Source organism: Franconibacter daqui (genome assembly GCF_014644275.1).
Taxonomy (GTDB): Bacteria; Pseudomonadota; Gammaproteobacteria; order Enterobacterales; family Enterobacteriaceae; genus Franconibacter; species Franconibacter pulveris.
Genome location: NZ_BMKJ01000001.1, coordinates 1647520 through 1704930, shown reverse-complemented (window position 1 = coordinate 1704930; position 57411 = coordinate 1647520). Strand labels below are relative to the sequence as shown.

Below are 57411 nucleotides of genomic sequence, written 5' to 3'. Positions count from 1 at the left end.
CGGCTTTGTTTATTATGCAATCGGCCGCGGAGCATCCATTAACATTGCATAATAAATGAGGGTTGTATGAAATTTCTGGTAACCGGCGCAGCAGGCTTTATTGGTTTTCACGTCAGCGAGCGTCTGCTGGCAGCCGGTCACCAGGTTATCGGTATCGATAACCTGAATGACTATTATGATGTCAACCTCAAATACGCTCGCCTTAACCTTATAGAAAATCACCCCAATTTCCGTTTTCAAAAGCTTGACCTTGCCGACCGTCAGGGAATGGCGGATTTATTTGCTTCAGAAAAACCTCAACGCGTTATTCATCTTGCCGCCCAGGCTGGCGTTCGTTATTCCCTGGAAAACCCGCATGCTTATGCGGACGCAAATCTGGTAGGGCATTTGAATGTGCTTGAGGGGTGCCGTCATCATCAGGTTGAGCATTTATTATACGCGTCTTCCAGTTCCGTTTATGGCCTGAACCGTAAAATGCCGTTTTCAACCGATGACAGTGTCGATCATCCCGTTTCTTTATACGCGGCGACGAAAAAAGCCAATGAATTGATGTCGCATACCTACTCCCATCTTTATGGTTTGCCGACCACCGGGTTACGCTTTTTTACAGTTTATGGTCCCTGGGGCCGCCCGGATATGGCGTTATTTAAATTTACGAAAGCGATCGTGGAAGATAAGCGAATCGATGTTTATAACCATGGCAAAATGCGTCGTGATTTTACTTATATCGATGATATTGCCGAGGCGATTGTCCGTTTGCAGGACGTTATTCCACAGGCGGACCCGAAGTGGACTGTGGAAACCGGATCGCCGGCCACCAGCTCCGCTCCGTATCGTGTATATAATATTGGCAACAGCTCTCCTGTCGAGCTGATGGATTATATTTCTGCGCTTGAAAAAGCGCTGGGTAAAGAAGCGCAGAAAAACATGATGCCGATACAGCCGGGCGATGTGCTTGAAACCAGCGCGGACACAACGGCCCTGTATGACGCGATTGGCTTTAAGCCGCATACCTTAGTAGAAGAGGGCGTTAAGCGCTTTGTAGAGTGGTATAAGGCGTTTTATCAGGTCGCTGGTTGATTATGTTTCATCCCCTTTAAAACAAAAAACCCGCCGAAGCGGGTTTTTTTATTAAAGCGTATTAGTCTTTAATCAGGAAATCGTCCAGCTGTTTGCCTTCATCAATAGCTTTTTTGATAACTGCCGGCGTACGACCCTGGCCAGTCCAGGTTTTGCTTTCGCCGTTTTCATCAATGTAGCTATATTTTGCCGGGCGAGCAGCGCGTTTGGCTTTAGTGCCAGTTTTAGCAGCAGACATGCTGTTCAGCAATTCGTTCGGGTCGATACCATCCGCGATCAACATTTCACGATACTGCTGTAATTTACGAGTACGCTCTTCGATTTCAGCTGCTGCAGCGCTTTCTTCTTCGCGGCGCTCATTCACAACAACTTCTAATTTTTCCAGCATTTCTTCAAGCGTTTCAAGGGTGCATTCTCTTGCCTGCGCACGAAGAGTACGGATGTTGTTCAGAATTTTAAGTGCTTCGCTCATTGTAGTAATCTCAAACTTATATTGGGGGTGGTTTGTTGACCTAATAATAGAGCCTTAATTTCACTTCTGCAATAGGTGAGAATGTAAGGAATTCAAAATATCGGCTTATTTTGGACGTTATTAAAAAAAGCAAAGTTAAATCTACCTTTAAGAACCGTACAAAAAAAGCGGGCTTATTGCGGGCGCGACAACGATTTTATAGAGGAAAAGAGAAGAAACATAAGCAACGTTTTATAACGCGGTTAGGGGCGGCTGTATAAATATCATTCTTTCGCATGAACTCCGATACTGCCCGCGTGAGGGCCATTATTCTTTTATTTTTCAGTAATTTTATCAGTCTGGATAAGGGGTTAGTTAACCAGGGTTAATAATAGCAGCCGCTATTTACTGGTTCGCTTATATGGTCGTAAATGCATTATTACCGTGCGGGTAAATATAAAGCACTCTGACGCTAAATGCGCTTCGGGGATTAACGCAGCGCCAGCAGGCATGCGGTACTGGCAGGTTATGGTACAATCACGCCTATTCCGTTTCATACCATGGGGCTTGCCGCCAATGGCGCAACTTTATTTTTACTATTCTGCAATGAACGCGGGTAAATCTACCGCTTTGCTTCAGTCTTCCTATAACTACCAGGAAAGAGGGATGCGAACGGTCGTCTATACGGCGGAAATCGACGATCGCTTCGGCGCCGGGAAAGTGAGTTCACGCATCGGTCTCTCATCGCCTGCAAAACTTTTTAATCAGAGCACATCGTTATTTACGGACATTCGCGAAGAACATGAGCGTAAGCCAGTACATTGCGTGCTGGTGGACGAAAGCCAGTTCCTGACGCGTCAGCAGGTTTATGAACTTGCCGGCGTAGTGGACGAGTTAGATATTCCGGTGCTTTGTTACGGGTTGCGTACGGATTTTCGCGGCGAGCTATTTATCGGCAGCCAATATTTACTGGCCTGGTCCGATAAGCTGGTCGAACTGAAAACTATCTGCTTCTGCGGACGCAAAGCGAGCATGGTGCTGCGGCTGGATCAAAACGGACAGCCTTATAATGAAGGGGAGCAGGTCGTTATCGGCGGTAACGAACGCTATGTCTCCGTTTGCCGGAAACATTATAAAGAAGCGCTTGCAAAAGGCTCTTTACAGGCCGTACAGCAGCGAAAAGAGGGCTCGTCATAGGGGAGGTAGGAGACGTAGAGAAACCGCTGCTATGGCCTTTAAAATGCGCCCATGCCAGTTCTACAGTTACTCTGAATTTCATAATAAAAAAACCCGCCATCAGGCGGGTTTTTTATCAGCGATTAGTACCTGTCAGGCAGGTTTTTTCGCTTTCTTGTCAGCTTTTACTACCTGAGCGACTTCTTTAGCAGCTGCTGCACCGCCTTCGGTGTATTCGCGGCCATAGAAGCTATCCAGCAGAATCTGTTTCAGCTCGGAAATCAGCGGATAGCGCGGGTTAGCACCGGTACACTGATCGTCAAAGGCGTCTTCAGACAGCTTATCAACATGCGCCAGGAAGTCCGCTTCCTGCACGCCCGCTTCACGGATAGACTTAGGAATGCCCAGTTCAGCTTTAATGCTGTCCAGCCATACCAGCAGCTTTTCAATTTTCGCTGCGGTGCGGTCGCCCGGCGCAGAAAGACCGAGGTGGTCAGCAATCTCGGCATAACGGCGGCGCGCCTGCGGACGGTCGTACTGGCTGAATGCAGTCTGCTTCGTCGGGTTATCGTTCGCGTTATAGCGGATAACGTTGGAAATCAGCAGGGCGTTGGCCAGACCGTGCGGGATATGGAACTGCGAACCCAGTTTGTGCGCCATAGAGTGGCACACGCCGAGGAAGGCGTTCGCAAAGGCGATACCCGCAATAGTCGCGGCGCTGTGAACACGCTCACGTGCAACCGGGTTTTTAGCGCCTTCATGGTAAGAAGCCGGCAGGTTTTCTTTCAGCAGTTTCAGCGCCTGCAGAGCCTGACCATCGGAAAACTCGCTTGCCAGAACAGAGACATAAGCTTCCAGGGCATGAGTTACCGCATCCAGACCACCGAACGCGCAGAGTGACTTCGGCATATCCATGACCAGGTTTGCGTCGACGATCGCCATGTCTGGGGTCAGCGCGTAGTCTGCCAGCGGATATTTCTGACCAGTTGCGTCATCAGTAACCACGGCGAACGGAGTCACTTCAGAACCGGTACCGGAAGTGGTGGTGACGGCGATCATTTTCGCTTTCACGCCCATTTTCGGGAATTTGTAGATACGTTTACGGATATCCATAAAGCGCAGCGCCAGTTCTTCGAAATGGGTTTCCGGATGCTCATACATGACCCACATGATCTTCGCGGCGTCCATCGGAGAACCGCCACCCAGTGCGATGATAACGTCCGGCTTGAAGGAATTAGCCAGTTCAGCGCCTTTACGAACAACGCTCAGGGTCGGATCCGCTTCAACTTCAAAGAATACTTCGGTTTCGACGCCTGCTGCTTTCAGCACGGAGGTTATCTGATCAGCGTAACCATTGTTGAACAGGAAGCGGTCAGTCACGATCATGGCGCGTTTGTGACCATCAGTAATCACTTCATCCAGCGCGATAGGCAGAGAGCCGCGGCGGAAGTAGATAGATTTCGGAAGTTTATGCCACAACATGTTCTCAGCTCGCTTGGCAACGGTTTTCTTGTTGATCAGGTGCTTCGGACCCACGTTTTCAGAGATGGAGTTACCGCCCCAGGAACCGCAACCCAGCGTCAAAGAAGGCGCCAGTTTGAAGTTATAAAGGTCACCGATACCGCCCTGCGACGCCGGGGTATTGATGAGGATGCGCGCGGTTTTCATCATTTGACCAAAGTGCGCGACACGTTGCGGCTGGTTATCCTGGTCGGTGTACAGGCAGGAGGTATGACCGATACCGCCCATTGCAACCAGTTTTTCCGCTTTCACTACCGCGTCTTCGAAGTCTCTTGCGCGGTACATGGCGAGAGTCGGGGAAAGTTTCTCGTGTGCGAACGGTTCGCTTTCATCCACGAGAGTTACTTCGCCGATCAGAATCTTGGTGCCAGCCGGTACGCTGATGCCTGCCATTTCAGCGATTTTGGTCGCAGGCTGGCCTACGATAGCCGCGTTCAGGCCGCCATTTTTCAGGATGATATCCTGAACGGCTTTCAGTTCTTTGCCCTGAAGCAGATAGCCGCCATGGGTGGCGAAACGTTCGCGCACAGCGTCATACACAGAATCAACAACGACAACGGATTGTTCAGATGCGCAGATAACGCCGTTATCGAAGGTTTTGGACATCAGGATGGACGCCACGGCACGTTTGATATCGGCGGTTTCGTCGATAACGACTGGCGTGTTGCCTGCGCCTACGCCAATTGCCGGTTTACCTGAGCTGTATGCGGCTTTCACCATACCCGGACCGCCAGTGGCGAGGATAAGGTTGATATCCGGGTGATGCATCAGCTGATTAGACAGCTCAACTGAAGGTTCGTCGATCCAACCGATAATGTCTTTTGGCGCACCAGCAGCAATTGCGGCCTGAAGCACGATATCAGCTGCTTTATTGGTGGCGTTTTTCGCACGCGGGTGCGGAGAGAAAATGATAGCGTTGCGTGTTTTAAGGCTAATGAGCGCTTTAAAAATTGCGGTGGATGTCGGGTTAGTCGTCGGAACGATACCGCAGATGATGCCAGTGGGTTCGGCGATAGTGATAGTGCCGAAGGTATCGTCTTCTTCCAGGATGCCGCAGGTTTTCTCGTCTTTGTAGGCGTTGTAGATATATTCAGAAGCGAAGTGGTTTTTAATCACTTTATCTTCGACGATACCCATACCAGATTCGGCAACGGCCATTTTAGCGAGGGGGATGCGAGCATCTGCGGCGGCCAGAGCGGCTGCGCGGAAGATTTTATCGACCTGTTCTTGAGTAAAGTTGGCGTATTCACGCTGGGCTTTTTTTACGCGCTCGACGAGGGCGTTAAGTTCAGCGACATTAGTAACGGCCATAATGCTCTCCTGATAATGTTAAACTCTTTTAGTAAACCAGCTGTTTGAATCACTTATAAAGCTAGACCAAACAGCACGCGTAACAGACAGGATGTGACAACGCAATAGCTAATGACACCACGCTGATTTACTAAAAGAGCCTTACCCTCACAGCCCTGAAGCTCGCTGTTATTCCCTGGCGGCGTAATCAGGTTACTCACTTCTGAGTAGGCAAAACGTGATCAGGATCAATTTATATCCATGCTGACTCCTTTCAGCAGGCCATATTTCAGTATTACAGCATTGTGTAATAGCTTAGCTACAGCGTATATAAATTACGTTACCATAATTACAACAAATAAATAACAAGAGCGGTTCGTTTTCCTGAAAAAGGAATAAGAAGAATATTGCCCTGCGGATCAGCGTAGCGTACGTGGGCCTTTTCCTTTACATTACGCGAGTCTTTTGCATGGCTCATTTCTGGAGTTCTTGTGGCCCACTCTTTCTTAGATATGCCAACCTACTTTAAGTTCTTTATCGGGCTCTTTGCGCTGGTTAACCCGGTTGGGATTATCCCCGTCTTTATTAGCATGACCAGTTACCAAACCGCGGTGGCCCGTAATAAGACGAACCTTACTGCCAACCTCTCTGTCGCCATCATTCTGTGGACGTCGCTTTTTCTGGGCGATGCCATCCTGCAATTGTTCGGTATTTCTATAGATTCCTTCCGTATCGCGGGCGGCATACTGGTTGTCACTATCGCTATGTCGATGATTAGCGGCAAGCTGGGTGAGGATAAGCAAAACAAACAAGAGAAATCAGAAACCGCAATTCGTGAAAGCGTGGGCGTAGTGCCGCTGGCGCTTCCTTTGATGGCGGGACCGGGCGCGATAAGTTCAACCATCGTCTGGGGAACGCGTTACCACAGCCTGGGTTATATGGTGGGATTTTCACTGGCTATTGCTGTTTTTGCCCTCTGCTGTTGGGGCGTTTTCCGTCTTGCTCCGTGGCTTGTGCGCTTACTGGGTCAGACCGGCATTAACGTGATAACGCGTATTATGGGGCTATTGCTAATGGCCCTTGGCATCGAGTTTATTGTGACGGGTCTGAAAGCTATCTTTCCAGGTTTGCTTAATTAAATCGCTTTCATTTGAAAAAGCGGAGCTCCGGCTCCGCTTTTTTTTGCGACTTCATTAGCATTTCGTCTTGTATGCGACCAAATGCAACATTGTCATAGCAAAAAAGAATGCATCAGCTTAGTTATTTAAAATCAATACGTTGCTAACAGCTGTTGTTAGCCGGCGTGCAGAAAGAGAGCAAAAGGTTTGTTATTTTTCTCACACCATACTCTTGTTCTTGCTGACGGATAACTGAAATGTTATTAGTAATTTCATTCGCAAAGCAGATGAATGTGCTAAAAAATAGACAAATGTTAATTTTATGTGATTTTGTGTGACGGGGTTCAAAATGCGTAACCGCAAGCCCATTTTATAAGCGTAACGCATTGATTGTTAATGTTTTTATCGAGATTTAACTTCTCCTGGAGTAGCGCTAAATATCGTTTTTGGCCTCTCTAAAAGAGAAATGCTTAACAAATTTGTAAATTCTATTGGCGCAGGATTGTCGCTTTTGATACCTTCCGGCCAAAACATTCGGCTGCAAATTATTAGTTAATGAGAATGCTTTTTGTCTGAAAGCGTTTTCGGGCGGCAGGTTCGCCATCCTCTCGCTTCTCTTCAGACAGGGGAAGAGAAGCCAGGAATCGACGTAAAGACCGCCGTACGAGTGGTCGTTATAAATAAAGTCGGTGATAGCAAGCAGTAAAAAAAAGAAAAACCTGACAGCGGCAAATCGCTCCTGCGCTGTACAGGCGCCCAAAAGGGCAGCAAGAGGCTGGCTTCAGGGCCAGTAATTATAATGATTGGAGTATTATCACAATGACCATCATCACAAAAAAAAGTCTGGTAGCGGCGGGAATTCTTTCTGCGCTAATCGCGGTTAACGCAATGGCTGCGAATGTGCCTGCAGGTGTGCAACTGGCGGAAAAACAAACGCTGGTGCGCAACAATGGTTCTGAAGTGCAATCCCTCGATCCGCACAAAATTGAAGGCGTGCCGGAATCCAATATCAACCGCGACCTGTTTGAAGGCCTGCTGGTGACTGATGTGGACGGGCACCCGAGCGCGGGCGTGGCGGAAAAGTGGGAAAATAAAGATTTCAAAGTCTGGACGTTCCATCTGCGTAAAGATGCGAAGTGGTCCAACGGCGAACCGGTAACGGCGCAAGATTTCGTGTACAGCTGGCAGCGTCTGGCCGATCCGAACACGGCTTCACCTTATGAAAGCTACCTGCAATATGGTCATATCGCGAATATCGACGACATCATCGCTGGTAAAAAGAAGCCGACTGAACTTGGCGTTAAAGCGATCGATGATAATACTCTCGAAGTCACTCTGACCGAACCGGTTCCTTACTTCTATAAGCTGCTGGTGCACTCCTCGATGTCGCCGGTACCTAAAGCCGTTGTAGAGAAATTTGGCGAAAAATGGACGCAGCCTGCCAATATCGTTTCGAACGGCGCTTATAAGCTCAAAGATTGGGTAGTGAACGAGCGCATCGTGCTCGAGCGCAACACCAATTACTGGGATAACGCGAAAACGGTTATCAACCAGGTTACTTACCTGCCTATCTCTTCTGAAGTGACAGACGTAAACCGCTACCGCAGCGGCGAAATCGACATGACTTATAACAACATGCCGATCGAACTCTTCCAGAAGCTGAAAAAAGAGATCCCTAAAGAGGTGCACGTTGACCCGTACCTGTGCACCTACTACTACGAAATCAACAACCAGAAGCCGCCATTTAACGATCCGCGCGTTCGCGCCGCGCTGAAACTGGGCCTGGATCGCGATATCATTGTTAACAAAGTGAAAAACCAGGGCGACCTGCCAGCTTATAGCTACACCCCGCCTTATACCGACGGCGCGAAGCTGACCGAACCCGCCTGGTTCAAAATGACCCAGGAACAGCGTAACGCGGAAGCGAAAAAGCTGTTGGCGGAAGCAGGCTACACGGCGGATAAGCCGCTGACGTTCGACCTGCTGTACAACACGTCCGATCTGCACAAGAAACTGGCTATCGCCGTCTCTTCCATCTGGAAGAAAAACCTCGGCGTGAACGTGAAGCTGGAAAACCAGGAGTGGAAAACCTTCCTGGATACCCGTCATCAGGGCAACTTCGACGTAGCGCGTGCGGGCTGGTGTGCGGATTACAACGAACCGACTTCCTTCCTGAACACCATGCTCTCTGACAGCTCAAACAATACCGCGCACTATAAGAGCGAAGCGTTCGATAAGATTATCGGCGATACGCTGAAGGTGACGGATGAAGGGCAGCGCACCGCGCTTTATCAGAAAGCGGAAGAACAGCTTGATAAAGACTCCGCGATCGTGCCGGTTTATTACTACGTGAACGCCCGTCTGGTGAAACCGTGGGTGGGTGGTTATACCGGTAAAGACCCGATGGATAATATCTACGTTAAGAACCTTTATATTATCAAGCACTAATGGCAATGCGTGGGGCGAAACAATTTCTCTTCTCGCAGCGGTAACCTTTTCCGCCGCATAACCTGCGGCGGAAATAAACGCCGTCGCGTGAATAAGAAAGTTGCACTCGCGCCACTGTGCCCTGGAGCCGTAAAGCCGTCTGGCGCAGGCTCCTTTTTCATCTTTACTCAAAGGCACATGCCAGAAGGTACGGGCAATGTTGAAATTTATACTACGTCGCTGTCTGGAAGCGATTCCGACACTCTTTATTCTTATCACTATTTCCTTCTTTATGATGCGTCTGGCGCCGGGCAGCCCCTTTACCGGCGAGCGTGCGCTGCCGCCAGAAGTCATGGCGAATATCGAGGCGAAATACCATTTAAACGATCCGATTCTGACTCAGTATTTCAGTTACCTGAAACAGCTGGCTCACGGAGATTTCGGGCCGTCATTCAAATATAAAGATTATTCCGTTAACGATCTTGTGGCCTCTTCGTTTCCGGTTTCCGCGAAACTCGGCGCCGCGGCCTTTTTGCTGGCGGTCATTCTGGGCGTAACGGCGGGCGTGATTGCAGCGCTTAAACAAAATACCAAATGGGATTACACGGTAATGGGCATTGCGATGACCGGGGTAGTGATACCGAGTTTCGTCGTAGCCCCGCTACTGGTCATGATATTCGCCATCACGCTGCAGTGGCTTCCCGGCGGCGGCTGGAATGGCGGGGCGTTAAAATTTATGATCCTGCCGATGGTGGCGCTCTCCCTTGCCTATATCGCCAGTATCGCGCGTATTACGCGCGGTTCGATGATTGAAGTGCTGCACTCTAACTTCATCCGCACCGCGCGGGCGAAAGGGCTGCCGATGCGTCGGATTATCCTGCGTCATGCGCTGAAACCGGCGCTGCTGCCGGTGCTCTCGTATATGGGCCCGGCGTTTGTCGGCATTATCACCGGCTCGATGGTTATCGAAACTATCTATGGTCTGCCGGGTATCGGCCAGCTTTTCGTTAACGGAGCGCTGAACCGCGACTATTCGCTGGTGCTGAGCCTGACTATCCTGGTCGGCGCGCTGACCATCCTTTTTAACGCCATTGTCGATGTGCTTTATGCCGTCATCGACCCGAAAATCCGTTACTGACGCTGGAGTCGCCATGATGTTGAGTAAGAAAAACAGCGAGGCGCTGGAAAACTTCAGTGAAAAACTGGAAGTAGAAGGGCGCAGCCTCTGGCAGGACGCGCGTCGTCGCTTTGTGCATAACCGCGCAGCGGTCGCGAGCCTGGTCGTACTGGCGTTGATTGCGTTGTTCGTCACGCTCGCGCCGATGCTTTCACAATTCAGCTACTTCGATACTGACTGGGGAATGATGTCGAGCCCGCCGGATACCGAATCCGGCCACTGGTTCGGTACCGACTCTTCCGGCCGCGATCTGCTGGTGCGTGTGGCGATAGGCGGGCGCATTTCGCTGATGGTGGGCGTGGCGGCGGCGCTGGTGGCGGTCATCGTCGGCACGCTTTACGGTTCGCTTTCCGGTTACCTCGGCGGCAAAGTGGATTCCGTCATGATGCGCCTGCTGGAGATCCTGAACTCCTTCCCGTTCATGTTCTTCGTTATCCTGCTGGTCACCTTTTTTGGTCAGAACATCCTGCTCATCTTTGTGGCCATCGGCATGGTATCCTGGCTGGATATGGCGCGCATCGTGCGCGGCCAGACGCTCAGCCTTAAGCGCAAAGAGTTTATCGAAGCAGCCCAGGTAGGCGGGGTTTCTACCGCCAGCATTGTGGTTCGGCATATCGTGCCAAACGTGCTGGGCGTGGTGGTGGTTTACGCTTCGCTGCTGGTGCCAAGCATGATCCTGTTTGAGTCCTTCCTGAGCTTCCTGGGCCTCGGCACGCAGGAGCCGCTGAGTTCCTGGGGGGCGCTGCTGAGTGACGGCGCCAACTCCATGGAAGTGTCACCCTGGCTGCTGCTCTTTCCGGCAGGATTCCTCGTGGTCACCCTGTTTTGTTTTAACTTTATCGGCGATGGCCTGCGTGATGCCCTCGACCCGAAAGATCGTTAAGGAGTGCCGCCATGAGCACGATTGAAATTACCGATATCACCCGCGCCGGCACGCAAACGCCATCACTGCTGGAAGTGAAAGATTTGCGGGTGACGTTCGCCACGCCTGATGGCGATGTCACGGCGGTTAACGACCTGAACTTTAGCCTGCGCGCCGGTGAAACGCTGGGCATCGTGGGGGAATCCGGCTCCGGCAAATCCCAGACGGCGTTCGCGTTAATGGGGCTGCTTGCCGCCAACGGCCGCATCGGTGGTTCGGCGACGTTTGATGGCAGACAGATCCTTAATTTGCCGGAGAAAGCACTGAACCAGCTGCGCGCTGAACAGATTTCCATGATTTTCCAGGATCCGATGACCTCGTTGAACCCCTACATGCGCGTAGGCGAGCAACTCATGGAAGTGCTTATGCTGCATAAAAGCATGAGCAAAGCGGAAGCGTTTGAAGAATCCGTTCGCATGCTGGATGCAGTAAAAATGCCGGAGGCGCGTAAGCGCATGCGCATGTATCCGCATGAGTTTTCCGGCGGTATGCGCCAGCGCGTGATGATTGCGATGGCGCTGCTGTGCCGCCCGAAACTGCTGATTGCCGACGAACCGACCACCGCGCTCGACGTTACCGTTCAGGCGCAGATCATGACGCTGCTTAACGAACTCAAGCGTGAGTTCAACACCGCGATTATCATGATTACCCATGACTTAGGCGTTGTGGCGGGTATCTGCGATAAAGTGCTGGTGATGTATGCCGGACGCACGATGGAATATGGCCGCGCACGCGATGTTTTCTATCATCCGGCGCATCCTTACTCCATTGGCCTGCTGAACGCGGTGCCGCGCCTGGATGCGGAAGGGGAATCGCTGCTTACCATTCCTGGCAACCCGCCAAACCTGTTGAAGCTGCCGAAGGGGTGTCCGTTCCAGCCTCGCTGCCCGCATGCGATGGAAATCTGTAATAGCGCGCCGCCGTTAATGGAGTTCGCGCCAGGGCGTTTACGCGCCTGCTATAAGCCGGTGGAGGAGTTAGCATGAGCGCCGTTGCTGAAGAGAAAAAAGTGTTGCTCGAAATTGCCGATCTGAAAGTGCACTTTGATATCAAAGACGGCAAACAGTGGTTCTGGCAGCCGCCAAAAACCCTGAAAGCGGTAGATGGCGTTACGCTGCGTCTTTATGAAGGCGAAACGCTGGGCGTGGTGGGGGAGTCTGGCTGCGGGAAATCTACCTTCGCGCGCGCCATCATTGGCCTGGTGAAAGCCACCAGCGGCCGGGTGGCATGGCTTGGCAAGGATTTGCTCGGCATGAAGCCGCAAGAGTGGCGCGATGTTCGCAGCGATATTCAGATGATTTTCCAGGACCCGCTGGCCTCCCTGAACCCGCGAATGACGATTGGCGAAATCATTGCCGAACCGCTTCGCACCTATTATCCGACAATGCCGCGTCAGGATGTTCGCGACCGCGTGAAGGCGATGATGATGAAGGTGGGGCTGCTGCCGAACCTCGTCAACCGTTATCCGCACGAGTTTTCCGGCGGGCAATGCCAGCGTATCGGCATTGCCCGCGCGCTGATCCTGGAGCCGAAGCTGATTATCTGTGACGAACCGGTGTCCGCGTTGGATGTTTCTATTCAGGCTCAGGTGGTCAATCTGCTGCAAAAACTGCAGCGCGAAATGGGGCTGTCGCTTATTTTTATCGCCCACGACCTGGCGGTAGTAAAACATATCTCCGATCGCGTTCTGGTGATGTATCTGGGACATGCGGTGGAGCTTGGCACCTATGATGAGGTATATAATAACCCGCTGCACCCGTATACGCGGGCGCTGATGTCAGCGGTGCCGATCCCGGACCCGGATCTGGAGAAGAATAAGACTATCCAGCTGCTGGAAGGCGAGCTTCCGTCGCCGATTAACCCCCCTTCGGGCTGCGTGTTCCGCACCCGTTGCCCGATGGCCGGGCCGGAGTGCGCGAAAACGCGTCCGGTACTGGAAGGGAGTTTCCGGCATGCGGTCTCCTGTCTGAAGGTGGACCCGCTTTAAGCGCAAGGGCTGACATCATGTCAGCCCTTTTTTCTTCCGGAGGCCACAGATGACAAGGACGCATTTATCATTTCGCCGCGCGCTCTGGCGCGTTTTGTTTGATCAGCACACTCGCAGCGGGCGTTATGTCGAAGCGCTTTGCGGGTTGCTCGCTTTGCTGAGCGTAGTAGTGGTGTTTATCGAATCGGGCATCGGCACCCAGTATCATCTGAACTACAGCCAGTGGCGGCTGTTTGTGTTGCTCGAAACGGCGTTTACCCTGGCGTTTACTCTGGAATATTTACTGCGGGTTTTTACCTGGCCGCAGCCTGCGCGCTATGTTTTCAGCTTCTGGGGGATTATCGATCTCGCTACGCTGTTGCCGCTTTACATTATGTGGCTGTGGCCTGAGTTCACCTCCAGTTACTTTTTCGCCTGGCGCGCCCTGCGGGCTATTCGCGTCCTGCGTATTCTGAAGCTGCTGCGCTTTATGCCTGCGCTCGACAGCATTTGGCGCGCCATCATAAATGCCCGCCATCAGTTGATTCTCTTTTACGCGTTTATTGGCATCGTCATGGTCGTGGCGGGCGCGCTGATGTATGGCATTGAGGGCGCCGACAGCGGCTTTACGACCCTTGGCACCTCAGTTTATTGGGCGGTCGTCACGGTGACGACGGTAGGCTACGGCGATATTACGCCGCATACCGCGTCGGGACGGCTTATCGCTTCGGCGCTGATTTTGATCGGCTATTCGGTCATCGCCATCCCTACGGGAATATTAACGTCGCAGATGACGGCTGATTTACAAAACAAACGCCACAAAAGACGATGCCCGGGCTGTCACGCAACCGGGCATGAAGATACAGCGAAGTATTGTAAAGCATGCGGCGAGCGGTTGCCGCCGGTTGGGGAGAGGTAGCGCGGCCAGGCCGCGCCGCTTATTCACGCCAGAGGATATGGCAAATTTTGTGATCTTTTTCGCGGCACAGCAGCACGCGGGCGAAAATATCGTTGATTTCGCCGCCGTCGGTATCAGCAAGGCCAATCACCACTTCCGAGAAGAAGTCCGGGTTTAAGTCAAAATCGACGTGCTCGCTCCAGTCCTCAGCAGGATCAAACAACTCTGCGCCGCCGCGCTCTTCAAATTGCAGGTTAAACAGGATGATATCCGCCGGGTCGAGGTTATCTCCCGCCAGCTCCAGAAAAATATCGTAGGCCTGCTCAAGCGTTTCGTCTTCCGTCAGACGGTTGTTCAGATCCATTTCCATTGTGATACCCCACTCAATAACGTTGCGCACGTTTTACAGCAATGGACTGAAGAAGTAAAACAGTCGCTCCACGACGCGCTGCCACAGCGGCCTTTTGTTCCAGCGCGCCACATCAAGCAGCCGCGAGCGGGAGATGTAGTCATCCTGCACGGCCGCCAGATCGCCGCCAAAACCAGCGTCGTCTATTACCAGTGTAATCTCGAAATTGAGCCACAGGCTGCGCATATCCAGATTCACAGTGCCCACCAGGCTTAATTCGCCATCCACCAGCACGCTCTTGGTATGCAGCAAACCGCCTTCAAACTGGTAAATCTTCACGCCCGCCGCAAGGAGCTCGGTAAAAAAGGCGCGGCTCGCCCAGCCTACCAGCAGCGAATCATTCTTGCGGGGTAAAATGATGCTGACATCGACGCCGCGCTGCGCGGCGGTACAAATAGCGTGTAGTAAATCATCGCTGGGCACGAAATAGGGCGTGGTCATGATGAGATATTCACGCGCAGCATAAACCGCCGTCAGCAACGCCTGATGAATCAAATCTTCCGGGAAGCCAGGCCCGGAAGCGATAGTGTGAATGGTATGTCCGCTTGCCTGCTCGAAGGGCATGATATTCGTATCCGGCGGCGGCGGCAGAATGCGCTTGCCGGTTTCAATTTCCCAGTCGCACGAGTAAACCACGCCCATGGCCGTGGCCACAGGACCTTCCATGCGCGCCATTAAGTCTACCCACTGGCCAACGCCCGCGTCCTGTTTGAAAAAGCGCGGATCGACCAGGTTCATGCTGCCCGTGTAAGCGATGTAATTATCGATCATGACCATTTTGCGGTGCTGGCGTAAATCCATACGGCGCAGAAAAACACGCATCAGGTTAACTTTAAGCGCCTCCACCACTTCCACGCCCGCGTTTCGCATCATGCCCGCCCAGGGGCTGCGAAAGAAGGTAACGCTGCCTGCGGAATCAAGCATCAGGCGGCAGTGTATGCCGCGCCGCGCCGCAGCCATTAGCGACTCCGCTACCTGATCCGCCAGACCGCCTGGCTGCCAGATATAGAAAACCATCTCAATATTGTGCCGGGCGAGCTGGATATCGCGGATAAGCGCCTGCATGACATCATCGGAGTCGGTCAACAGCTGTAGCTGGTTGCCTTTGACGCCCGCAATGCCCTGGCGGCGCTCACACAGCTGGAACAGCGAGGCGGCGACGGGGCTGTTCTCTTCAGCAAAAATATGCTTGCAGGCTTTTAGGTCGTTAAGCCATTTGGCGGTGGAAGGCCACATCGCTTGCGCTCGCTCGGCCCGGCGCTTGCCCAGATGCAATTCGCCGAAAGAAAGATAGGCGATGATCCCGACCAACGGCAGAATGTAGATAACCAACAACCACGCCATAGCGGAAGGAACCGCACGGCGCTTCATCAGGATGCGCAACGTCACGCCTGCAATCAGTAACCAGTAGCCTATAACGACCAGCCAACTCACCACGGTGTAGAAGGTTGTCATAGTTAATTAATCCTTTAAAATCCGCGTCGTAGTGAGTGTACGCAGAACCGGGCCGTCCTCAAACAGAAAAGCGCTGGTCTGGCGATGCGAAGGGGCTATAATGGCCGCTCTGTTATAAGTCAAGAGTAGTTGAAATGAGGCGTAGTAGAACGGAAGTTGGACGCTGGCGTATGCTGCGGCAGTCTCAACGGCGAAAGGCGCGCTGGCTGGAAGCGCAATCGCGACGCAACATGCGTATTCACGCTATCCGCAAATGCACTATCAATCGCCAGCGTAATGCTTTGCTGTTTGCCATTCATGACAGATAAGCCAAAGAGAAGGGCACCGTTCTGCGGTGCCCGGAAATGTTCTTCGCTCACTTTCCCAACACCAACAACCCCTTGCATACCTGCGACGCACCTTCAGCCTGAATGCGGAAAAAACGTATGGGTTTAGCAGAAGATCATCTCTCTAAACACGCCTTTATTCTCCGCTTGCCGAATTTATAAAATGCAGCGCGATCCAGGCGCGGGCATATAAAGAATGACCAAATTGAGCCGATAAACAAATCCTGTACCCAGACAGCGATACCGGGTGCGCCATTAATAAAGAATGCCGTCTCCTTTTATGGCAAGACGAGAAGCGATACCGGGATTTAAGGATATCTTCAGGAGAGTACGTTTTGACGCTGGAAAACAGTTATCAGATTGGTTGGCTTGTTCTGCTGGCCATAATTTTCATCCGTGACTGGCTAACTTCTCGCAAGAAAATGAGCGATAAGCCTGACCGTAAATAAGTGTGGTTCCTGCGCCGCGTCAAAACGCCGCGCGCAGAGTCACATCGGCCGAGCCAGGTGATGGGTGCGAAAGCAAGTATTAAGGAAGGGCACAGTCAGCTTTTTATTTTACTGTGCCCGGTCAGTTCATCAGAAATCAAAAAACCTTTTTTACTGTCATCCGGTTTTTAGGATGCGTTCCATATCAAAAAGAACTGCTACGCTAAAACCATGACGACTATAGATCAGGGCATCATGCATATAATTGACAGACCCGCTCTGATTCTGCGCTTCCTTAGTGCCAGCGACGAGGGATTACGCACCGGGAGCAATTATTTGCCCTTAAGGCGATAATTTAGCTTCAGCAGACAGTAAATACGGTAGAGCCTTTTGTGGATCCACAGGTATCTCTGCCGCCGCGGAACATGAAAAAGTATCGGAAAATTTCCTGTTCTGCCGCCGTGTGCAATGCGGTGATAACAGGGACGTTACATATGATATCCGCACGGTAATGGTAAACCGTTCTGCTCAGGTTGAGACTGCGGCAGGCCTGACGGATACTGAGTCCGAAGGTGGTTATCAGATGTGACAAGTTCATGTTTAAAGTCTCGTTTTAAGGTTTTTTTCGATAACGACTTTAGCACCCGATTATCAAGGCTCAGGTCGGCAAACATCTTTTTGAGACGTTAGTTCCCTTCATCAAAATCCATGATCTTTTTAACATCAGAAGCTTTCATGCCGCCTTATTTGGACTTCCTGTTGGAGTAAATAGCTTCAGAGGCACCGGTCTCCCGGCAGACATCTTTAACAGTTCGTTCGGCTTCAACCGACTTAATTACGGGTATGAATTTATGCTCTGTAAAATGAGCTTTAGGCATACCGCTCTTCTTCATTAGCAGATTGCTTATGTCGGATGGTCGCTAAATGTGAATGACAGGATTTTGCGGGATACTTAAACAGTCATCAAATAGGTTCACACTGTGTTTTGAAAAGCGTCCGGTACTGGATAGAAGCCAAGCTCTGTGGTAAGTGGGGCTTTCTATAATGTTCTTTAAGATAAGAGGCGGGAAACCGCCTCATTTCTTTTTGAATCTGTACGCTAAAGCTCGTAATGGATTTCTCTTACTTACATTCTCTGAACGCAAAGGAAACAACCAAATCTCCGTTGCTAAAGTATGTCTTGTACAGGCCAGCATCAGTGATTAACTGCATCTCACATATTCCAGCAATTATTTCATTTTGCCGTGCAGGCGCTGGTTGTTCTTTTCCCGAGTAAATCTCAGTCATCTTAACTATGCCCCATGCCAGCGGGCCATCAAAATAAGAAGGAATGATTTGCTTCATTAGAGGGGATTTTTGTATGGCCTTATCGGCGATAGGCGAGTAAAGCGATTTGCCGTCTATAGTAATCGTTTTGATGTTATTGTAGCCAATTTTTACGATATCATTCGTCACCCCATAAACGATCCTATCCGCCAATTTGTCCTGAGATTTCATGGCGTTCGTGAATGTGGCCATGTATGAGAATGAAACAACTGCGAGAAGGCAATAAATAACATTGAGCTTGCATTGATGTCTCGTTGAAATGAAAGAGATTAACGCCAGTAAAGTTGAAATGAAGAAACCAAAACCAACAAAAACTCTCGGACCTATAGGCATCGACTTAAGGGCTAACCCCGGGCCTGGAATACATACCAAAATTACTGCCAGGCTTGCAATAATAAGCAGTAAGCTGACCGCTTTTCTCCCATTTGATAGCGTTGATTTAGATGTAATTATCAATAACTTTATGAGTCCAAGAGTGGCCAACAAACCAATAACGATGAATACAATCGCTATTGTGCCAGTAAAAAATGAACTCAATACGTTTATCGTCACCGATATATTGTTATACAACTCTGCGACACTGCTAATTATTTGATTATAGCCATTAGCATAATCACTGGTTACAAAGAAGGGTACTATTAGTTGAGAGTATATTATGTATCCAGTAACCATCCCTAAAGCTGCTATGGAAGCCTCAACCAATAGATTGTAAGGGTCTGAGCCTTTTTTAATAGAGAAAAGAGTGTACAAGCAAACTGCTGCCATAAATACGCTGAGCGAGGCCTGATACAACGACAAAGATGTAAAGGCACAGAGGGCGGAAACCGCGAATAGTTTTGCCTTTGTTTTACGCATAAAGAAAAGTGGTAAGGCTGCTATCGCCACTGACAAAGACATAGTCAGCGAGTCAAATCTGAATGCAAGATTTTGAATAAAAAACGGGCTCAGGAAAATTGGCGTGAATACCAACCATCCTAGACTATGATCCGGGTTAAGATATCTATGAATAAAATAACACAGGGTGGTCATTATAAGTATGGCTAAAATCTGCGGGAATGGCGCAATGTCCGTTGCTGGCGAACCGAGGTCTATAGTTTCAAAGATTATATCAGAAAAAGGCCTGCCATCTATTCCCCATGAGAAATAGCCATAAACTGACCTACCAATGTCATCATAATAAGGGCTATTTGTAATCAGTAACGGCAGTATATATATAAAGCCTATTATCCATAAATGATAAATTGGTTTAAGATCAACTTTATTTGGCATTTTTTCTTTCCTTGAGTAGATATTTTGGCCTTTGCTTTGTTTCCACATAAATCCTGCCTATATATTCACCCAGTACACCTATTCCTATAAGCTGCACGCCGCCAAGAAAAAGAATTGAAACTAACAGAGATGGATATCCTCGCACAGGATTACCGAATGCCAGGGTATCTATGATCATCCATGCGCCGTATAGAAAAGACAAGCTTGCAACAAACAGTCCGATATAAGTCCACATCCGAAGTGGGAAAGTTGAAAAGCTAGTTATTCCTTCGAGTGCCAGGTTCCACAGTTTCCACCCATTAAATTTAGTGCTGCCAGCAACCCGTTCTGCACGTATGTATTCGACAACATCAGTCTTGCCACCAACCCATGAAAGTACGCCTTTCATGAATAAGTTACGCTCAGGCAACTGCTTGATATTTTCTACCACCTCGCGACTCATGAGCCGAAAATCACCAACATTTTCTTCAATTTTGGGATTGCTTATTTTGTTGTGTAGTTTGTAGAACCATTCAGCAGTTTTACGCTTCAGGCGCCCATCAGTTGACCGGTCAGCGCGTTTACCAAGGATCACATCCGCACCCTCCCGCCATTTATTAATCATTGGTGGGATCGCTTCAATTGGGTCCTGTAAGTCTACATCAATTGGGATTATTGCGTCTCCGGACGCATGGTCCAGACCCGCAAAAAGAGCGGGCTCTTTGCCAAAGTTTCTTGTGAAGGATAGGGGGACAACAAGTGGGTCTGAAACAGCAAGAGCGTTTATAATAGACTCCGTCGCATCTTTGCTTCCGTCGTTTATAAAGACTATTTCTACATCATATTCCTGAAAAGCTTCATATTCACGAACAGCTGTATAAAAAATAGGTATCGCGTCCTCTTCATTGAAGACAGGAACAACCAAAGAGATTTTCATTTTTCTTCCCTAAACACGATGAACTTAGAGTAAATGAACCCGCACACCAGGCTGATTGCGGAAAACACGATTAACGTGATGATAGGGGCCATACCTGATTTGTCTGCACACCAACCGACAATGGCGCTAAGAGTTCCCATGAAGCCTGCATAGAGCATGTATCGCATGGTTGTAGTCGATGATTTGAATGTGAACCTGGCATTGGCGAAGAAGCTGAATGATACAGCCACAACGAACCCGGCGAAGTTACCGAGAGCCTGTCCTGTGTGGAATACATAGATGCAAACAGCGAATACCACCCAGTGAATGAGCGTGTTAATGACACCTATCGACGTGTACTTGGCGAATAACTTTAACATTATAAAAATCAGCGAATTCGGAAAGGACAGCAGTGTAGCATTACAACGGATATTGATCGACAGAACCAAAAGTAAGATGCACGCTCCGGCGGATTTTTTGCGCGCAATACCTCGCAAGCCTCCCTCTCGGTGATTGATATGTGATCGCTTTTTGATAAGTTCGCGCAATCAGCTATGGAAAGAGAATAGAGATGGGCATGATGCTGTTTGGCCTCACGGTGAAGGACGGAATGAAGGGCTTTCTCCACGAACGTGAAAGTGTTTCGCACATCTCCATTCCCCGCTGGCTGCTCACTGAGTCTTCTCCACGTACGTGGAGGTGTTTCTGTCGAGACTGGAGTATAAACCCTGCAGCGCCAAACCTTACTGCTCCCAAAGCAAGCGGCAGTGCACTTAAAGTAAAACTGATAGGTGTTAAGGGATCGCCGACACCTAAGTGGAGTATTTCAGCAAGCGCAGACGTGCAAGAATTTTAACTAATGTGGCGTTGACATAACCTTTCTATGAAACTAATCTGCCAGAAATATTTTATGCTCTGGCAGTGTCATGTCAAAAAATAACAATGTAATTCATAGACTTACATCCCTTAGGATGTTCGCCGCGCTTGGTGTTTTTTTGAGCCACTTAGGGATTCTTTCGCAATCTTCCATTCCGCAATTTAACGAGACATCTAAGTACTTCTTTAATGGGTATGTAGGCGTAACTTTCTTCTATATCCTCTCCGGATTTATTATCAATTACAGTTTTAGCAGGCATTTATCCGAGGGGGGATTTAGCAACAAAGACTTTATTGTTTATCGTCTGGCTAGACTATTCCCTGTCCATATTGTCTCGCTGGTATGTGTTCTGCTTTTATTCGGTTACACAAACAATTGGGAAGCGACAAACAAAGAAGCTTTACTCTATAATACGTTCCTGCTTCAATCTTTCATACCTGATGCGGGCTATTACTTTTCGTTTAATCCTGTATCATGGAGCATTTCATGCGAGATGTTCTTCTATCTTTGCTTTTGTCTGCTTGTTAAATGCAAAACAAAACACCTGTTCTTCACCTTATCCGCCGTTCAGGCAATCAACATTTATTTCCTGGTGTATCCACCTTCCGGAGTTTCACTCCACTGGTTGTTCTATATAAACCCCATTTTTAGGATTACTGACTTCATGCTTGGAATTATCATATGTAGAGCATTTCTTGCAAAGCCAGTTACTCCAAAAATCGTGGTTTGTAGCGCAATGGAGATTGGGTCGCTTTTGTTTTTGGCTTTAACAATTTATGTAGCAACAAACCACGTGGCTAATATGAATGTTAAATATGACCTTTTGTATATCCCTTGCATGGCTTCTATCGTTATCGCGTTTGCGTTTAATGGCGGGATTATCTCTCGCATCCTTGCAAACAGATATTTAATACTCCTTGGTGAAGCGTCATTCTCTTTCTACATGTTCCACTGGATGATTGTTTCCAAACTGATTGAAATAATGCACCCAGGTAAGGATAACCCTATTGAAGTGCTCATATACATCCTTTCGTGCTTGGTACTGGCGATAGTGGTTTCAGTCTTGTCGTTTAAGCTAGTTGAGATGCCAGCTAACAGGCTTCTCAGGAGTGCCTGGGCAGCATTTAAAACTCGGGGCAAGGCAAAAGAGCATACAGCCTGAATCAGATAATCACTAGGCCGCTCCGTCTTGATCTCCACGCGCATGGAGGCGTTTCTCTGCCGGCCATCAGTTTCAGGAAAGGGCACAATTAATATTTTGTGTACTTAAATGTGCCCTTAGCCTAATCACCGTTACGATTTTCTTTTGGTAAGGTAATGTATATAAAGGATATTTATTTAATCCTAGAAAACCTTTTTATACGGCTTAACCGCGACGGTCTTATAAACGCCTGCGGCGATATAAGGATCTGCTTGCGCCCAGGCCTGCGCCGCTTCCAGCGACTCAAACTCGGCAATGACCGTTGAGCCGGTAAAGCCCGCCTTTCCCGGATCGTTGCTGTCTACTGCGGGCATGGGGCCTGCGGTAAGCAGACGGCCTTCATCATGCAGCAGTTGCAGGCGCGCCAGGTGCGCCGGGCGAACCGATAATCTCTTTTCCAGCGAATCCGCGACATCTTCAGCGTAAATAACATAAAGCACGGGCATAACTCCTAAGCAGAAATCCAGAAGAAAATTACGTTATGTGAAACCGGGGCTTACTGCAACGCAAAGTTAATAATGCCTGAAAGGCCGTAACAACATTGCGGATAAAACAGGCGGTTAAACGTTCCTTGCCAACGAAGTCGGGATGCGTTGTTGAATATGATTGCTATTTGCATTTAAAATTGAGGCTTCATTCATTCACTGAAACGATTATGACTTCAATGGCCCTTGATTTACCTCGTCGCTTTCCATGGCCGACTCTGCTCTCTGTCGCTATTCATGGCGCCGTAGTGGCGGGGTTGCTGTATACCTCGGTACATCAGGTTATTGAATTGCCTGCTCCTTCTCAGCCTATCTCGGTCACGATGGTAACGCCTGCTGAACTGGAGCCTCCACAGCCGGAGGTCGTGCAGCCGCCGCCCCAGCCTGTTGCCGAACCTGAACCCGAGCCGCAGCCGGTACCGGAGCCGCCAAAAGAGGCGCCGGTGGTCATCCATAAGCCAGAACCGAAACCCAAGCCGAAGCCAAAACCGAAGCCGGTGAAAAAGGTGCAGGAGCAACCTAAGCGTGAAGTGAAGCCCGCCGAGCCTCGCCCGGCGTCGCCATTTGAAAATAACGCGCCGAGCCGTCCGGTTACGGCTTCGCGACCTACTCAGGCCGCGCCAGCTAAAGCCGCGCCGAGCGGTCCGCGCGCGGTGAGCCGCAATCAGCCGCAGTATCCGGCCCGCGCCTATGCATTACGTATGGAAGGTCAGGTCCGCGTGAAATTCGACGTCGCGGCGGACGGCAGCGTGGAAAATATTCAGGTCCTATCTGCGAAACCTGCCAACATGTTTGAGCGCGAAGTGAAGACCGCCATGCGCAGGTGGCGCTACGAACCGGGTAAACCGGGGCAGGGATTGATAGTGAATATTGTCTTTCGCATGAATGGCGGGGCGACGATGCAGTAAAAAACCTCCCTTCGGAGAGGTTTTTTATTGGCTCAACTGGCTTGCGGGAGAGGGCGAGGTTTGCCCTCCTGATCCACTGCGACATAAATGAACAGCGCTTCTGTTGCGCGATAACGCTGGCCGATAGGCTCCGACGACACCTTCTTGACCCACACTTCAACATTAATCGTTACTGACGTATTGCCCCGTTTTACACAACGCGCGTAACAGCAAACAACATCGCCCACCGCGACGGGGCGCAGAAAGGTCATGCCGTCAACCCGTACCGTCACCACGCGCCCCTGGGCTATCTCTTTCGCGAGGATTGCGCCGCCCATATCCATCTGCGACATCAGCCAGCCGCCAAAAATATCGCCGTTGGCATTGGTGTCGGCAGGCATAGCCAGCGTTCTTAAAACCAGTTCACCCTGCGGCGCTTCGGATTGTGTCGTCATTGCTCTTCTTCCGTTCGATAGCTTATCAGTTTTTATTTTCAGAAGGGGCGGCGGGACCATGCCGGTAACCGTCCTTGCGCCATCATAACATTGCGCGACGAAAAGAGGATAAAGGAGGAAGAAACAAAGAGGCGATGCGCGCTTCTGAAGATAATCAGAAGAAGAGGGTAACGCCCGCGTAACAGGCACGGCCCGATTAACGGCTAAAAAGGCTTTAAGCGAAATACATTTTTTGCAAAGCACTACCCGCGCTGATATCACGCACCATGCGCTATTTTCGTGGGCAGGCATAAGAGAAGTGATAACGATAACGCCACAGAACCTCTGCATCGACTACAAAGGTATGCCAGTAAATATCGTCGCCCTGACGCGCTTCCCGCAATGTTGCGAACCGAGCTGCCTGGTGGTGAACGGATTAGTTTGCGAGATGCGGCGCCGGGATTAGAAGTGCGTGCTAACAGATGAAGGGAATGCAGTTCAGATTCGACGGCAAGCAATCCGTAAAAAGGGGTAAAAAAAAGCACGCTTCGTTTTTAAGTAAGTGGAAGCGTGCTTTAAGCAGTTTTTTCTTTTTTTTGCGTTTATCTTCTTGAAGGAAAAGAGGATAAGCAGCAAGAATTATTTTTCTTCGGCAGGCATATGGCGATACATGTATACGCCGCTTAACAGAGTAAAAATCAGCGTCAGGACGGTAAGTCCGAAGACTTTAAAATTCATCCATACGCTCTCCGGTAGCCAGAATGCGACATAAATATTGAGCAGGCCACAGGCGATAAAAAAGGCTGCCCAGGCGAGGTTCAGGCGCGCCCAGACGCTTTCGGGCAAGGTTATCTCTTTACCGAGCATGCTCTGGATCAGCGGCTTCTTCATAACCCACTGGCCTATCAACAGCGCACCGGCAAACAGCGCATAAATGATGGTTACTTTCCACTTAATGAACTCAGAATTGTGGAAATAAATAGTTAAACCGCCGAACACCGCAACCAGCACAAAGGTCACCAGCGTCATTTTTTCGAGTTTGCGGAATTTATACCAGCTGTAAACCAGCGCAATAGCGGTCGCCACAATCAACGCGCCGGAGGCCACGAAAATATCGTAGAGCTTGTAAAAAACGAAAAAGACAATCAGGGGTAAAAAGTCGAGTAACTGCTTCATACTTCGGTTCCGTAAAAGGCGACCTCCCGACTATAACGCGCAAGCCGGGAGGGCGGAAGTTTATTGACGAATAAGCATATATAAACGGAAGAGGTAGATGAGCAACAGGGCGGAGATAAGGTTGCTCAGCGTATTGGCGATAATCGCGCCGATGTTAGGCGTCAGCGCGGCGAAAGCCGGCGCGATAAACAGCAGAAACGTTTTCGCCATCAACCAGCCGATAACCGCGGGCGCCACCAGACGCATATTCTGCCAGGCCAGGCTCATGCTGCTGCGCATGGCGGCGAAAACGCCCATTTTATCCTGCACCAGCATGACCGGCGCAAAAGCGAGCACAATCGCCAGCAGTACGCCAGGCACAACCACCAGCATAATCCCCATTTGCACAAGGAAAGTCGTCAGGAAGATAAGAATAAACAGGCGCGGCAGCACGGGCGCGGCGGCGCCAATCGCCCGCAGCGCGCTGACGCGCTGGCCTGCGGAAACTAGCTGGATAGCCAGCAGCACGCCGCCTGCGAGTATCGCGTTGCCAAACAGCCCGGCGAACGTCGATGCCGCCGAGGTTTTCAACAGCACCTGCTGTTGCTCCGGCGTCATATTGCGCACCAGTTCAAACAGGCTGGCGCTGCCCGCCAGATTATCCCCCTCGCTCAGCACAGAGAGTTCTTCTTCGCTGGGCGTAAAAACGTGCCCGATAATCAGGGTGATAAAGGCACAGAGCAGAGCAATCAGCAGCAAAGTAACAAACTGATTACGAAAAAAATTCCCCGTGTCACGGTAAACGGACTTTGCCGTGATAGACATGCACTCTCCTTGAGTTTTGCGGATGTTAATCTGCGGGCAATTGTACCCTGGATGACTCCGCAGTGGCAGCATTGAGAGGTAAGCCGGAAAGGGGGGGCGTTTCGCCAAGCGGCGGCAGACCCCATGCGGCGCGTGCGCGGTTACAGGCATCGTTAACCACGCCATTTTCGCCAGACATGGCGAATTCACGACAGGGAGTTGGCCGGTTTTCATAAATCGTACACCTGACCGATTCGCCAGGGGTGCCTTCCAGCGCCACGCACCGACAGGGTTTGTGCAAGGTGCCGCTCATACAGCGTAAAAAAGGAGTAACCTGCTCGGTCAAATGGGAAGGCACGATGCCGCCGGCATCGTCGCCTTCAGCCCAATAGAAAGAAACTCTAAACCAGGCGCAGCAAGCGCCACACGTCATGCACGGATTCAACTCGCTCATTTCTCACCCGCAAACACATCACGCAAATAGCCATATGGAGGAAGCAGCTAAATTAGCCAGCGCCATCAACGGCAGCAAGTGAGCACTGTCACAATTTTTTGTTAATTTTTGTTTGCCGATTACCTGCAAATCAAAAATTCGTTATCAGCGGATAACCTGGAAATTAATGCAGATCAATGAATGTTAAATTACCGCTTCGAATGTGATCTGCGAGAGATCACTTTATAACTCAATCTGGGTATATTCACCGCGCCAATAAAACCACAACAAGGGAGCGGGATATGAAAAAGTTTGCAGTGGCATTGCTTGCATTAAGCTGTTTGTCGGGCGTGGCGTCGGCGCATGAGGCAGGGGAGTTTTTTGTGCGTGCCGGTAGCGCGACCGTTCGTCCTACAGAAGGGTCTGATAATGTGCTGGGTATGGGCGGCTTTAATGTTAATAACAATACCCAGCTCGGCGTGACCTTAACCTATATGGCTACGGATAACGTAGGTGTGGAACTGCTTGCCGCCACGCCGTTTCGCCATCGCGTTGGGTTAGGGGCGACGGGTGATATCGCGACTGTGCACCATCTGCCGCCGACGTTAATGGCGCAGTGGTACTTCGGTGACGCTCAGAGCAAAGTGCGCCCTTACATCGGCGCAGGCATTAACTACACCACTTTCTTTAATGAAGATTTTAACGATACGGGCAAAGCGGCGGGTCTGAGCGATTTAAGCCTGAAAGATTCCTGGGGCGCGGCAGGCCAGGTCGGTCTTGATTATCTTATTAACCGCGACTGGCTGTTGAACATGTCCGTCTGGTATATGGATATTGATACGGAAGTGAAATTCAAGGCGGGCGGCGAACAGCAAAATATCAATACCCGTCTCGATCCGTGGGTATTCATGTTCTCGGCCGGTTATCGCTTCTAAGCATCGGCACTACCGACAAAAAGAAAAAAGGCGCGAACGTCGCGCCTTTTGCTTGTATGAAGGTTTAAGCAGGGCGGCTGGCCGCTTTCATCTGCTGCACAAACGCTTTTAATTCATCCAGCATCGCGTTGTGGTTGTTGATGTTCCGCTCAATGATTTTCACCGTGGCGGAGCCGGAAATCGCGCCGGCGGCGCCCGCCTCGACAGCGGCTTTCACCTGCGCCGGTTCGGAAATGCCGAAGCCCTGCAGCGGCGGTGCGGCGTGGTACTCGGTCAGTTTCTCAATCAGGTGATGCAGCGGCAGCGCGGCGCGGTTCTCCGCGCCTGTCACCCCGGCGCGGGAGAGCAGGTAAGTGTAGCCGCGGCCATAAGAAGCAATCTGGCGCAACAGGTCATCATCGGCGTTCGGCGGGCAGATAAAAATCGGCGCTACGTTGTGGCGCATCGCTGCCTGACGAAACGGAGCCGATTCTTCCACCGGGACGTCTGCCACCAGCACCGAATCCACGCCCACTTTTTCACACTCAGCATAAAACGCATCGATACCGCGGCTGAAAACCAGGTTGGCATACATCAGCAGACCAATCGGGATGGTCGGGTGCTTCTGGCGAATGGCGGCCAGCATCTCAAAACACTGCCCTGGCGTAACGCCTGCGGCAAAAGCGCGCAGCGTGGCGTCCTGAATCGTTGGGCCGTCCGCCAGCGGGTCAGAGAAGGGAATGCCCAGCTCCAGCGCGTCTGCGCCCGCTTCAATCAGCGCGTCAATGATTTTCAACGACTGTTCCGGCGACGGATCGCCAAGCGTGACGAAGGGGACAAAAGCGCCTTCCTTGCGGGCCTTAAGGCGTGCGAAAAGCTGACTGCGGCAAAGGGCTTTAAACGCGTCCAGCGCTTCGTCATCGGTAATAGAGACATAGTTGGCGCGTCCGGTGCTGTTGAGAAAAGCGTGCTGCGGTCCGACGGATGGGAAATCGAGCCCGGCGGAAATGGAATAGGACGGTCTCGATGCCGTGGCCCGCAGGCTCCACGCCAATCAGTCCCACATTAGTTTCATCGATAAAATCGGCAAACATGCCGATAGCGTTTGAGCCGCCGCCCACGCAGGCGATAACCGCGTCGGGCAGGCGTCCCTCTTTTTCCAGAATTTGCGCTTTGGTCTCTTCGCCGATCATGCGCTGGAATTCGCGAACAATCGTCGGGAAGGGGTGCGGACCGGCGGCGGTGCCCAGCATATAGTGCGCTTTCTCATAGCTGAACCTCTGCGCCCATCAGTTTCATGCGAAACACGTTCGGCGATTGACGCTCAACATCTTTCGAGCGCCGAGGCGACGCCGTGCTGGCCCGCGCCGGTTTCAGCGATAATCTCGGTTTTGCCCATGCGTTTGGCAAGCAGCGCCTGGCCTAATAAGATAAAGGGTGGTTTTCGTGCCTCTGGTCAGGTTCTGACATTTGGTTAACGCAGTAGGGCGACCCGCGTAATTTTTCAGCAGGTCGGTAAACTGCGCCTGAAATTCCGGGTCGCTCTGGGCGCTGACAAAGGCCGCTTCCAGCTGGCGCAGCGCGGGCATCAGGATCTGCGGCACATACATACCGCCAAATTCACCAAAATAGGGGTTCAGTAAAGTTGTCATTCGTCGCTTCCTTAATAAGCCCGCAGCGTTCTGAAGACCGCCGCCAGCTTGTTGGCATCTTTGATTCCCGGCTCGCTTTCCACGCCGGAGTTAAAATCGAGTCCCACACAGCCAAGCTTCGCCGCTTCCACACAGTTGTCGGCGCCAAGGCCGCCCGCGAGGAAGACATTATCGAGTTTTTCACCCGCCAACAGCGACCAGTCGAAGCGCTGACCGCTGCCGCCCTGGCCGTTATCCAGCACATATTTCGCTACGTGATTAAGATTACGCGGCGGGAGAGTCTGTGCCACGCTCAATGCTTTCCAGATTTCCACGTTCGCTGGCAGCGCGGTGCGCAGGGCGTCGATATAAGTCTGGTCTTCGCTGCCGTGCAGTTGAACGGCAGCGAGCTTAAGCGCATTGACCGTTTCCACCACCTCATTTTGAAGGGCGTTGCGAAAGACGCCGACATAGCGCAGCGGCGCGGCGCGCTTCACGGTTTTCGCCTGTTCAATCGTCACCGCGCGAGGCGATGAGGAGACAAAAATCAGCCCGCCGTAGATGGCGCCTGCGTCGTGGGCCGCCTGCGCGTCTTCAGGGCGCGTCAGCCCGCACACTTTGTTGGCGCCAAGCAGCACGCGCTGTACGGCTGCCGCCAGATCGTCCTCTTCCATCAGCGCGGAACCAATCAGGAAACCGTTGGCGAAATGGCTCAGTTCGCGCACCTGCGCATAAGTATTGATGCCGGATTCGCTGATAACCGTCACGCCTGCGCCAAGGCGCGGCGCAAGCTCGCGGGTGCGGTTGAGATCGATTGAGAGATCGCGCAGGTCGCGGTTATTAATACCGACCACTTTGGCTTCCAGACGGATAGCGCGCTCCAGCTCCTCTTCGTTGCTCACTTCGGTCAGCACGCCCATGTTCAGGCTGTGCGCCACGGCAGCGAGCTGACGGTACTGTTCATCATCCAGCACCGAGAGCATCAGCAGGCAGGCGTCCGCCTGATAGAAACGCGCCAGGTAGATCTGGTAAGCGTCGATAATAAAATCTTTGCACAGCACCGGTTGTGTGACGATGCCGCTGACTACGGGCAGGAAATCGAAGCTGCCCTGGAAATATTTCTCATCCGTCAGGACAGAGATAGCCGAAGCGTGATGCTTATAAACAGATGCAATGCGCGCCGGGTCGAAGTCCTCGCGGATCACCCCTTTTGACGGAGAGGCTTTCTTACATTCAAGGATGAACGCGGTGCGCGCGCCCTGCAGCGCGTCGTAGAAACTGCGCGTGCTCGGCTTAACGTCATTCTGAAAGCTCGCCAGCGGTTGCTGCTGCTTGCGGGCTTCCACCCAAATCGCCTTATCTGCGACGATTTTCGCTAAAACGGTTTCCATGCCTTACCCTCTTGATGCCAGTGCGGTAACACGGTCATAAGCGCTGCCGCTGCGTAATACGTCAATCACCCGCCGGGCATTGGTTTTTAAATCTTCTTCGCCATGCAGACGCATCAGCATCGCGACGTTGGCGGCGACGGCCGCCTCATGCGCGGTCTCACCTTTACCTTGTAACAGGCGGGTGAGAATGTCACGGTTTTCTTCCGGCGTGCCGCCTGCGAGGTCCGCTTTCTCATAAGGGGATAAGCCAAAATCGTCGGCGGTCAGCTGATAGCTTTTAATCTCGCCATCATTGAGCTCTGCAACCAGCGTCGGGGCGTGAAGGGAGACTTCATCCATTCCTCCGCTATGCACGACGGCCGCGCGCTGATAGCCAAGCACGCGCAGGGTTTCGGCAATCGGCAGCACCAGTTCCGGGCTGTAAACGCCAATCAGCGCCAGCGGTGGGTGAGCCGGGTTAATCAACGGCCCCAGCACGTTAAAGAGCGTGCGGGTTTTCAACTGCTGGCGTACCGGCATGGCGTGACGAAAGCCGGTGTGATACTTCGGCGCAAACAGGAAACAGACGCCAAGGTCATCCAGCGCCTGGCGCGATGCTTGTGCGTTCATCTCCAGATTAATGCCGAAAGCGGCCAGCAGGTCGGAAGAGCCCGAGCGGCTGGAGACGCTGCGGTTGCCATGTTTTGCGACCTTCAGCCCCACCGCGGCGGCGACAAACGCGCTGGCGGTGGAGATGTTAATGCTATTGCTGCCATCGCCGCCGGTGCCGACGATATCGGCAAACAGGTAGTCCGGGCGCGGGAAGGGTGCGGCGTCTTCCAGCAGCGCAGAAGCGGCGCCGGCAATTTCATTCGGGTGTTCGCCGCGCACCTTCATGCTGACCAGCACGGCCGCCAGTTGCTCGGGCTTCAGCTCGCCGCGGACGATCGCGGAGAAGAGCTGGTGGCTCTCTTCACGGCTCAGCGTTTGCGCCTGATAAAGCTTTTCCAGAATCGGCTGCAGCGAATTTTTCTGCTCAACCCTGGTTTGCGCCCAGGCAAGCGTCTGCTCAAGCAGGCGCGCGCCCTGCGTCGTCAGGATAGATTCAGGGTGGAACTGAAAACCGCATACGCGGTCTGCGTCATGACGCACCGCCATGACCATGCCATCGAAATGGGCGTTCACGGTCAACCCTGCCGGAATGTTGCTGCCGACCAGCGAATGATAGCGGGCCACCGGCAACGGGTTCATTAATCCGGCGAACATCCCCTGGCCGTCATGCTCAATGCTTGAAGCTTTGCCATGCAAAATTTCCCCGGCCTGGCCAACGTAGCCGCCGTAGGCTTCCACTATCGCCTGGTGGCCCAGGCAGATGCCGATAATCGGCAGCTTGCCGCGCATCCGGGTCAGAAGCTCAGGCATGCAGCCCGCTTCTGAAGGCGTGCCGGGGCCAGGCGAGAGCATCAGCACCGGGTTATCCATGGTCGCCAGACGGTCAATCAATGTCTGCGCCGGGACATGGTTGCGGTAGATAACCACGTTATGGCCGCTTGCCCGCAGCTGATCCGCCAGGTTGTAAGTGAAGGAGTCGATATTATCGAGCAGCAGAATGTCGGCCATCAGAAAATCTCCTGTGCATGATGCGCCTGGGCGATCGCGCGCAATACCGCGCGGGCTTTATTACGGGTTTCATCCGCTTCGGACTGCGGCACGGAGTCGAGCACCACGCCAGCGCCCGCCTGGACGGTGGCGATGCCGTCTTCCACATAGGCCGAGCGAATAACGATGCAGGTATCAAGGTCGCCGTGAGCGGTGAAATAACCCACCGCGCCGCCATAGCTGCCCCGGCGCTCGCCCTCGGCGGCGGCGATAAGCTGCATGGCGCGAACTTTCGGCGCGCCGCTCAGGGTGCCCATGTTCATGCAGGCGCGGTAAGCGTGCAGTACGTCGAGGTCCTGTCGCAGCTCGCCAACCACGCGGGAGACGAGATGCATGACAAAGGAGTAACGGTCTACTTTGGTCAGATCCGCCACATAGCGGCTGCCCGGCGTGCAGATGCGCGCCAGATCGTTACGCGCCAGATCAACCAGCATCAGGTGCTCAGAAAGCTCTTTATGGTCGGTGCGCATCTCCAGCTCAATGCGGCTGTCGAGATCGCGGTCCAGCGTGCCGTCGGCGCGGCGTCCGCGCGGACGGGTACCGGCGATGGGGTAGATCTCAATCTGGCGCGATGCGGCGGTATCGTAGGCGGCCAGCGGCGACGGGCAGGGGAGCGTGAAGCGACGCGAAGGCACGACCTGAAAAATCTCCCCGGCGCGAATCGCTTTCTGCATATCGCGCACGACGGCGCCATACTCTTCATCACTTTGGTTGCATTCGCAACGCATGCTTGCCACTTCCTGCACCGGCAATGGCGCGGCGGCCTGAGTCAGTTGCTGCTTGATCTGTTCAATGCGTGTTTGCAGACGCTGTTTCTCCAGCGGCTGCGGCGTAAAGAGGCTCGCCTGAATGCGGCTGCTTTTCTTCTGATGGTCAATAACCAACAGCGTTTCAGCAAGATAGAAACAGTAATCCGGGCAGCGATTCGACGCGTTAAGGGCTGGCAAGTCTTCAAAGCCCGCCACCAGGTCATAGGCGAACAGACCGCCGAAGAACATCGCTTCTCGCTCATTTTCCGGTACGTCAACCAGCGTTTGCAGCAGGCGGAAGGTATCGAATACGGAAACCGAACAGAGGCGGGCATCTTCATCCAGCAACTGGCTTACCGGTGGGAAGCGAAGCACGCGGGTCTGCGGCTGATGGGTGTTCTCCACGCCTGCAGGCAAGACATCATCCAGCAGGGCGAGCAGCGCCGCGCCGTTATCCGTTAAGGCAGATATCGTGACAGTGTCACCGATTGCGGTAATGCGCAACGCGCTATCCACCAGCAGCAGGCTTTTAAGATCGTTTTTACTGTCGATATCGGCCGACTCAAGCAGCAGAGTCGCAGGACGCGCGCCGCAGAGTTGGTTAAACAGCGCCGTTGGGTTTTCACGGTAAACCCCTTCGCTGCTGAGTAGTTCAAGTGCTGGTTTAGCTGTTTGCATTCTCGGCTTCCCGTCTGTTCCGTGAAGACACCGCCCGATTCAGGAGGTACGCCACCAGCCGCGAAGAGTCAATGTTGCCTTCATTTTCAGATACCTTTTGCAGTGAACTTGCGTACTAGTTAACTGGTTCATGGCCGAATTGTCAACCCTGATTTCAGAAAAACATCAGGAATCGTTATGATGGGCGGCCTAATGCGTATTATTAACCGAGTGGAGCCGTTTTGAGCGAACCTGATTCCGCAGTCATTTACGATCTGCATAGCCATACAACGGCATCCGACGGGCTATTAACGCCCGCGCAACTGGTCCATCGCGCCGCCGGGATGCAAATCCATACGCTTGCGATTACCGACCATGACACCACGGCGGGCATTGCGCCGGCGCAGGCGGAAATCGACCGCGCAGGCCTGGCGCTGCGCCTGGTGGCTGGCGTGGAAATTTCCACCGTGTGGGAAAACCATGAGATCCACATTGTCGGCCTCGGTATCGACATTCATCATCCTGCGATGATCGCTTTCCTGGCAGAACAGGGAGAGCGGCGTATTCAGCGCGCCCGTATGATAGCGGAACGCCTTGAAAAAGCGCGTATTCCCGGCGCCTGGGAAGGGGCGCAGCGTTTTGCCGACGGTGGGATGATAACCCGCGGGCATTTTGCTCGCTTTCTCGTGGAGGCGGGGCGCGCCACCGAGCCGGCGAAGGTGTTTAAGCATTATCTGGCGCGGGGGAAAATCGGCTATGTTCCGCCGCAGTGGTGTACAATAAAACAAGCTATTGATGTGATTCATCATTCTGGCGGCCAGGCGGTTGTGGCCCATCCCGGGCGTTATGACCTGAGCGCAAAATGGCTTAAGCGGCTGCTTCATCATTTTGCCGAGACAGGCGGAGAGGCGATGGAGGTCGCGCAGTGTCAGCAGGCGCCGAATGAGCGTACGCAACTGGCGAATTATGCGGCGCAGTTTGGCTTGCTCGCATCCCAGGGCTCCGATTTTCATCAGCCCTCGCCATGGATTGAGCTGGGCCGCAAGCTGTGGCTGCCTGCTGGCGTTACGCCCGTCTGGGCGAGCTGGACATCGCCGGAAGAACGAAAAGAGAGGGTAGTATGAGTCAGTTTTTTTATATTCATCCGGATAACCCGCAACCGCGCCTGATTAACCAGGCGGTAGAGATAATCCGTAAAGGCGGGGTTATCGTTTATCCCACCGATTCCGGCTATGCGCTGGGCTGTAAGCTGGAAGATAAAAGCGCAATGGAGCGGATTTGCCGGATCCGTCAGTTGCCCGACGGTCACAACTTTACTTTGATGTGCCGCGATCTCTCTGAGCTTTCCACTTACTCCTATGTCGATAACGTGGCGTTCCGGCTTATTAAAAACAACACGCCGGGCAACTACACCTTTATTCTCAAAGGCACCAAAGAGGTGCCGCGCCGCTTGCTGCAGGAGAAGCGTAAGACGATTGGCCTGCGCGTTCCCTCTAATCCTATCGCGCTGGCGCTGCTGGAGACGCTGAACGAGCCGATGCTCTCCACCTCGCTGATGCTGCCGGGCAGCGATTTTACCGAGTCCGATCCGGATGAGATTAAAGACCGGCTGGAGAAGCAGGTCGATTTGATTATTCATGGCGGGTATCTGGGGCAGCAGCCCACGACGGTGGTCGATCTCACCGACGATGCGCCAGTGGTATTGCGTGAAGGGGTGGGCGACGTTAAGCCTTTCTTATAATATTGCGCAAGGCTATACTACGCGCCCAAAAATCGGGGTGTCATGCGCCCCGAATCCTGTCCGACGCCTGGGAAGGCGACACCTGAAGGAAGCTCAATGAGCGAGAAATTACAGAAAGTGCTGGCGCGCGCCGGCCACGGTTCGCGCCGTGAAATCGAAACCATGATTACCGCAGGACGCGTCAGCGTGGATGGCAAAATCGCCACCCTCGGCGACCGTGTGGAAGTCACGCCAGCGCTGAAAATTCGTATTGATGGTCACCTTGTTTCGGTAAAAGAGTCGGTGGAACAGATCTGCCGCGTGCTGGCTTACTATAAGCCGGAAGGCGAGCTTTGCACCCGCAACGATCCGGAAGGCCGTCCTACCGTGTTCGACCGTCTGCCAAAACTGCGCGGCGCGCGCTGGATCGCGGTGGGCCGTCTTGATGTTAACACCTGCGGTCTGCTGCTCTTTACGACTGACGGCGAGCTGGCGAATCGACTGATGCACCCGAGCCGGGAAGTAGAGCGCGAATACGCGGTACGCGTCTTTGGCCAGGTTGACGATGCGAAAGTGCGTGAGCTGGCGCGGGGCGTGCAGCTGGAAGATGGTCCGGCGGCGTTTAAAACTATCCGCTTCAGCGGCGGCGAAGGCATCAACCAGTGGTACAACGTTACCCTCACGGAAGGGCGCAACCGTGAAGTGCGTCGCCTGTGGGAAGCGGTAGGCGTACAGGTAAGCCGCCTGATTCGCGTGCGCTATGGCGATATCCCTCTGCCGAAAGGTTTGCCGCGCGGCGGTTGGACGGAGCTTGATCTGGCGCAGACCAACTACCTGCGTGAGCTGGTGGGCTTGCCCGCGGAGACCTCCAGCAAAGTGGTGGTTGAAAAAGACAGGCGCCGTATGAAGGCGAACCAGATTCGCCGGGCAGTAAAACGTCACAGCCAGGTGAGCGGCAACCGTCGCAGCGGCGGTGGCCGCAGCGGCAGCTAAATAAAACGCCCTCGAATGAGGGCGTTTTGCTTACTGCGCCGGGATGAAGCTGACGGCTAGTAGTCAATGCCGATTTGCGCCTTAACGCCTGCGTCAAAGGCATGTTTAACCGGACGCAGTTCGCTTACGGTATCGGCATAATCAAGAATATCGCGGTGGCAGCCGCGGCCGGTGATGATGACCGTCTGGTGCGCCGGACGGTTTCGCAGCGCCTGCATGACCGTTTCCAGCGGCAGATAATCGTAAGCCACCATGTAAGTAAGCTCGTCCAGAATCACCATATCGAGCGCGCTGTCGGCCAGCATCCGCTCGGCATGCCGCCATACTTCAAGGCAAGCGGCCGTATCACTCTCGCGGTTTTGCGTATCCCAGGTAAAACCAGTGGCCATTACCTGAAATTCAACGCCGTGCGGCTCCAGCAGATTACGTTCGCCATTCGGCCAGGTGCCTTTAATAAACTGGATAACGCCCACTTTTTTACCGTGGCCGACGGCGCGGGCGGCTGTGCCAAAGGCGGCGGTGGTTTTGCCTTTGCCGTTGCCGGTAAACACGAGGGTGATGCCGCGCTCCTCTTGGGCGGCGGCCACGCGGGCATCGACCTTATCTTTTATTTTCTGCTGGCGTTGCTGATAGCGATCTTCGTTCATTCGGCTATTCCCGGTTTGCGACCTGGCTGGGCATCGAAACTCATGCCGGTTTTGCGGCGGCTGTCGTCGCCCATCAGCCAGAGGTAAAGCGGCATTAAATCCGCAGGCGTCTTAAGTTTATCGGCATCTTCTGTCGGAAAGGCGCTGGCGCGCATTTTGGTTCGCGTGCCGCCAGGGTTGATGCAGTTAACCCGCAACGATTTATATTCGTCCGCAAGCACCTGCATCATGCCTTCCGTTGCGAATTTGGACACGGCGTAAGCGCCCCATTGCGCCCGCCCCTGGCGGCCCACGCTTGAGGTGGTGAAGACCAGCGAGCCTGCTTCCGCCTTCAACAGTAGCGGCAACAGCGCCTGGGTTAAAAAGAAGGTGGTATTGACGTTAACCTGCATGACTTCACGCCAGCTTTCCGGCGTCTGTTCCATCATCGGTGCGATTTCACCCAGTATGCCAGCATTGTGCAATAAACCGTCCAGGCGAGGAACCTGAGCGGCGATTTCTCGTGCCACGCGCTGGCAATCTTCAACCGTAGCGCTGGCGTAATCGAGCAAAAACAGGCTGGCCGGGATGGCGCCCAGACGTGTTATGTCATCAGCGACCTGGCGTAATTTTTCTTCGCTGCGGCCCAATAAAAGCACCTGCGCTCCGTAACGCGCATAGGTCAATGCCGCCTCGCGGCCAATGCCGTCGCTGGCGCCTGTGACTAAAATTATGCGGTTTTGCAGCAGGTTAGTTTGCGGTTGATAGTGCACGGGCAACTCCTCGGCGCATGCGGCGGGCAAAAACCGACGCTTCATTTTGCATAAAAGCGCTTTATGCCTTAATCCGCTCGCTATTTCAATCGGCTGGGGGACCATAACAACCTGAGCGTAACATTTTGCAAATATTTCATCGCACAAGGAAAAATCAGGAACCTGACTCGCATGAACAAGACTAATCGCGAGACGCGCGCTGAAGCGTCGGGTAGACTAACGCCGTTTTTCGAGCGTAAAGACAGAGGCGGAAACTGTGGATTTAGTTTATGAATATGGCCTGTTTTTGGCCAAAATCGCGACGGTAGTCGTGGCGTTAGTTATCGTCATCTCGCTGATTTCGAATGTCGCACAGCGCAAGAAACATCAGCGCGGCGAGCTTCGCGTGACCCGTCTGAATGAACAGTACAAAACGATGCAGGAAGAGATAGCGGTTGCGCTGCTCGACACACATCAGCAAAAACAGTGGCATAAGGAACAAAAGAAGAAAGAGAAACAGGAAGCGAAAGCGGCTAAAGCGCGGGCAAAGCGTGGGGAAAGCGCGCCGTCCGGCAAGGCAACGCTTTACGTACTCGACTTCAAAGGCAGCATGGATGCCCATGAGGTCGCTTCGCTACGCGAAGAAATTACCGCCGTGCTGGCCGTGGCGAAGCCGCAAGATGAGGTTTTGCTGCGTCTGGAGAGCCCCGGCGGCGTGGTGCATGGCTACGGTCTTGCTTCATCACAGCTTCAGCGTTTACGCGATCGTAATATCCCTTTAACCGTTGCGGTAGATAAAGTCGCGGCAAGCGGGGGATACATGATGGCTTGCGTAGCCAACCGGATTGTGGCGGCGCCTTTCGCCATTGTCGGCTCGATTGGGGTCGTCGCTCAGGTGCCTAACTTCAATCGCCTGCTTAAGCGCAACGATATCGATATCGAACTTCACACCGCCGGACAATACAAACGCACTCTGACCCTGTTTGGCGAGAATACCGAGGAAGGGCGTGAGAAATTTCGTGAAGACCTCAACGAAACTCATCAACTCTTCAAGCAGTTTGTACAGACCATGCGCCCCTCATTAGATATTAATGAGGTCGCAACGGGCGAGCACTGGTACGGTTTGCAGGCGCAGGAAAAAGGGTTAGTGGATGAAATTCGCACCAGCGACGATTTGATTTTGCAGCATATGCCGCAAAAAGAGGTGGTGAGCGTACGCTACACGCGCCGTAAAAAGCTGATGGATAAGTTCACCGGCAGCGCGGCCCGGAGTCTGGACCGCCTGCTGCTCCGCTGGTGGCAGCGAGGAGAAAAACCGCTGCTGTAAACCTGGAAAACGAGGCTGTACGCCTCGTTTTTTAATCCTGCAGGTAATATTTCTCGGAAAGTTGGTGGGCGAGGTGTTTGAACATATTGAACACCGCTGTGCTTTTCGCGGTAGGTAAGCCTTGCTCATCAAGAAAATAGTTGCCCTGAAATACCAGCACGCCATTTTTTTGCTCAACATGTGTCGCTTCCATACCCGCCAGATAATCCTCATGCTCGCGAATGAGTTTATTGGCGTGAGCTAGCAACGTTTCACGATCGATAGGCTGAGTTTTTACTTGCATAATCCTCTCCTTATAGACTGCGCGTAGTGTACGCCTCACAGAGGAAAGGTGGCAAATTTTCCCTGTTGCCGGCAGGGGGATTACGGGCTTTTACGTGGTAGCGTGAAACGCTTTTGCATGCTAATAAAGTTGCGTAACGAATTTTATCAGGTAGAGTGTGACCCTTTCGCAAATCTGGCAACAGAATTGCTTGACATTCAACCTGAAGTTCGTCGTGCTGGTTTAACCTGTACGAAAACCCTGTGGTCTCAACCACATGACGCGTTTTTAGTCTCTGCGGGCTTAAGTGATTTAAGGGTTGATATCCATTGACGCTGCCGCAATATAAAAGGCTCGTCGCCAGTGGAAGGTGCAGCAACGTGCGACGTATTCTGGAAGAATCCAATCAGGTAAAGGTGAATATGGGTAAAGCTCTCGTTATCGTTGAGTCCCCGGCAAAAGCCAAAACGATTAACAAATATCTCGGTAAAGACTACGTGGTGAAATCCAGCGTAGGCCACATCCGTGATTTGCCGACCAGTGGCTCCGCCCCTAAGAAAAGCGCTGACTCCGCCTCCACCAAAAAAGCGGCCGGCAAGGCCAAAAAAGATGAACGTGGTGCGCTCGTCAGCCGTATGGGCATCGACCCCTGGCACAACTGGGAAGCACAGTATGAAGTGCTGCCGGGTAAAGAAAAGGTGGTTTCCGAGCTCAAGTCGCTCGCGGAAAAAGCCGATCATATCTATCTCGCAACCGACCTTGACCGCGAAGGGGAGGCTATCGCCTGGCACCTGCGGGAAGTGATCGGCGGCGATGACAAACGCTACAGCCGCGTTGTCTTCAACGAAATTACCAAGAACGCCATTCGTCAGGCATTTGAAAAGCCGGGCGAATTGAATCTCGATCGCGTAAACGCCCAGCAGGCGCGCCGCTTCATGGACCGCGTGGTGGGCTATATGGTTTCCCCGCTGCTGTGGAAGAAAATAGCGCGTGGGCTTTCTGCAGGCCGCGTTCAGTCAGTCGCGGTGCGTTTAGTGGTGGAGCGCGAGCGCGAAATTAAGGCGTTTGTTCCGGAAGAGTATTGGGAAGTTGACGCCTCGCTTACCACGCCTTCCAGCGAAGCGCTGTCTGTCCAGGTTACGCATCAGCATGACAAGCCATTCCGCCCTGTCAGCCGTGATGAAACCATGGCGGCGGTGGAGCTGCTCAAGGGCGCGCAATATAAAGTTATAGAGCGTGAAGACAAACCCACCAGCAGCAAGCCTGGCGCTCCCTTTATTACGTCTACCCTGCAACAGGCAGCAAGCACGCGTCTTGGTTTTGGCGTGAAGAAAACCATGATGATGGCGCAGCGTCTCTATGAAGCCGGGCACATTACCTATATGCGTACTGACTCCACCAACCTGAGTCAGGATGCGGTGAGCATGGTTCGCGGCTACATTGACAGCAACTTCGGTAAAAAATATCTGCCGGACGCGCCGAACCAGTACGCCAGTAAAGAAAACTCCCAGGAAGCGCACGAAGCCATTCGTCCTTCCGATGTGAGCGTGCTTGCGGAATCGTTGAAGGATATGGAAGCGGACGCGCAGAAGCTCTATCAGCTTATTTGGCGCCAGTTCGTGGCTTGTCAGATGACGCCTGCGCAGTATGATTCCACTACGCTCACGGTAGCGGCAGGCGATTTCCGCCTCAAAGCGCGCGGACGCACCTTGCGCTTCGACGGCTGGACGAAAGTCATGCCGGCGCTGCGTAAAAACGATGAAGATCGCACGCTGCCAGCGGTAAACGAAGGCGATACGCTTTCATTAATCGAATTGACACCGGCTCAGCACTTTACCAAGCCGCCGGCACGCTTTAGCGAAGCATCGCTGGTTAAAGAGCTTGAGAAGCGCGGAATTGGCCGCCCGTCTACTTATGCGTCCATTATCTCCACTATTCAGGACCGTGGTTACGTGCGTGTGGAAAACCGCCGTTTCTATGCGGAAAAAATGGGTGAAATCGTCACCGACCGCCTGGAAGAAAATTTCCGCGATTTGATGAATTATGATTTCACCGCGCAGATGGAAGACAGCCTTGACCGGGTAGCGAACCATGAAGCTGAATGGCGCGGCGTTCTGGACAGCTTCTTTAACGATTTTAACAAGCAGCTTGATACGGCTGAGAAAGATCCGGAAGAGGGCGGCATGCGCCCGAACCAGATGGTGTTGACCAGCATCGACTGTCCGACCTGCGGGCGCAAGATGGGGATTCGCACCGCCAGCACTGGCGTATTCCTCGGCTGTTCCGGCTATGCGCTGCCGCCGAAAGAACGCTGCAAAACCACCATTAACCTGGTGCCGGAAAATGAAGTGCTGAACGTGCTGGAAGGTGACGATGCGGAAACCAACGCGCTTCGCGCGCGCCGTCGTTGCGTCAAATGCGGCACGGCGATGGACAGCTACCTCATCGACCCGAAACGTAAGATTCATATCTGCGGTAATAACCCGACCTGCGACGGTTATGAGATTGAGGAAGGCGAGTTCCGTATCAAAGGCTACGATGGCCCGGTGGTGGAGTGCGAGAAGTGCGGTTCTGAAATGCACCTGAAAATGGGACGTTTTGGCAAGTACATGGCTTGTACCAACGAAGAGTGCAAAAACACCCGTAAAATTCTGCGTAACGGTGAAGTCGCGCCGCCGAAGGAGGACCCGGTGCCGCTGCCTGAGTTGCCGTGCGAGAAATCAGACGCTTACTTTGTTCTTCGCGATGGCGCGGCAGGGGTTTTCCTTGCAGCGAACACCTTCCCGAAATCACGTGAAACGCGCGCGCCGCTGGTTGAAGAGTTACATCGCTTCCGCGATCGTCTGCCGGAAAAACTGCGCTATCTCGCTGACGCGCCGCAGGAAGACCCTGAAGGCAACAAAACGATGGTGCGTTTTAGCCGTAAGACGAAACAGCAATATGTTGCGTCTGAAAAGGATGGCAAGGCGACTAACTGGTCTGCCTTTTACGTCGACGGCAAATGGGTCGAAGGTAAGAAGTAAAATATAATTAATAGCTTAAGGCCGACTCCTGTCGGCCTTTTCTTTTTATAACGCTGTTATTATTTTTTTTACATATCTATACACTAAAGCTATTAGTGATATAGTAGTTATAGCGTTCCCCTTTCTTATTATGAAATCGTCTTAAGCCTGCTTGCCGCGGGTGCAACCCTGGATGGTCAGACATGAAACTACAACAGTTGCGCTATATCGTTGAGGTGGTTAACCACAACCTGAATGTTTCCTCTACGGCGGAAGGCCTTTATACCTCGCAGCCAGGTATCAGTAAGCAGGTTCGTATGCTTGAAGATGAGCTGGGCATACAGATTTTTGCGCGCAGCGGCAAGCATCTTACTCAGGTCACGCCAGCCGGTCAGGAAATTATTCGTATCGCCCGGGAAGTGCTTTCTAAAGTCGATGCCATTAAATCGGTTGCAGGCGAACACACCTGGCCTGATAAAGGGTCGCTTTACGTGGCGACAACCCATACTCAGGCGCGCTATGCCTTGCCGAGCGTGATTAAAGGCTTCATTGAGCGCTATCCGCGCGTTTCACTGCATATGCACCAGGGATCGCCTACGCAGATTGCCGAAGCGGTATCAAAAGGCAATGCCGATTTCGCTATCGCGACGGAGGCGCTGCATCTGTATGACGACCTTGTCATGCTGCCTTGCTATCACTGGAACCGTTCAATTGTGGTCACGCCCGATCATCCGCTGGCTTCGAAAGAAAAGGTGAATATTGAAGAACTGGCTCAGTATCCGCTGGTCACCTATACCTTTGGTTTTACCGGACGCTCTGAGCTGGATACGGCTTTTAACCGTGCTGGCTTGTCGCCGCGCATTGTTTTCACCGCTACCGATGCCGACGTTATCAAAACTTATGTGCGCCTGGGGTTGGGGGTAGGTGTGATTGCCAGCATGGCAGTGGATCCAATATCCGATCCCGATTTAGTAAGAATTGATGCAGATGGCATTTTCAGCCACAGCACCACGAAGATCGGTTTTCGCCGGAGCACTTTCTTACGTAGCTATATGTATGACTTTATCCAACGCTTTGCGCCGCATTTGACGCGTGACGTTGTCGATGCAGCCGTTGCGCTACGCTCGAATGAAGATATTGAAGAGATGTTTAAAGATATCAAACTGCCTGCCAAATAATCACTTTTGGCATCCTCAGCGAAACGGGGGATGCCTTTATTTTCTCCACACGTAATTGAAATAAGAAAGAGAATCATCCGCGTGTTTATGCAGCCCTGCGACTTTCTCCTTATATTTAGCGCGGGTACTGTCACCAATTAGCGACAAAAATAGAAAATAATAAGCCTTAACGCAAATTCGCTACTTCAATAATTTATTTCACGTCAAAAGATTAATTATTCGATAGCAAAATGATCGTAAAGATGCTGGCTTTTCGGCTAAAGTTTATTTAGGATTTATCTCATCTGATGATTAGTTGTACCAATTGTTTGGTGTGAACATGATAAGCGATGTCGATTGTACGAGGTTAGCAATGCCATCAGGAAGTGAAGAGCCACGTAGGGATGCGGATCTGAAGCGCAAAGCGTGGACGGCCGTCTTTCTTGGCTCAGCGCTGTTCTGGATTGTGGTTGCGCTCCTTATCTGGCGTTTCTGGGGCTGAAAATGGCTGTACGTTTACAAAGCTCAGCAGCTAAACGGAGATGTCAGCTTCGTGACAACCCTACTCGTGAGCAAGACCACAAAAATATGCCCCGGGATGAGGTGTACGGACATTGGGAATTAACAGAACAGCAGCAGGCTTTTATCGCTCTGTTTACTGAAGAAGATCACAAAAAACATTAAACGACACTTTGTGAACCTGGTTTCAGGCTGTCAATAATGCATTCTTTTCATTTCTCCGGTTGAGAGAATAAACCTACACAGCAATAAGGCCGACAGATTAAACATGGTGTCGGGATGAATGGTTTATTTTATTGGTGTGATAGCTATGAATAATCAACGTACCCTCAAATACTGGTCATGGTTCGGCGCTTTTTCTGTCTCAGCGCTCTTCTGGAGCCAGATGGTCTGGATCTGCCTTCGCTAATCCCCATAATGCCCGGCTCGGCCGGGCATTATGCTTTTTTCCTTTCTGTTTTCCTGCCGTTTAGCTTTTTGGGTTGTTATCAAATCGTTACGACATGTTTGTGTTATCTTTAAATACAGACCCTGACGGTTGTCAGGGTATCGCTATCCGAGGATTACAGGAGGAGCTATGTCGTCAACCCTACGCGAAGCCAGTAAGGACACGCTGCAGGCGCTGGATAAAACCTATCATTACTACAGCTTGCCACTGGCGGCCAGGGAACTTGGAGATATCACCCGGCTACCCAAATCTTTAAAAGTTTTACTCGAAAACATGCTGCGCTGGCAGGATAACGATACGGTTACCGCCGACGATCTGCATGCGCTGGCCGGCTGGCTGAAAAACGCCCATGCCGATCGCGAGATTGCCTATCGGCCTGCCCGCGTGCTGATGCAGGATTTCACCGGCGTGCCGGCGGTAGTAGACCTGGCCGCCATGCGAGAAGCGGTAAAACGTCTGGGCGGTGATGTTTCAAAAGTAAACCCGCTTTCCCCGGTCGATCTGGTTATCGACCATTCCGTCACCGTCGACCATTTTGGCGATGATGATGCGTTTGAAGAAAACGTACGTCTCGAAATGGAGCGCAACCACGAACGCTATGTATTCCTGCGCTGGGGACAGCAAGCCTTCAGCCGCTTTAGCGTCGTACCGCCGGGCACCGGCATTTGTCATCAGGTTAACCTCGAATACTTAGGCAAAGCCGTCTGGAGCGAATTACAGGATGGCGTTATGGTCGCTTATCCCGATACGCTGGTCGGCACTGACTCCCATACGACGATGATTAACGGTCTCGGCGTACTGGGCTGGGGGGTAGGTGGTATTGAAGCGGAAGCGGCGATGCTCGGTCAGCCCGTCTCTATGCTCATCCCCGATGTCGTGGGTTTCCGCCTTACCGGCAAGCTCCGTGAAGGCATCACGGCGACCGACCTGGTGCTGACGGTAACGCAAATGCTGCGTAAACATGGCGTAGTAGGCAAGTTTGTTGAGTTTTTTGGCGACGGGCTGGACTCGTTACCGCTCGCCGATCGCGCGACTATCGCTAACATGGCGCCGGAATATGGCGCGACCTGCGGCTTTTTCCCTGTCGATGACGTTACGCTCGGTTATATGCGCCTGAGCGGGCGCAGCGAAGAGCAAGTGGCGCTGGTGGAGGCTTACACTAAAGCGCAGGGGCTTTGGCGAAACCCTGGCGATGAGCCCGTGTTTACGAGCGTACTTGAACTTGACATGGGGGATGTTGAGGCAAGTCTGGCTGGCCCGAAACGGCCGCAGGATCGCGTGGCGCTGGGCGATGTGCCGAAAGCTTTCGCGGCCAGTACTGAGCTTGAGCTTAATACTGCCAGGAAAGACAAACAGCCTGTCACGTATACCTTGAGCGGGCATCAATATGAGCTTCCGGACGGTGCGGTGGTGATTTCGGCAATTACCTCTTGTACTAATACGTCCAACCCAAGCGTATTAATGGCGGCCGGGCTGCTCGCCAAAAAAGCGGTGACGCTGGGGCTTAAACGCCAGCCATGGGTAAAAGCCTCGCTGGCGCCTGGCTCAAAAGTGGTTTCCGACTATCTTGCCCGGGCTAAACTGACGCCTTATCTCGACGAACTGGGTTTTAATCTTGTCGGGTATGGGTGTACCACCTGTATCGGTAACTCTGGTCCGCTGCCGGAGCCTATTGAACAAGCTATCAAAAAAGGCGATCTGACGGTTGGCGCCGTGCTGTCCGGCAACCGTAACTTTGAGGGTCGTATTCATCCTCTGGTAAAAACCAACTGGCTCGCCTCGCCGCCGCTGGTAGTGGCTTATGCGCTGGCCGGCAACATGAATATTAACCTCGAAACCGAGCCGCTGGGACACGATCGCAAAGGCGACCCGGTGTATCTGAAAGATATCTGGCCTTCGACAAGCGAAATCGCCCGTGCGATGGAGCAAGTTTCCACGGAAATGTTCCGTAAAGAATATGCGGAAGTGTTTGAAGGCACCGACGACTGGAAGGCTATCAACGTTCAGGCTTCGGATACCTACGACTGGCAGTCAGATTCAACCTACATTCGCCTGTCGCCTTTCTTTGACGAAATGCTGGCGGATCCCGCGCCGGTGCAGGATATTCATGGCGCGCGCATTCTCGCCATGCTGGGCGATTCGGTGACGACTGACCACATTTCCCCTGCGGGCAGCATCAAGCTCGACAGCCCTGCCGGGCGCTACTTACTGAGCCATGGCGTGGAGCGTAACGACTTTAACTCCTACGGTTCACGTCGTGGCAACCATGAAGTGATGATGCGCGGCACCTTTGCGAATATTCGCATTCGCAACGAAATGGTGCCGGGTGTGGAAGGGGGGATGACCCGCCTGTTGCCAGGCGACGAAGTGATGTCAATCTATGATGCCGCGATGCGTTACCAGGAGAAAGGCACGCCGCTGGCGGTCATTGCCGGTAAAGAGTATGGTTCAGGCTCCAGCCGCGACTGGGCGGCAAAAGGGCCTCGTCTGCTGGGCGTGCGCGTGGTTATCGCCGAATCGTTCGAACGTATCCACCGCTCAAACCTCATCGGGATGGGCATACTGCCGCTGGAATTCCCGCAAGGCGTCACGCGTAAGACATTGGGACTCACGGGGGACGAGCGGATTGATATCAGCGATCTGGCGAATATTACGCCTGCCGCCACCGTGCCGGTAACGTTGACCCGCGCAGATGGCGCGACTGAAGTGATTGATTGCCGCTGTCGCATTGATACCGGTAATGAGCTGACCTATTACCGCAACGACGGCATTTTGCACTATGTCATCCGTAATATGCTGCGCTGAATTGCTTAGCGTCATGATAAAAAAAGGCCTGCATCAGCAGGCCTTTTTTCAGGGGAGCAGATGGCCCATTTTGGCCGCCTTGGTATCGAGATAATGCTCATTGTTGGGGTTGCGCCCGACGATAAGCGGCACGCGCTCGACAATATTGATGCCCGCCTCAGTAAGGATTTCAACCTTACTCGGGTTGTTGGTCAGTAAACGTACTTCATCAACGCCGAGCAGTTTAAACATGTCTGCGCAAAGGGTGAAATCTCGCTCATCGGCGGCAAAACCAAGTTGATGGTTGGCTTCTACGGTATCGTAACCCTGGTCCTGCAGTGCGTATGCGCGAATTTTATTCAGCAGGCCAATGTTCCGTCCTTCCTGGCGGTGATACAGCAGGATGCCGCGGCCTTCTTCAGCAATGTGCGAAAGCGCCGCTTCAAGCTGAAAACCGCAGTCGCAGCGCAGGCTGAATAACGCGTCGCCGGTTAAACATTCTGAATGAACGCGAGCCAGAACCGGCTCTTTGCCTGTAATATCCCCAAATACCAGGGCCACATGGTCCTGCCCGGTCGCCAGTTCTTCAAAACCCACCATCAGGAAATCCCCCCATGGGGTTGGCAGTTTGGCTTCTGCCACACGTTTAAGCTGCATGTGATTCTCCAGATTACATGACGCCTCGCGACGCCCGCCAGAACGCTGGCTTTCTGTTATCTTGCTATTTTGCCACAAGGCAGGAGCGTTCGCCTAATCACACTATCCACGGCTGTTTTTAAGCGCACTAAAGGGTACATTTGCAAGATTGCGTGATTTTTCAGTTATTCTTGAAGGACTTTGCACAAAAGGAGTGACTATGCTGGCCATTGCTCGACGTACCGCCCTTGGCGCGCTTCTGCTGCTCATCATGCCGCTGTCGACCTGGGTTTCCGGGTGGCAATGGCAGCCAGGCGACAGCTCTTTATGGCTTAAATTCTTGTTCTGGATGACGGAAACAGTGACGCAGCCCTGGGGGATAATCACCCATGTTTTACTCTGCGCCTGGTTTCTCTGGTGCCTGCGTTTCCGGCTCAAGGCAGCGCTTACGCTGTTTGCGATCCTGGGCATGGCAATTATGTTGGGGCAAGGGAGCAAGTCATTGATTAAAGAACAGGTTCAGGAACCGCGCCCGTTTGTCATCTGGCTTGAAAAAACCCACGCTATCCCGGTTGACGAGTTCTACACTTTAAAACGCAAGGAACGAAGCGCATTAGTGAAAGCGCAATTGCAGCATGAAACAAAAATACCGGGCTGGCTGCGCCGGCACTGGCAAAAAGAGACCGGTTTCGCTTTTCCTTCTGGTCATACTATGTTCGCCGCGAGCTGGGCACTGCTGGGTGTCGGCCTGCTGTGGCCGCGTCGCAGAACCTGGACTATTGCGTTGCTGCTTGTCTGGGCGACGGGCGTAATGGGCAGCAGAATGCTGCTGGGGATGCACTGGCCGCGGGATTTAGCGGTTGCCACGCTCATCTCCTGGCTGCTGGTAACGCTCGCGACATGGCTTGCGCAGCGATTGTGCGGGCCGTTAACCCCGCCTGTTGAGGAAAAAGTAGAAATCGACAAGCGCGAACATGACGATAGCTGAACGGTTGATATTTGATTTTTTAGCCTTATTTAATTGGGATGTCCTGTCGCTTTGAGATTTCGCGAAGGGTGCGAAAATGGTAACTTATAACGCGTTACGCTGAAGCCTGGACTGTTTTTTATACGCACGAAGCCGCATACGGGAAGTCATGTGAAATATTTACTCATTTTTTTACTGGTACTGGCGATTTTTGTTGTTTCGGTCACGCTGGGTGCGCAAAACGATCAGCAGGTTACGTTTAACTACTTACTGGCGCAGGGAGAGTTTCGTATTTCTACGCTTCTCGCCTTTTTGTTTGCCGCAGGTTTTATTATCGGCTGGCTGATTTGCGGCCTGTTCTGGCTGCGCGCAAGGCTGCAGCTGGCTCGCGCCGAGCGTAAAATCAAACGCCTGGAACAGCAGGTCGCGCCTGTGCCCGCGCCTGGCAGCGCTACTACGCCGGCCGTTAAGGATTAATTCGCTATGCTGGAGTTGTTGTTTCTGCTTTTGCCCGTCGCGGCCGCCTATGGCTGGTACATGGGGCGCAGAAGTGCGCAACAGGCAAAAGATCAGGAAACCAACCGGCTTTCTCGGAACTATGTCGCAGGCGTCAACTTCCTGCTTTCCAACCAGCAGGATAAAGCCGTTGAACTCTTTCTCGACATGCTGAAAGAGGATACCGGCACCGTCGAGGCGCACCTTACGCTCGGCAATCTTTTCCGCTCTCGCGGCGAAGTCGATCGCGCCATTCGCATTCATCAGTCATTAATGGAAAGCGCGTCGCTGACTTACGAGCAGCGGCTCCTTGCCGTGCAACAGCTTGGCCGCGATTATATGGCGGCAGGCCTGTATGACCGCGCGGAAGAGATGTTCAAGCAACTGGTGGATGAAACCGATTTTCGCGTTGGCGCGCTGCAACAACTGCTGCAGATTTATCAGGCTACCAGCGACTGGCAGAAAGCCATCGAGGTGGCAGAGCGGCTGGTTAAGCTCGGCAAAGATAAACAGCGTATGGAAATCGCCCATTTTTATTGTGAACTGGCCCTGCAGGCGATGGGCAGCGACGACATGGAACGCGCAATGTCTCTGCTGAAAAAGGGCGCCGCCGCCGATCGCAACAGCGCGCGCATCTCCATTATGATGGGCCGTATCTTTATGGCGCGTGGCGACTATGCCAGCGCAGTAGAGAGTCTGCAAAAAGTCATCGAGCAGGATCATGAGCTGGTTAGCGAAACGCTGGAAATGTTGCAGGTTTGCTATCAGCAACTCAATAAGCCTCAGGAATGGGCGGATTTTCTTAAACGCTGCGTAGAAGAAAACACCGGCGCCACGGCTGAACTGATGCTGGCGGAAGTAGTGGAGCAGCAGGAAGGGCAGGATACCGCTCAGGTCTACATTACGCGCCAGCTTCAGCGCCACCCGACTATGCGCGTTTTTCATCGTCTGATGGATTACCATCTGCAGGATGCTGAAGAAGGGCGCGCCAAAGAGAGCCTGATGGTTTTGCGCGACATGGTGGGCGAGCAAGTACGTACAAAACCGCGCTATCGCTGCCATAAATGCGGTTTTACCGCTTTTACGCTTTACTGGCATTGTCCTTCCTGCCGCGCGTGGTCAACCATTAAGCCGATTCGCGGACTGGATGGCCAATAAAACTCTTTTTTTCTTCCATTAGTTACAACATACTTCTGATGAATATTACATCCTGGTCTGCAAACTCAGTCTCCTGTCGCTTTCCAGCCGGGCCTGCGCGATCGCGCCTGTAAATTTCATGGTTGTGCGGGTAGAATGCTTGCCGTTTATCCATCCGCGCCGCATCGGTGCCCTCTGTCAGAAGGTCTGGTCATGAAGTTAACTGCATCCTCCTCCCGTTCTGTTACTGATTCGCCGATTGTTGTCGCGCTCGACTATGACAATCGCGACAGCGCGCTTGCCTTTGTCGACCGCATCGACCCGCGTGATTGCCGTCTGAAGATAGGCAAAGAGATGTTCACGCTGTGCGGTCCTCAATTGATAAGCGATCTACACGAGCGCGGATTCGATGTTTTTCTCGACCTGAAATTTCACGACATCCCTAACACCACCGCGCGCGCTGTTGCGGCCGCAGCGGAACTCGGCGTGTGGATGGTCAATGTGCATGCCAGCGGCGGGGCGCGAATGATGCGCGCGGCAAAAGAAGCCCTGGCGCCTTTCGGCGCCGACGCGCCGCTGCTCATTGCCGTTACGGTGTTAACAAGCATGGAAGCCAGCGATTTGGCTGATGTCGGCATTACCCTGAGCCCGGCTGATCATGCGGAGCGTCTGGCGCGTCTTACCCAGGAATGCGGCCTTGACGGCGTAGTCTGCTCGGCCCAGGAAGCCGTCCGTTTTAAAAATGAACTGGGCGCCGCTTTTAAGCTGGTCACTCCAGGCATTCGTCCGGAAGGGGCCGAAGCAGGCGACCAGCGTCGTATTATGACGCCGCAGCAGGCTCAGCTTGCTGGCGTAGACTATATGGTTATTGGACGACCTATTACGCGTGCCGCCGATCCGGCGCAAATGCTGCGTGATATTCTTGCATCGCTTAAACAGGAGGCATAATGGGCGACAACAATAGCCGGCTGGTCTACTCCACTGAAACCGGGCGTATACATGAGCCTGACGCTGCGCCAGAACGCCCAAAAGGCGACGGTATTGTGCGAATTCAACGCCAGACCAGTGGCAGGAAAGGAAAAGGGGTCTGTCTGATTACCGGTATTGATGCTGATGACGCCACGCTTAAAAAAATAGCCGCGGAACTGAAAGCCAAATGCGGTTGCGGAGGAGCAGTTAAAGAGGGCGTTATCGAAATTCAGGGTGACAAGCGCGATTTAATAAAAAGCTTACTCGAAGCCAGAGGAATGAAAGTAAAACTGGCTGGCGGGTAAATAGAAAGGCCACGGCAAATACCGTGGCCTTTTTGTCAGTTTTGGTCAATTCGCTTCAGCCAGACAGAATTATTTGCACTGTTATAGTTATGGCATTTTTAAATTCGGCTGAACTGAAGCAGCATTAATCTACCTGATGACCGATGATGCCACCAACGGCGGCGCCGCCCAGCGTACCCAGCGCGCTGCCGTCAGTCAGCACGGAGCCGCCAATTGCGCCTGCGCCAGCACCGATCGCGGTGTTACGGTCGCGTTTGGACCAGTTTGAACAAGCACTAAGAGAGGTTGCCAGAGTGACTGCCAGCAGCGCTGCGGCCACTTTTTTGTAATTTAACGACATAATACTTTCTCCTGAATAATTGATTCACAGAAAGAAGTTGCTCTTTAAGTATAGTGGCAATCCCGCCGCTTAAAGCTTCTACGTGAAACGGTGTGGCGATATGGGTTAAATAAAATCACGCTGGTGACAGTTACTTCCTGTTATATCGCTAAACATAATTTTAATTTCTTTAACGTGATCAAACAGGTAAAAAGTCTTAATTCAGGGATGAGAAAACTCTCAGAGGTGGCTGCGCCGGGTTCAGCGCAGCTTAAAAAATTACAGGGAAGGGTAATGAGGAACAATATCGACAGTCAACCCGCTCTGCTTTAACGTTTGATGGGCGGCTGGGTTTAATTTGTCGTCCGTAATAACGCGGCTGAATTGCGCAGCGGGACCCAGCGTATAAGGATGAACGGCGCCAAATTTAGAGCTGTCAGTGAGAATAATAGCCTCGCTGCCTTTCTCCAGCACGGCGTTAACGACATCGGCGCGCATCATATCCCGGCCGGTAAAGCCGGTGTCCGGTTGCCATCCATCAATGCCAATAAACGCTTTACTGAAATGCACCTGCTGGATGTACTGCCTGGTCAGCGGTCCTACCATGCTTTCGCTTTTTTTCTGATAGATGCCGCCCAGTAAAATGACTTCGCAGGGGGTCTCTTTTAACAGGTGGGCAATATAACTGCTGACAGTAATCAGAGTGATGTTTTTCTGCTCGGCCAGCGTGCGGGCCAACAGAGCGTTGCTGCTGCCATTTTCAATGAACACCGTTTCGCCGTCATTCACCAGATTTGCCGCGAATTCTGCCAACTGACGTTTGATGGGATAGTTATTCATCATGCGCGTTTCCACGTCATCGCTGTCCAGCGGAACCGCGTAGCCATGGGTACGACGAAGGTAGCTTTGTTTTTCGAGGAGGTTAAGATCCTGACGGATCGTTACCTCAGACACGCCAGTCATTTTGGCGAGCTCGGCCACGCTGACGCGGCCCTGGTCAATTACCATCTGTAAAATAAGTTGTTGTCTGGAATTCATATCTGCCAGTTATAAGCGGTGGCCGAAGCCACCGCATGTCGGTTAGAGCGTATGTTCTGTACGCGCGATAATATCATCCTGAGCGTCAGGGGATAAGGCCGTAAAGAACGCGGAGTAGCCTGCCACACGTACGACCAGATCACGATACTTATCAGGGTGGGCTTTAGCGTCCAGCAGCGTCTCGCGAGACACGATGTTGTACTGTACATGCCAGCCTTTATGAACCTCAAAGAAGGTGCGCAGCATCATCATCAATTTTTCCCGGTCACGCAGATTATCCAGTGTGGACGGGTTAAGTTTCTGATTCAACAGTACACCGCCAAGAATTTTATCGGTTGGCAGTTTTCCAACCGAGCTAATCACTGCCGTGGGTCCCAGGCGATCGGTGCCGGAGGAGGGGCTTGCGCCTTCTGCCAGCGGCGTTTTCGCTTTGCGCCCGTCAGGCGTCGCCATTGTCGCCGCGCCAAATGGCACGTTGGCGGAAATGGATGACGTGCCGGCATAATAGGTGCCCCCGGTCGGTCCGCGGCCATAACGGGTATTATGGTATTGTTTCAGCTCATCGATATAGGTCTGATAAGCGCGGGAGAGCAACAGATCGACATCGTCTTCATCATTGCCATATTTCGGGGCGCTGTTAATCAGTCGTTGGCGCAACTGCTCGCCGGTAAGCCCGTCGAAATCGTTCGCCAGCGCGTCGGCAAGCTGCTGCTGGCCGATAACGCCCTGGTCGAATACCAGCTTACGAACTGCCGCCAGTCCATTGCCGAGGTTAGCGATGCCTACCTGCAGGCCGGATACCCAGTCATATTTAGCGCCGCCCTGCTTAATGCTCTTGCCGCGTTCAATGCAGTCGTCCACCAGGGCCGAGCAGAGGATGTCGTGGGCGTTTTCTTCCAGCACGGTGTCGACAACGCATTCAATCTCAATAGACTTCTTCGTGTAGTAACGGATTTGGTTATCCCACGCCGTCATCACCTCATCAAACGTGCGGAAGTTGCCAGCGGAAAGCGCCTGCGCCTGCGGCAGGAAAACTTTGCCGCTGGTAGCGTCACGGCCACCCTCAAGCGCGGCGAGCATGACACGTGCAAAGTTAATAAAGCTCATGCCGGTACAACGATAGCCCCATTTGCCGCCAACGGCCGTTTCGATACAGCCAATTGCGGCATAGTCGTAAGCATCTTCGCGGCTCACGCCAAGTTTAATTAATTCGCTGATAACGATTTCATCGTTATTGAAAGCGGGCATGCCGAAACCGCAGCGAATAACCTGTACGCAAGCGTCCAGGAAATCATTGCTCATGCCGGCATGGTAGCGCACGCTGAGGTTTGGTTGAGTGGAGCGCAGGCGTCCGCACGATTCGAGCACGGCATAAGAGAGCGGGTTTACCGCATCCGTCGCTTCGCCATTAACCAGCTTCTGGCCGCCAATCGTGACGTTCTGGTAAAGCGGGCTACCCGCGGAGGCTTTGGAGTGAGAACCGGAGCGGATTTTGTTTACTTCCAGCAGCTTCAGCCAGCAGCTTTGCAGCAGTTCGATAGCCTGTTCGCGCGTTAGCGTCTGCTCCAGTTCAACATCGCGGCGATACCACGGATACAGATACTGATCGAGGCGGCCGAAGGAAACGGAGTGGCCGTTAGATTCAATTTGCAGAACAAGCTGGACAAAATAGCTGAGCTGTAAGGCCTGCCAGAAAGTGACCGGCGGTTGGTGAGCGATATGCTCGCAGTTTTTCGCCATAGCCAATAACTCGTCGCGGCGCGCCTGGCGCGTTTCAGCGTGCGCCATATCACGGGCAAGAGCCGCATAACGCAGAATATGTTCGCTAAGCGCTGCGAAAGTAATATCAATGGCTTTCAGGAATTGCTCTTTATGTAAATCGTCCCAGTCAGTCAGCGCCAGGCGACTGCGGCGTTCCGCTACTTTTTCGCGCAGGCCATCGAGGCCTTTTTCAAGCAGCAGCGGGTAGTTGACCGCAAGGTGCGCGTCGCCGGAGGTCATGTTGCCTTCAGCTTTGATAATGCCGGTCGCCAGCAACGCTTTTTGCTCATCGGTGAACATGCCGTAGCAGCGATCCTGCACCGTCTGGCCGCGCCACCAGGGGCACACTTCATGCATTACCGCTTTATCTTCCTGGCTTACGGAAAAGCCTGCACCCGGACGATCGCCAAGTTCATCAATTTCGTTCTCTATCCAGTTTACGGTGTATTCAGGAAAGAAAGGGGCGGCGCGCACCTGACTTGCCTGATTGCCCACGATCAGCTCGTCGTGTTTGATCCAGATAGTGCGCTCTGCCAGGTGGTGAGCCAGCGCCAGCGCGCGACGCACCGGTAAGGGTTTATCCTGATGTTGCTGATAAACCTCGGTATAGTGACGGGCGCGCTCGGTGCAGACCGGCGGCTTGACGATGTGGATCAACGCCTCTTTATGGGCCTTGATACGATTACTTAAAAAGTTGAGGTTGAGTTCGGTCATGGTAGTTATCCTCGAAGCCAGGCCGTCATCCCTTTTTGTCGGGCGTACTGCTCGGCAAAAGCCAGCAGGTCCGGTGCGTCAAGCGGGGTTTGCGCGGCCAGATAAGGTTGATTGAGCAGTCTGTATTTGTTGATGCCCAGGGTGTGGTAGGGAAGAAAATGAATCTCACGCACGCCGATTTCATCGGCGGCGAAGTTGGTGATTGCCCGGATGGAAGCTTCATCAGCATTAAAACCGGGAATGAGCGGTACTCGGACCGTCATCTTTACATTTGCTGCCGCTAAGCGACGAAAATTATCCATCACTCGCTGCGCGTTACCGTCGGTCCAGGCGTGGAAACGCTCGCCGTCGACATGTTTCAGGTCAGCCAGCAGAAGGTCGAGCGAGGGCAGGCAGGGCTCGATGTATTTCCATGGCACATGCAGGCACGACTCGACTGCCGTATGAATGCCCGCTTCACGGCTGCGCTTGAGTAAGTCGCGCGCCAGCGCCGGTTGCATAAATGGCTCACCGCCAGAAAGCGTGATGCCGCCACCGCTGCGTTCATAGAACGGTTTGTCGCGCAGCACCCTTTCCATAATGGCTTCTACAGTTTGTTCTTCACCGCAAACCGTTAATGCTTGTGTAGGACAGCAATCAACCAGCCGCTGCATGTCTTCGTTACGCAGCTTACCGCGCGCGATAACCAGGCTATCATTCTCCCGGCTAATGGCATGCGGACAGGTTGACTGGCAAAGTTCACAGCCAGCAAGGCAAAGCCGTTCATCAAAAAGCAGATCACTTTCACGGCTGCGGCTTTCCGGATTCTGACACCAGCGGCAGCCCAGCGAGCAGCCTTTAAGGAAGACCACGGTACGAATGCCTGGACCGTCGTGAGTGGAATATCGTTGCAGATTGAAAAGCATAAATGCCTCGCCATAGGTTTCTTTCGTAAATTAAATTACTTTCGAATGAAAGTTTAATTGACGCAGATCAGGTAAACATACGGTGGCGGAATTATGATGACGGCTATGTGATCGACTATGTTTCAGGAGAAATCATGGAGCTTTATCTGGATACGGCTGATGTTGCCGCCGTTAAACGCCTGGCGCGCATACTGCCGCTTCAGGGCGTAACCACCAACCCTTCTATCGTGGCTAAAGGCGGCGTACCGCTGTGGGATGTGCTGCCCGCGTTGCAGGAAGCGCTGGGGGGAGAAGGCAAACTTTTCGCTCAGGTGATTGCACCCCAGGCTGAAGAGATGGTGAAAGAAGCGCAACAGTTGTTTGCAAGGGTGCCTGGTCTGGTGGTCAAAGTGCCTACCACAGCTGAAGGGCTGGCGGCGATGAAGCAACTAAAAATACTGGGCATTCCAACGCTCGGCACCGCAGTCTATGGCGCGGCGCAGGGGCTGCTGGCGGCGCTGGCAGGGGCGGAATATGTCGCACCTTACGTTAATCGTTTAGATGCTCAGGGAGGAGACGGCATCGCGATGGTGCAGGATCTCCAGCAGTTGCTGACTTTGCACGCGCCGCACTCAAAAGTGCTGGCGGCAAGCTTTCGCACGCCGCACCAGGCGCTCTCTTGCCTGCTCGCTGGCTGCGAAGCCATTACGCTGCCGCTGGATGTCGCTGAACAATTGCTCGGCACGCCAGCCGTCAACGCCGCCATCGCCACGTTTGATAAAGACTGGCAGGGCGCTTTCGGCTCTCTTACGCTGTAATCGAACTGCTCCTCTCGGGAGGAGCAGTTAAATTTCCCAGGGTGATTTTTCCCGTCCCTCGTCATTGCTATCAGCGTTTTCACTCTGCGCCAGCAATTCCGCTTTTAAAATTTCCAGATTATTTATTGCCGAGCTGTAATCGCCCGCGACCAGAATATCCAGAACGGTATCGATACGCTGCGCCAGAAGGCGGGGATCAAGGGAATTCATAGCACTTTCCTTTTCAATTTTGCTGTAGTCGTATGATGCTAAAAAGCATCGGAAAAGAGAAGATTTCATCTGGGTTTCTGGTGAGATAGTACTAATTCCTTTTTATTAAATCATAAAGGAGCCTTATAAAACCGCTTCGCTGAATACAGAGAATAGAGGCTGTGCAGTAGTCTGATTA

General features: G+C 52.6%; 54 protein-coding genes and 2 pseudogenes (1 of these 56 only partly in view). 30 read left to right on the top strand and 26 right to left on the bottom strand.

What is annotated here, in order from left to right; genetic code table 11:
• Both IEX01_RS08080 and IEX01_RS08075 read left to right on the top strand, forming a co-directional pair.
• On the top strand, positions 1 to 52 hold the 3' portion of the coding sequence (locus IEX01_RS08080; RefSeq protein ID WP_048887441.1) for a UDP-glucose dehydrogenase family protein. It extends 1289 nt beyond the left edge of the window; only the last 52 of its 1341 coding nucleotides appear in the window; its start codon lies beyond the left edge, outside the window; its stop codon occupies positions 50 to 52.
• A gap of 14 nt (positions 53 to 66) precedes the next feature.
• Entirely contained in the window at positions 67 to 1080 is a 1014-nt protein-coding gene (locus tag IEX01_RS08075) for an NAD-dependent epimerase (protein ID WP_188723623.1), read from the top strand.
• Positions 1081 to 1141: 61 nt separating this feature from the next.
• On the opposite strand, the gene hns is transcribed toward IEX01_RS08075, so the two are convergent.
• The gene (gene hns, locus IEX01_RS08070; protein WP_024553058.1) at positions 1142 to 1552 is read right to left on the bottom strand and encodes a histone-like nucleoid-structuring protein H-NS; all 411 of its coding nucleotides are present in this window, start codon (positions 1550 to 1552) and stop codon (positions 1142 to 1144) included.
• A gap of 555 nt (positions 1553 to 2107) precedes the next feature.
• Here hns and tdk point away from each other — a divergent pair.
• Entirely contained in the window at positions 2108 to 2728 is a 621-nt protein-coding gene (gene tdk / locus IEX01_RS08065) for a thymidine kinase (RefSeq protein WP_024560940.1), read from the top strand.
• Between the two features lie 132 nt (positions 2729 to 2860).
• Here the strand turns inward: tdk and adhE are convergent, their stop codons facing one another.
• Positions 2861 to 5539 (bottom strand): bifunctional acetaldehyde-CoA/alcohol dehydrogenase, encoded by a 2679-nt coding sequence (adhE, locus tag IEX01_RS08060; RefSeq protein WP_024560941.1) that lies wholly within the window; start codon positions 5537 to 5539, stop codon positions 2861 to 2863.
• Positions 5540 to 6009: 470 nt separating this feature from the next.
• On the opposite strand from adhE, the gene IEX01_RS08055 reads away from it, so the two are divergent.
• From IEX01_RS08055 to IEX01_RS08025, 7 genes are all read left to right on the top strand, one after another.
• A complete protein-coding gene (locus IEX01_RS08055; RefSeq protein ID WP_167541509.1) occupies positions 6010 to 6657 on the top strand; it encodes a YchE family NAAT transporter in 648 nt (215 codons plus the stop codon).
• Positions 6658 to 7455: 798 nt separating this feature from the next.
• Positions 7456 to 9084 (top strand): oligopeptide ABC transporter substrate-binding protein OppA, encoded by a 1629-nt coding sequence (gene oppA / locus IEX01_RS08050; RefSeq protein WP_188723622.1) that lies wholly within the window; start codon positions 7456 to 7458, stop codon positions 9082 to 9084.
• A 196-nt stretch (positions 9085 to 9280) separates the two neighbouring features.
• Positions 9281 to 10201: an oligopeptide ABC transporter permease OppB gene (gene oppB / locus IEX01_RS08045; protein WP_024556093.1), complete on the top strand. Its 921-nt coding sequence runs from the start codon at positions 9281 to 9283 to the stop codon at positions 10199 to 10201.
• 13 nt (positions 10202 to 10214) lie between these two features.
• Positions 10215 to 11123: an oligopeptide ABC transporter permease OppC gene (gene oppC, locus IEX01_RS08040; protein ID WP_024556094.1), complete on the top strand. Its 909-nt coding sequence runs from the start codon at positions 10215 to 10217 to the stop codon at positions 11121 to 11123.
• Between the two features lie 11 nt (positions 11124 to 11134).
• Positions 11135 to 12148, top strand: coding sequence for an ABC transporter ATP-binding protein (locus IEX01_RS08035; protein ID WP_024556095.1), 1014 nt, complete (start codon positions 11135 to 11137; stop codon positions 12146 to 12148).
• Positions 12145 to 13149, top strand: a complete 1005-nt coding sequence (gene oppF / locus IEX01_RS08030) for a murein tripeptide/oligopeptide ABC transporter ATP binding protein OppF (protein ID WP_024556096.1) — start codon at positions 12145 to 12147, stop codon at positions 13147 to 13149. The genes IEX01_RS08035 and oppF overlap by 4 nt, the downstream gene beginning before the upstream one ends.
• Before the next feature lie 49 nt (positions 13150 to 13198).
• Positions 13199 to 14047 carry an ion transporter gene (locus IEX01_RS08025; RefSeq protein ID WP_024556097.1) on the top strand — a complete coding sequence of 283 codons (849 nt, stop codon included), beginning with the start codon at positions 13199 to 13201 and terminating at the stop codon, positions 14045 to 14047.
• A gap of 19 nt (positions 14048 to 14066) precedes the next feature.
• Here the strand turns inward: IEX01_RS08025 and IEX01_RS08020 are convergent, their stop codons facing one another.
• Entirely contained in the window at positions 14067 to 14396 is a 330-nt protein-coding gene (locus tag IEX01_RS08020; protein WP_024553069.1) for an HI1450 family dsDNA-mimic protein, read from the bottom strand.
• A 33-nt stretch (positions 14397 to 14429) separates the two neighbouring features.
• A complete protein-coding gene (gene cls, locus IEX01_RS08015; RefSeq protein ID WP_024556098.1) occupies positions 14430 to 15890 on the bottom strand; it encodes a cardiolipin synthase in 1461 nt (486 codons plus the stop codon).
• A gap of 134 nt (positions 15891 to 16024) precedes the next feature.
• Here cls and IEX01_RS08010 point away from each other — a divergent pair, with 134 nt between their 5' ends.
• Positions 16025 to 16198, top strand: coding sequence for a YciY family protein (locus IEX01_RS08010; RefSeq protein ID WP_125454196.1), 174 nt, complete (start codon positions 16025 to 16027; stop codon positions 16196 to 16198).
• 641 nt (positions 16199 to 16839) lie between these two features.
• Here IEX01_RS08010 and IEX01_RS21560 read toward each other — a convergent pair.
• The 4 genes and pseudogenes from IEX01_RS21560 to IEX01_RS07995 form a co-directional block, all read right to left on the bottom strand.
• A pseudogene (locus IEX01_RS21560) lies at positions 16840 to 17522 on the bottom strand (transposase); the annotation flags it as partial.
• A 244-nt stretch (positions 17523 to 17766) separates the two neighbouring features.
• Complete coding sequence (locus IEX01_RS08005) at positions 17767 to 19239, bottom strand: glucosyltransferase domain-containing protein (RefSeq protein WP_188723621.1); 1473 nt, start codon at positions 19237 to 19239, stop codon at positions 17767 to 17769.
• Positions 19229 to 20155, bottom strand: coding sequence for a glycosyltransferase family 2 protein (locus IEX01_RS08000; protein ID WP_024560945.1), 927 nt, complete (start codon positions 20153 to 20155; stop codon positions 19229 to 19231). Before IEX01_RS08000 ends, IEX01_RS08005 begins: the two co-directional genes overlap by 11 nt.
• Positions 20152 to 20514 carry a GtrA family protein gene (locus IEX01_RS07995; RefSeq protein ID WP_024560946.1) on the bottom strand — a complete coding sequence of 121 codons (363 nt, stop codon included), beginning with the start codon at positions 20512 to 20514 and terminating at the stop codon, positions 20152 to 20154. Before IEX01_RS07995 ends, IEX01_RS08000 begins: the two co-directional genes overlap by 4 nt.
• A 546-nt stretch (positions 20515 to 21060) precedes the next feature.
• Here IEX01_RS07995 and IEX01_RS07990 point away from each other — a divergent pair.
• Positions 21061 to 22173: an acyltransferase family protein gene (locus IEX01_RS07990; RefSeq protein WP_188723620.1), complete on the top strand. Its 1113-nt coding sequence runs from the start codon at positions 21061 to 21063 to the stop codon at positions 22171 to 22173.
• Between the two features lie 182 nt (positions 22174 to 22355).
• Here the strand turns inward: IEX01_RS07990 and IEX01_RS07985 are convergent, their stop codons facing one another.
• Positions 22356 to 22652 (bottom strand): YciI family protein, encoded by a 297-nt coding sequence (locus IEX01_RS07985; RefSeq protein WP_024556099.1) that lies wholly within the window; start codon positions 22650 to 22652, stop codon positions 22356 to 22358.
• A gap of 224 nt (positions 22653 to 22876) precedes the next feature.
• Here IEX01_RS07985 and tonB point away from each other — a divergent pair, with 224 nt between their 5' ends.
• On the top strand, positions 22877 to 23605 hold the full coding sequence (gene tonB / locus IEX01_RS07980) for a TonB system transport protein TonB (protein ID WP_188723739.1): 729 nt from the start codon (positions 22877 to 22879) through the stop codon (positions 23603 to 23605).
• 32 nt (positions 23606 to 23637) lie between these two features.
• On the opposite strand, the gene yciA is transcribed toward tonB, so the two are convergent.
• From yciA to IEX01_RS07960, 4 genes are all read right to left on the bottom strand, one after another.
• Positions 23638 to 24039, bottom strand: a complete 402-nt coding sequence (gene yciA, locus IEX01_RS07975; protein ID WP_024556101.1) for an acyl-CoA thioester hydrolase YciA — start codon at positions 24037 to 24039, stop codon at positions 23638 to 23640.
• 618 nt (positions 24040 to 24657) lie between these two features.
• Positions 24658 to 25194, bottom strand: a complete 537-nt coding sequence (locus tag IEX01_RS07970) for a septation protein A (protein ID WP_024556102.1) — start codon at positions 25192 to 25194, stop codon at positions 24658 to 24660.
• 60 nt (positions 25195 to 25254) lie between these two features.
• On the bottom strand, positions 25255 to 25998 hold the full coding sequence (locus IEX01_RS07965) for a YciC family protein (RefSeq protein ID WP_188723619.1): 744 nt from the start codon (positions 25996 to 25998) through the stop codon (positions 25255 to 25257).
• Between the two features lie 25 nt (positions 25999 to 26023).
• Entirely contained in the window at positions 26024 to 26431 is a 408-nt protein-coding gene (locus IEX01_RS07960) for a YkgJ family cysteine cluster protein (RefSeq protein ID WP_071788795.1), read from the bottom strand.
• A 281-nt stretch (positions 26432 to 26712) separates the two neighbouring features.
• Here IEX01_RS07960 and ompW point away from each other — a divergent pair, with 281 nt between their 5' ends.
• Entirely contained in the window at positions 26713 to 27345 is a 633-nt protein-coding gene (ompW, locus tag IEX01_RS07955) for an outer membrane protein OmpW (protein ID WP_024556104.1), read from the top strand.
• A 64-nt stretch (positions 27346 to 27409) separates the two neighbouring features.
• Here the strand turns inward: ompW and trpA are convergent.
• The 4 genes and pseudogenes from trpA to IEX01_RS07930 all read right to left on the bottom strand — a co-directional run bounded on the left by trpA (position 27410) and on the right by IEX01_RS07930 (position 33411).
• A pseudogene (gene trpA, locus IEX01_RS21825) lies at positions 27410 to 28976 on the bottom strand (tryptophan synthase subunit alpha).
• A gap of 11 nt (positions 28977 to 28987) precedes the next feature.
• Positions 28988 to 30346: a bifunctional indole-3-glycerol-phosphate synthase TrpC/phosphoribosylanthranilate isomerase TrpF gene (gene trpCF / locus IEX01_RS07940; protein ID WP_024556107.1), complete on the bottom strand. Its 1359-nt coding sequence runs from the start codon at positions 30344 to 30346 to the stop codon at positions 28988 to 28990.
• Between the two features lie 3 nt (positions 30347 to 30349).
• Complete coding sequence (gene trpD, locus IEX01_RS07935) at positions 30350 to 31945, bottom strand: bifunctional anthranilate synthase glutamate amidotransferase component TrpG/anthranilate phosphoribosyltransferase TrpD (RefSeq protein WP_048887448.1); 1596 nt, start codon at positions 31943 to 31945, stop codon at positions 30350 to 30352.
• A complete protein-coding gene (locus tag IEX01_RS07930; RefSeq protein WP_188723618.1) occupies positions 31945 to 33411 on the bottom strand; it encodes an anthranilate synthase component I in 1467 nt (488 codons plus the stop codon). Before IEX01_RS07930 ends, trpD begins: the two co-directional genes overlap by 1 nt.
• A 221-nt stretch (positions 33412 to 33632) precedes the next feature.
• Here IEX01_RS07930 and rnm point away from each other — a divergent pair, with 221 nt between their 5' ends.
• The 3 genes from rnm (at position 33633) to rluB (ending at position 36103) form a co-directional block, all read left to right on the top strand.
• The gene (rnm, locus tag IEX01_RS07925; protein ID WP_024556110.1) at positions 33633 to 34514 is read left to right on the top strand and encodes an RNase RNM; all 882 of its coding nucleotides are present in this window, start codon (positions 33633 to 33635) and stop codon (positions 34512 to 34514) included.
• Positions 34511 to 35131 carry an L-threonylcarbamoyladenylate synthase gene (locus tag IEX01_RS07920; RefSeq protein ID WP_024556111.1) on the top strand — a complete coding sequence of 207 codons (621 nt, stop codon included), beginning with the start codon at positions 34511 to 34513 and terminating at the stop codon, positions 35129 to 35131. Before rnm ends, IEX01_RS07920 begins: the two co-directional genes overlap by 4 nt.
• A gap of 96 nt (positions 35132 to 35227) precedes the next feature.
• Positions 35228 to 36103, top strand: a complete 876-nt coding sequence (gene rluB, locus IEX01_RS07915) for a 23S rRNA pseudouridine(2605) synthase RluB (RefSeq protein ID WP_188723617.1) — start codon at positions 35228 to 35230, stop codon at positions 36101 to 36103.
• Between the two features lie 56 nt (positions 36104 to 36159).
• Here the strand turns inward: rluB and cobO are convergent, their stop codons facing one another.
• Together cobO and IEX01_RS07905 are read right to left on the bottom strand one after the other, a co-directional pair.
• Positions 36160 to 36750: a cob(I)yrinic acid a,c-diamide adenosyltransferase gene (cobO, locus tag IEX01_RS07910; protein ID WP_024556113.1), complete on the bottom strand. Its 591-nt coding sequence runs from the start codon at positions 36748 to 36750 to the stop codon at positions 36160 to 36162.
• A complete protein-coding gene (locus IEX01_RS07905; protein WP_024556114.1) occupies positions 36747 to 37502 on the bottom strand; it encodes a YciK family oxidoreductase in 756 nt (251 codons plus the stop codon). The genes cobO and IEX01_RS07905 overlap by 4 nt, the downstream gene beginning before the upstream one ends.
• Before the next feature lie 256 nt (positions 37503 to 37758).
• Between IEX01_RS07905 and sohB the strand changes: the two genes are divergently transcribed.
• Positions 37759 to 38808 (top strand): protease SohB, encoded by a 1050-nt coding sequence (gene sohB / locus IEX01_RS07900; protein ID WP_188723616.1) that lies wholly within the window; start codon positions 37759 to 37761, stop codon positions 38806 to 38808.
• 31 nt (positions 38809 to 38839) lie between these two features.
• On the opposite strand, the gene IEX01_RS07895 is transcribed toward sohB, so the two are convergent.
• A complete protein-coding gene (locus IEX01_RS07895) occupies positions 38840 to 39091 on the bottom strand; it encodes a YciN family protein (RefSeq protein ID WP_024556116.1) in 252 nt (83 codons plus the stop codon).
• 401 nt (positions 39092 to 39492) lie between these two features.
• Between IEX01_RS07895 and topA the strand changes: the two genes are divergently transcribed.
• From topA to acnA, 6 genes are all read left to right on the top strand, one after another.
• Positions 39493 to 42093, top strand: coding sequence for a type I DNA topoisomerase (gene topA / locus IEX01_RS07890; RefSeq protein ID WP_024556117.1), 2601 nt, complete (start codon positions 39493 to 39495; stop codon positions 42091 to 42093).
• Positions 42094 to 42275: 182 nt separating this feature from the next.
• Positions 42276 to 43250 carry an HTH-type transcriptional regulator CysB gene (gene cysB, locus IEX01_RS07885; RefSeq protein ID WP_024556118.1) on the top strand — a complete coding sequence of 325 codons (975 nt, stop codon included), beginning with the start codon at positions 42276 to 42278 and terminating at the stop codon, positions 43248 to 43250.
• A 319-nt stretch (positions 43251 to 43569) separates the two neighbouring features.
• The gene (locus tag IEX01_RS07880; protein WP_081708423.1) at positions 43570 to 43731 is read left to right on the top strand and encodes a YmiA family putative membrane protein; all 162 of its coding nucleotides are present in this window, start codon (positions 43570 to 43572) and stop codon (positions 43729 to 43731) included.
• A 2-nt stretch (positions 43732 to 43733) separates the two neighbouring features.
• Positions 43734 to 43913, top strand: coding sequence for a YciX family protein (locus IEX01_RS07875; RefSeq protein ID WP_125454199.1), 180 nt, complete (start codon positions 43734 to 43736; stop codon positions 43911 to 43913).
• Between the two features lie 145 nt (positions 43914 to 44058).
• Entirely contained in the window at positions 44059 to 44157 is a 99-nt protein-coding gene (gene ymiC / locus IEX01_RS21555; RefSeq protein WP_229701815.1) for a small membrane protein YmiC, read from the top strand.
• 168 nt (positions 44158 to 44325) lie between these two features.
• Positions 44326 to 47001 carry an aconitate hydratase AcnA gene (gene acnA, locus IEX01_RS07870; RefSeq protein ID WP_188723615.1) on the top strand — a complete coding sequence of 892 codons (2676 nt, stop codon included), beginning with the start codon at positions 44326 to 44328 and terminating at the stop codon, positions 46999 to 47001.
• A gap of 48 nt (positions 47002 to 47049) precedes the next feature.
• Here acnA and ribA read toward each other — a convergent pair whose 3' ends face one another.
• Positions 47050 to 47637, bottom strand: a complete 588-nt coding sequence (ribA, locus tag IEX01_RS07865; protein WP_188723614.1) for a GTP cyclohydrolase II — start codon at positions 47635 to 47637, stop codon at positions 47050 to 47052.
• A 199-nt stretch (positions 47638 to 47836) separates the two neighbouring features.
• Between ribA and pgpB the strand changes: the two genes are divergently transcribed.
• The 5 genes from pgpB to yciH all read left to right on the top strand — a co-directional run bounded on the left by pgpB (position 47837) and on the right by yciH (position 51489).
• The gene (pgpB, locus tag IEX01_RS07860; protein WP_024556121.1) at positions 47837 to 48604 is read left to right on the top strand and encodes a phosphatidylglycerophosphatase B; all 768 of its coding nucleotides are present in this window, start codon (positions 47837 to 47839) and stop codon (positions 48602 to 48604) included.
• A gap of 150 nt (positions 48605 to 48754) precedes the next feature.
• On the top strand, positions 48755 to 49060 hold the full coding sequence (locus IEX01_RS07855) for a LapA family protein (protein ID WP_024556122.1): 306 nt from the start codon (positions 48755 to 48757) through the stop codon (positions 49058 to 49060).
• Between the two features lie 6 nt (positions 49061 to 49066).
• Positions 49067 to 50236, top strand: a complete 1170-nt coding sequence (gene lapB, locus IEX01_RS07850; protein WP_188723613.1) for a lipopolysaccharide assembly protein LapB — start codon at positions 49067 to 49069, stop codon at positions 50234 to 50236.
• 192 nt (positions 50237 to 50428) lie between these two features.
• Complete coding sequence (gene pyrF, locus IEX01_RS07845) at positions 50429 to 51163, top strand: orotidine-5'-phosphate decarboxylase (protein WP_188723612.1); 735 nt, start codon at positions 50429 to 50431, stop codon at positions 51161 to 51163.
• Entirely contained in the window at positions 51163 to 51489 is a 327-nt protein-coding gene (gene yciH, locus IEX01_RS07840; RefSeq protein ID WP_024556125.1) for a stress response translation initiation inhibitor YciH, read from the top strand. Before pyrF ends, yciH begins: the two co-directional genes overlap by 1 nt.
• Before the next feature lie 124 nt (positions 51490 to 51613).
• Here yciH and osmB read toward each other — a convergent pair whose 3' ends face one another.
• The 4 genes from osmB to IEX01_RS07820 all read right to left on the bottom strand — a co-directional run bounded on the left by osmB (position 51614) and on the right by IEX01_RS07820 (position 56226).
• Positions 51614 to 51829, bottom strand: a complete 216-nt coding sequence (osmB, locus tag IEX01_RS07835) for an osmotically-inducible lipoprotein OsmB (RefSeq protein WP_007681389.1) — start codon at positions 51827 to 51829, stop codon at positions 51614 to 51616.
• A 258-nt stretch (positions 51830 to 52087) separates the two neighbouring features.
• Complete coding sequence (yciT, locus tag IEX01_RS07830; protein WP_048887454.1) at positions 52088 to 52846, bottom strand: DNA-binding transcriptional regulator YciT; 759 nt, start codon at positions 52844 to 52846, stop codon at positions 52088 to 52090.
• Positions 52847 to 52888: 42 nt separating this feature from the next.
• A complete protein-coding gene (locus IEX01_RS07825) occupies positions 52889 to 55321 on the bottom strand; it encodes a formate C-acetyltransferase/glycerol dehydratase family glycyl radical enzyme (RefSeq protein ID WP_188723611.1) in 2433 nt (810 codons plus the stop codon).
• Between the two features lie 5 nt (positions 55322 to 55326).
• Positions 55327 to 56226, bottom strand: coding sequence for a glycyl-radical enzyme activating protein (locus IEX01_RS07820; RefSeq protein ID WP_024556128.1), 900 nt, complete (start codon positions 56224 to 56226; stop codon positions 55327 to 55329).
• A 134-nt stretch (positions 56227 to 56360) separates the two neighbouring features.
• On the opposite strand from IEX01_RS07820, the gene fsa reads away from it, so the two are divergent.
• Entirely contained in the window at positions 56361 to 57023 is a 663-nt protein-coding gene (gene fsa / locus IEX01_RS07815; RefSeq protein WP_024560138.1) for a fructose-6-phosphate aldolase, read from the top strand.
• A 27-nt stretch (positions 57024 to 57050) separates the two neighbouring features.
• Here the strand turns inward: fsa and yciZ are convergent, their stop codons facing one another.
• Positions 57051 to 57233, bottom strand: a complete 183-nt coding sequence (yciZ, locus tag IEX01_RS07810) for a protein YciZ/DeoL (protein WP_024556130.1) — start codon at positions 57231 to 57233, stop codon at positions 57051 to 57053.
• Between the last annotated feature and the right edge of the window lie 178 nt (positions 57234 to 57411).

Bases quoted from the DNA above. Each gene is read 5' to 3' on its own strand.
- IEX01_RS08075 (WP_188723623.1), top strand. From the start codon at position 67: ATGAAATTTCTGGTAACCGGCGCAGCAGGCTTTATTGGTTTTCACGTC.
- hns (WP_024553058.1), bottom strand. From the start codon at position 1,552: ATGAGCGAAGCACTTAAAATTCTGAACAACATCCGTACTCTTCGTGCG.
- tdk (WP_024560940.1), top strand. From the start codon at position 2,108: ATGGCGCAACTTTATTTTTACTATTCTGCAATGAACGCGGGTAAATCT.
- adhE (WP_024560941.1), bottom strand. From the start codon at position 5,539: ATGGCCGTTACTAATGTCGCTGAACTTAACGCCCTCGTCGAGCGCGTA.
- oppA (WP_188723622.1), top strand. From the start codon at position 7,456: ATGACCATCATCACAAAAAAAAGTCTGGTAGCGGCGGGAATTCTTTCT.
- oppB (WP_024556093.1), top strand. From the start codon at position 9,281: ATGTTGAAATTTATACTACGTCGCTGTCTGGAAGCGATTCCGACACTC.
- oppC (WP_024556094.1), top strand. From the start codon at position 10,215: ATGATGTTGAGTAAGAAAAACAGCGAGGCGCTGGAAAACTTCAGTGAA.
- IEX01_RS08035 (WP_024556095.1), top strand. From the start codon at position 11,135: ATGAGCACGATTGAAATTACCGATATCACCCGCGCCGGCACGCAAACG.
- oppF (WP_024556096.1), top strand. From the start codon at position 12,145: ATGAGCGCCGTTGCTGAAGAGAAAAAAGTGTTGCTCGAAATTGCCGAT.
- IEX01_RS08025 (WP_024556097.1), top strand. From the start codon at position 13,199: ATGACAAGGACGCATTTATCATTTCGCCGCGCGCTCTGGCGCGTTTTG.
- IEX01_RS08020 (WP_024553069.1), bottom strand. From the start codon at position 14,396: ATGGAAATGGATCTGAACAACCGTCTGACGGAAGACGAAACGCTTGAG.
- cls (WP_024556098.1), bottom strand. From the start codon at position 15,890: ATGACAACCTTCTACACCGTGGTGAGTTGGCTGGTCGTTATAGGCTAC.
- IEX01_RS08010 (WP_125454196.1), top strand. From the start codon at position 16,025: ATGAGGCGTAGTAGAACGGAAGTTGGACGCTGGCGTATGCTGCGGCAG.
- IEX01_RS08005 (WP_188723621.1), bottom strand. From the start codon at position 19,239: ATGCCAAATAAAGTTGATCTTAAACCAATTTATCATTTATGGATAATA.
- IEX01_RS08000 (WP_024560945.1), bottom strand. From the start codon at position 20,155: ATGAAAATCTCTTTGGTTGTTCCTGTCTTCAATGAAGAGGACGCGATA.
- IEX01_RS07995 (WP_024560946.1), bottom strand. From the start codon at position 20,514: ATGTTAAAGTTATTCGCCAAGTACACGTCGATAGGTGTCATTAACACG.
- IEX01_RS07990 (WP_188723620.1), top strand. From the start codon at position 21,061: ATGTCAAAAAATAACAATGTAATTCATAGACTTACATCCCTTAGGATG.
- tonB (WP_188723739.1), top strand. From the start codon at position 22,877: ATGGCCCTTGATTTACCTCGTCGCTTTCCATGGCCGACTCTGCTCTCT.
- yciA (WP_024556101.1), bottom strand. From the start codon at position 24,039: ATGACGACACAATCCGAAGCGCCGCAGGGTGAACTGGTTTTAAGAACG.
- IEX01_RS07970 (WP_024556102.1), bottom strand. From the start codon at position 25,194: ATGAAGCAGTTACTCGACTTTTTACCCCTGATTGTCTTTTTCGTTTTT.
- IEX01_RS07965 (WP_188723619.1), bottom strand. From the start codon at position 25,998: ATGTCTATCACGGCAAAGTCCGTTTACCGTGACACGGGGAATTTTTTT.
- IEX01_RS07960 (WP_071788795.1), bottom strand. From the start codon at position 26,431: ATGAGCGAGTTGAATCCGTGCATGACGTGTGGCGCTTGCTGCGCCTGG.
- ompW (WP_024556104.1), top strand. From the start codon at position 26,713: ATGAAAAAGTTTGCAGTGGCATTGCTTGCATTAAGCTGTTTGTCGGGC.
- trpCF (WP_024556107.1), bottom strand. From the start codon at position 30,346: ATGGAAACCGTTTTAGCGAAAATCGTCGCAGATAAGGCGATTTGGGTG.
- trpD (WP_048887448.1), bottom strand. From the start codon at position 31,945: ATGGCCGACATTCTGCTGCTCGATAATATCGACTCCTTCACTTACAAC.
- IEX01_RS07930 (WP_188723618.1), bottom strand. From the start codon at position 33,411: ATGCAAACAGCTAAACCAGCACTTGAACTACTCAGCAGCGAAGGGGTT.
- IEX01_RS07920 (WP_024556111.1), top strand. From the start codon at position 34,511: ATGAGTCAGTTTTTTTATATTCATCCGGATAACCCGCAACCGCGCCTG.
- rluB (WP_188723617.1), top strand. From the start codon at position 35,228: ATGAGCGAGAAATTACAGAAAGTGCTGGCGCGCGCCGGCCACGGTTCG.
- cobO (WP_024556113.1), bottom strand. From the start codon at position 36,750: ATGAACGAAGATCGCTATCAGCAACGCCAGCAGAAAATAAAAGATAAG.
- IEX01_RS07895 (WP_024556116.1), bottom strand. From the start codon at position 39,091: ATGCAAGTAAAAACTCAGCCTATCGATCGTGAAACGTTGCTAGCTCAC.
- topA (WP_024556117.1), top strand. From the start codon at position 39,493: ATGGGTAAAGCTCTCGTTATCGTTGAGTCCCCGGCAAAAGCCAAAACG.
- cysB (WP_024556118.1), top strand. From the start codon at position 42,276: ATGAAACTACAACAGTTGCGCTATATCGTTGAGGTGGTTAACCACAAC.
- IEX01_RS07880 (WP_081708423.1), top strand. From the start codon at position 43,570: ATGATAAGCGATGTCGATTGTACGAGGTTAGCAATGCCATCAGGAAGT.
- IEX01_RS07875 (WP_125454199.1), top strand. From the start codon at position 43,734: ATGGCTGTACGTTTACAAAGCTCAGCAGCTAAACGGAGATGTCAGCTT.
- ymiC (WP_229701815.1), top strand. From the start codon at position 44,059: ATGAATAATCAACGTACCCTCAAATACTGGTCATGGTTCGGCGCTTTT.
- acnA (WP_188723615.1), top strand. From the start codon at position 44,326: ATGTCGTCAACCCTACGCGAAGCCAGTAAGGACACGCTGCAGGCGCTG.
- ribA (WP_188723614.1), bottom strand. From the start codon at position 47,637: ATGCAGCTTAAACGTGTGGCAGAAGCCAAACTGCCAACCCCATGGGGG.
- pgpB (WP_024556121.1), top strand. From the start codon at position 47,837: ATGCTGGCCATTGCTCGACGTACCGCCCTTGGCGCGCTTCTGCTGCTC.
- lapB (WP_188723613.1), top strand. From the start codon at position 49,067: ATGCTGGAGTTGTTGTTTCTGCTTTTGCCCGTCGCGGCCGCCTATGGC.
- pyrF (WP_188723612.1), top strand. From the start codon at position 50,429: ATGAAGTTAACTGCATCCTCCTCCCGTTCTGTTACTGATTCGCCGATT.
- yciH (WP_024556125.1), top strand. From the start codon at position 51,163: ATGGGCGACAACAATAGCCGGCTGGTCTACTCCACTGAAACCGGGCGT.
- osmB (WP_007681389.1), bottom strand. From the start codon at position 51,829: ATGTCGTTAAATTACAAAAAAGTGGCCGCAGCGCTGCTGGCAGTCACT.
- yciT (WP_048887454.1), bottom strand. From the start codon at position 52,846: ATGAATTCCAGACAACAACTTATTTTACAGATGGTAATTGACCAGGGC.
- IEX01_RS07825 (WP_188723611.1), bottom strand. From the start codon at position 55,321: ATGACCGAACTCAACCTCAACTTTTTAAGTAATCGTATCAAGGCCCAT.
- IEX01_RS07820 (WP_024556128.1), bottom strand. From the start codon at position 56,226: ATGCTTTTCAATCTGCAACGATATTCCACTCACGACGGTCCAGGCATT.
- fsa (WP_024560138.1), top strand. From the start codon at position 56,361: ATGGAGCTTTATCTGGATACGGCTGATGTTGCCGCCGTTAAACGCCTG.
- yciZ (WP_024556130.1), bottom strand. From the start codon at position 57,233: ATGAATTCCCTTGATCCCCGCCTTCTGGCGCAGCGTATCGATACCGTT.